The 57,671-nt window shown below is 44.4% G+C and carries 49 protein-coding genes and 3 pseudogenes (1 of these 52 running past the window's edge); 22 read left to right on the forward strand and 30 right to left on the reverse strand.

What is annotated here, in order from left to right:
- Nucleotides 1-163: 163 nt before the first annotated feature.
- Genes fruA through fruB form a run of 3 tightly spaced genes read right to left on the reverse strand, consistent with a single transcriptional unit; the run spans nt 164 to nt 4,060 of the window.
- Nucleotides 164-1,924: a PTS fructose transporter subunit IIBC gene (gene fruA, locus ACED53_RS04530; protein WP_017102039.1), complete on the reverse strand. Its 1,761-nt coding sequence runs from the start codon at nt 1,922-1,924 to the stop codon at nt 164-166.
- A gap of 15 nt (nt 1,925-1,939) precedes the next feature.
- Nucleotides 1,940-2,917 (reverse strand): 1-phosphofructokinase, encoded by a 978-nt coding sequence (gene pfkB / locus ACED53_RS04535; protein WP_017096324.1) that lies wholly within the window; start codon nt 2,915-2,917, stop codon nt 1,940-1,942.
- Between the two features lie 9 nt (nt 2,918-2,926).
- Entirely contained in the window at nt 2,927-4,060 is a 1,134-nt protein-coding gene (gene fruB, locus ACED53_RS04540) for a fused PTS fructose transporter subunit IIA/HPr protein (protein ID WP_017102038.1), read from the reverse strand.
- A gap of 385 nt (nt 4,061-4,445) precedes the next feature.
- Between fruB and cra the strand changes: the two genes are divergently transcribed.
- On the forward strand, nt 4,446-5,450 hold the full coding sequence (gene cra / locus ACED53_RS04545) for a catabolite repressor/activator (protein WP_032499489.1): 1,005 nt from the start codon (nt 4,446-4,448) through the stop codon (nt 5,448-5,450).
- A gap of 24 nt (nt 5,451-5,474) precedes the next feature.
- Here cra and ACED53_RS04550 read toward each other — a convergent pair whose 3' ends face one another.
- From ACED53_RS04550 to nirB, 4 genes are all read right to left on the reverse strand, one after another.
- Complete coding sequence (locus ACED53_RS04550; protein ID WP_029225619.1) at nt 5,475-7,265, reverse strand: bifunctional protein-serine/threonine kinase/phosphatase; 1,791 nt, start codon at nt 7,263-7,265, stop codon at nt 5,475-5,477.
- Between the two features lie 167 nt (nt 7,266-7,432).
- The gene (locus ACED53_RS04555; protein ID WP_017102036.1) at nt 7,433-8,902 is read right to left on the reverse strand and encodes a NarK family nitrate/nitrite MFS transporter; all 1,470 of its coding nucleotides are present in this window, start codon (nt 8,900-8,902) and stop codon (nt 7,433-7,435) included.
- 142 nt (nt 8,903-9,044) lie between these two features.
- On the reverse strand, nt 9,045-9,389 hold the full coding sequence (nirD, locus tag ACED53_RS04560; RefSeq protein WP_004730303.1) for a nitrite reductase small subunit NirD: 345 nt from the start codon (nt 9,387-9,389) through the stop codon (nt 9,045-9,047).
- Nucleotides 9,390-9,528: 139 nt separating this feature from the next.
- Nucleotides 9,529-12,111, reverse strand: coding sequence for a nitrite reductase large subunit NirB (gene nirB / locus ACED53_RS04565; protein WP_017102035.1), 2,583 nt, complete (start codon nt 12,109-12,111; stop codon nt 9,529-9,531).
- Nucleotides 12,112-12,583: 472 nt separating this feature from the next.
- Here nirB and ACED53_RS04570 point away from each other — a divergent pair, with 472 nt between their 5' ends.
- Together ACED53_RS04570 and ACED53_RS04575 are read left to right on the forward strand one after the other, a co-directional pair.
- Nucleotides 12,584-15,181: a molybdopterin oxidoreductase family protein gene (locus ACED53_RS04570; RefSeq protein WP_017102034.1), complete on the forward strand. Its 2,598-nt coding sequence runs from the start codon at nt 12,584-12,586 to the stop codon at nt 15,179-15,181.
- Between the two features lie 316 nt (nt 15,182-15,497).
- The gene (locus tag ACED53_RS04575) at nt 15,498-15,923 is read left to right on the forward strand and encodes a hypothetical protein (protein WP_012600813.1); all 426 of its coding nucleotides are present in this window, start codon (nt 15,498-15,500) and stop codon (nt 15,921-15,923) included.
- Between the two features lie 167 nt (nt 15,924-16,090).
- Here ACED53_RS04575 and ACED53_RS04580 read toward each other — a convergent pair.
- Nucleotides 16,091-16,240 (reverse strand): annotated as a pseudogene (locus tag ACED53_RS04580) (IS110 family transposase); the annotation flags it as partial.
- Nucleotides 16,241-16,340: 100 nt separating this feature from the next.
- Between ACED53_RS04580 and ACED53_RS04585 the strand changes: the two are divergent.
- On the forward strand, nt 16,341-17,633 hold the full coding sequence (locus ACED53_RS04585; RefSeq protein ID WP_017102018.1) for a hypothetical protein: 1,293 nt from the start codon (nt 16,341-16,343) through the stop codon (nt 17,631-17,633).
- A gap of 35 nt (nt 17,634-17,668) precedes the next feature.
- Here the strand turns inward: ACED53_RS04585 and ACED53_RS04590 are convergent.
- Both ACED53_RS04590 and ACED53_RS04595 read right to left on the reverse strand, forming a co-directional pair.
- Nucleotides 17,669-17,879: pseudogene (locus tag ACED53_RS04590) on the reverse strand (IS110 family transposase); the annotation flags it as partial.
- A pseudogene (locus tag ACED53_RS04595) lies at nt 17,869-18,033 on the reverse strand (IS110 family transposase); the annotation flags it as partial. The pseudogenes ACED53_RS04595 and ACED53_RS04590, both read right to left, overlap by 11 nt.
- Before the next feature lie 261 nt (nt 18,034-18,294).
- On the opposite strand from ACED53_RS04595, the gene ACED53_RS04600 reads away from it, so the two are divergent.
- From ACED53_RS04600 to ACED53_RS04610, 3 genes are all read left to right on the forward strand, one after another.
- Nucleotides 18,295-18,777, forward strand: coding sequence for a hypothetical protein (locus ACED53_RS04600; RefSeq protein WP_242441545.1), 483 nt, complete (start codon nt 18,295-18,297; stop codon nt 18,775-18,777).
- 251 nt (nt 18,778-19,028) lie between these two features.
- Nucleotides 19,029-19,406, forward strand: coding sequence for a hypothetical protein (locus tag ACED53_RS04605; protein ID WP_017099328.1), 378 nt, complete (start codon nt 19,029-19,031; stop codon nt 19,404-19,406).
- 162 nt (nt 19,407-19,568) lie between these two features.
- Complete coding sequence (locus tag ACED53_RS04610; RefSeq protein ID WP_017099329.1) at nt 19,569-20,444, forward strand: prohibitin family protein; 876 nt, start codon at nt 19,569-19,571, stop codon at nt 20,442-20,444.
- A gap of 80 nt (nt 20,445-20,524) precedes the next feature.
- Here ACED53_RS04610 and ACED53_RS04615 read toward each other — a convergent pair whose 3' ends face one another.
- Complete coding sequence (locus ACED53_RS04615; RefSeq protein WP_029225294.1) at nt 20,525-22,090, reverse strand: cyclic diguanylate phosphodiesterase; 1,566 nt, start codon at nt 22,088-22,090, stop codon at nt 20,525-20,527.
- Nucleotides 22,091-22,387: 297 nt separating this feature from the next.
- Between ACED53_RS04615 and ACED53_RS04620 the strand changes: the two genes are divergently transcribed.
- The 3 genes from ACED53_RS04620 to ACED53_RS04630 all read left to right on the forward strand — a co-directional run bounded on the left by ACED53_RS04620 (nt 22,388) and on the right by ACED53_RS04630 (nt 24,435).
- Nucleotides 22,388-23,050 carry a hypothetical protein gene (locus ACED53_RS04620; RefSeq protein ID WP_198927418.1) on the forward strand — a complete coding sequence of 221 codons (663 nt, stop codon included), beginning with the start codon at nt 22,388-22,390 and terminating at the stop codon, nt 23,048-23,050.
- Nucleotides 23,051-23,089: 39 nt separating this feature from the next.
- Complete coding sequence (locus tag ACED53_RS04625) at nt 23,090-23,521, forward strand: lysozyme inhibitor LprI family protein (RefSeq protein ID WP_009844901.1); 432 nt, start codon at nt 23,090-23,092, stop codon at nt 23,519-23,521.
- A gap of 122 nt (nt 23,522-23,643) precedes the next feature.
- Nucleotides 23,644-24,435: a carbon-nitrogen hydrolase family protein gene (locus ACED53_RS04630; RefSeq protein WP_029225296.1), complete on the forward strand. Its 792-nt coding sequence runs from the start codon at nt 23,644-23,646 to the stop codon at nt 24,433-24,435.
- 84 nt (nt 24,436-24,519) lie between these two features.
- Here ACED53_RS04630 and ACED53_RS04635 read toward each other — a convergent pair whose 3' ends face one another.
- From ACED53_RS04635 to ACED53_RS04665, 7 genes are all read right to left on the reverse strand, one after another.
- Nucleotides 24,520-25,521: a substrate-binding domain-containing protein gene (locus ACED53_RS04635; protein ID WP_017099333.1), complete on the reverse strand. Its 1,002-nt coding sequence runs from the start codon at nt 25,519-25,521 to the stop codon at nt 24,520-24,522.
- Nucleotides 25,522-25,673: 152 nt separating this feature from the next.
- A complete protein-coding gene (gene rbsK / locus ACED53_RS04640; protein ID WP_102579838.1) occupies nt 25,674-26,600 on the reverse strand; it encodes a ribokinase in 927 nt (308 codons plus the stop codon).
- 226 nt (nt 26,601-26,826) lie between these two features.
- Nucleotides 26,827-27,705: a ribose ABC transporter substrate-binding protein RbsB gene (gene rbsB / locus ACED53_RS04645; protein WP_012600805.1), complete on the reverse strand. Its 879-nt coding sequence runs from the start codon at nt 27,703-27,705 to the stop codon at nt 26,827-26,829.
- A gap of 173 nt (nt 27,706-27,878) precedes the next feature.
- Nucleotides 27,879-28,871 (reverse strand): ribose ABC transporter permease, encoded by a 993-nt coding sequence (rbsC, locus tag ACED53_RS04650; protein ID WP_009844905.1) that lies wholly within the window; start codon nt 28,869-28,871, stop codon nt 27,879-27,881.
- Nucleotides 28,868-30,373, reverse strand: a complete 1,506-nt coding sequence (gene rbsA, locus ACED53_RS04655) for a ribose ABC transporter ATP-binding protein RbsA (protein ID WP_009844906.1) — start codon at nt 30,371-30,373, stop codon at nt 28,868-28,870. Before rbsA ends, rbsC begins: the two co-directional genes overlap by 4 nt.
- Before the next feature lie 113 nt (nt 30,374-30,486).
- A complete protein-coding gene (gene rbsD / locus ACED53_RS04660) occupies nt 30,487-30,906 on the reverse strand; it encodes a D-ribose pyranase (RefSeq protein ID WP_009844907.1) in 420 nt (139 codons plus the stop codon).
- Between the two features lie 279 nt (nt 30,907-31,185).
- Nucleotides 31,186-31,500 carry a winged helix-turn-helix domain-containing protein gene (locus ACED53_RS04665; protein ID WP_017099336.1) on the reverse strand — a complete coding sequence of 105 codons (315 nt, stop codon included), beginning with the start codon at nt 31,498-31,500 and terminating at the stop codon, nt 31,186-31,188.
- Nucleotides 31,501-31,892: 392 nt separating this feature from the next.
- Between ACED53_RS04665 and ACED53_RS04670 the strand changes: the two genes are divergently transcribed.
- Nucleotides 31,893-32,522, forward strand: a complete 630-nt coding sequence (locus ACED53_RS04670; protein WP_017099337.1) for a porin family protein — start codon at nt 31,893-31,895, stop codon at nt 32,520-32,522.
- A gap of 150 nt (nt 32,523-32,672) precedes the next feature.
- Here ACED53_RS04670 and ACED53_RS04675 read toward each other — a convergent pair whose 3' ends face one another.
- On the reverse strand, nt 32,673-33,716 hold the full coding sequence (locus tag ACED53_RS04675) for an endonuclease/exonuclease/phosphatase family protein (protein WP_017099338.1): 1,044 nt from the start codon (nt 33,714-33,716) through the stop codon (nt 32,673-32,675).
- 392 nt (nt 33,717-34,108) lie between these two features.
- Between ACED53_RS04675 and ACED53_RS04680 the strand changes: the two genes are divergently transcribed.
- The 5 genes from ACED53_RS04680 to ACED53_RS04700 all read left to right on the forward strand — a co-directional run bounded on the left by ACED53_RS04680 (nt 34,109) and on the right by ACED53_RS04700 (nt 40,474).
- A complete protein-coding gene (locus tag ACED53_RS04680; RefSeq protein ID WP_017099339.1) occupies nt 34,109-36,004 on the forward strand; it encodes an extracellular solute-binding protein in 1,896 nt (631 codons plus the stop codon).
- A gap of 12 nt (nt 36,005-36,016) precedes the next feature.
- Nucleotides 36,017-37,105 carry a microcin C ABC transporter permease YejB gene (locus tag ACED53_RS04685; RefSeq protein ID WP_017099340.1) on the forward strand — a complete coding sequence of 363 codons (1,089 nt, stop codon included), beginning with the start codon at nt 36,017-36,019 and terminating at the stop codon, nt 37,103-37,105.
- A 31-nt stretch (nt 37,106-37,136) separates the two neighbouring features.
- Entirely contained in the window at nt 37,137-38,159 is a 1,023-nt protein-coding gene (locus ACED53_RS04690) for an ABC transporter permease (protein ID WP_017099341.1), read from the forward strand.
- 9 nt (nt 38,160-38,168) lie between these two features.
- Nucleotides 38,169-39,821, forward strand: a complete 1,653-nt coding sequence (gene yejF, locus ACED53_RS04695) for a microcin C ABC transporter ATP-binding protein YejF (RefSeq protein ID WP_017099342.1) — start codon at nt 38,169-38,171, stop codon at nt 39,819-39,821.
- A gap of 116 nt (nt 39,822-39,937) precedes the next feature.
- Nucleotides 39,938-40,474 (forward strand): RNA-binding S4 domain-containing protein, encoded by a 537-nt coding sequence (locus ACED53_RS04700; protein ID WP_017099343.1) that lies wholly within the window; start codon nt 39,938-39,940, stop codon nt 40,472-40,474.
- 164 nt (nt 40,475-40,638) lie between these two features.
- Here ACED53_RS04700 and ACED53_RS04705 read toward each other — a convergent pair whose 3' ends face one another.
- The gene (locus ACED53_RS04705) at nt 40,639-41,520 is read right to left on the reverse strand and encodes a LysR family transcriptional regulator (protein ID WP_017099344.1); all 882 of its coding nucleotides are present in this window, start codon (nt 41,518-41,520) and stop codon (nt 40,639-40,641) included.
- A 105-nt stretch (nt 41,521-41,625) separates the two neighbouring features.
- Between ACED53_RS04705 and ACED53_RS04710 the strand changes: the two genes are divergently transcribed.
- Nucleotides 41,626-42,588 carry a nitrilase family protein gene (locus ACED53_RS04710; RefSeq protein WP_017099345.1) on the forward strand — a complete coding sequence of 321 codons (963 nt, stop codon included), beginning with the start codon at nt 41,626-41,628 and terminating at the stop codon, nt 42,586-42,588.
- A 158-nt stretch (nt 42,589-42,746) separates the two neighbouring features.
- Here the strand turns inward: ACED53_RS04710 and ACED53_RS04715 are convergent, their stop codons facing one another.
- From ACED53_RS04715 to ACED53_RS04760, 10 genes are all read right to left on the reverse strand, one after another.
- On the reverse strand, nt 42,747-43,190 hold the full coding sequence (locus ACED53_RS04715) for a F0F1 ATP synthase subunit epsilon (RefSeq protein ID WP_004730391.1): 444 nt from the start codon (nt 43,188-43,190) through the stop codon (nt 42,747-42,749).
- Between the two features lie 14 nt (nt 43,191-43,204).
- A complete protein-coding gene (gene atpD / locus ACED53_RS04720) occupies nt 43,205-44,590 on the reverse strand; it encodes a F0F1 ATP synthase subunit beta (protein ID WP_004730394.1) in 1,386 nt (461 codons plus the stop codon).
- A gap of 44 nt (nt 44,591-44,634) precedes the next feature.
- Nucleotides 44,635-45,504, reverse strand: coding sequence for a F0F1 ATP synthase subunit gamma (atpG, locus tag ACED53_RS04725; protein WP_017098979.1), 870 nt, complete (start codon nt 45,502-45,504; stop codon nt 44,635-44,637).
- A 47-nt stretch (nt 45,505-45,551) separates the two neighbouring features.
- Nucleotides 45,552-47,093 (reverse strand): F0F1 ATP synthase subunit alpha, encoded by a 1,542-nt coding sequence (gene atpA, locus ACED53_RS04730; RefSeq protein ID WP_016794807.1) that lies wholly within the window; start codon nt 47,091-47,093, stop codon nt 45,552-45,554.
- 9 nt (nt 47,094-47,102) lie between these two features.
- Nucleotides 47,103-47,654 carry a F0F1 ATP synthase subunit delta gene (locus ACED53_RS04735; protein WP_004730398.1) on the reverse strand — a complete coding sequence of 184 codons (552 nt, stop codon included), beginning with the start codon at nt 47,652-47,654 and terminating at the stop codon, nt 47,103-47,105.
- 11 nt (nt 47,655-47,665) lie between these two features.
- Nucleotides 47,666-48,136: a F0F1 ATP synthase subunit B gene (locus tag ACED53_RS04740; protein ID WP_004730401.1), complete on the reverse strand. Its 471-nt coding sequence runs from the start codon at nt 48,134-48,136 to the stop codon at nt 47,666-47,668.
- Nucleotides 48,137-48,190: 54 nt separating this feature from the next.
- Nucleotides 48,191-48,427 (reverse strand): F0F1 ATP synthase subunit C, encoded by a 237-nt coding sequence (gene atpE / locus ACED53_RS04745; RefSeq protein WP_004730405.1) that lies wholly within the window; start codon nt 48,425-48,427, stop codon nt 48,191-48,193.
- 46 nt (nt 48,428-48,473) lie between these two features.
- Nucleotides 48,474-49,244, reverse strand: coding sequence for a F0F1 ATP synthase subunit A (atpB, locus tag ACED53_RS04750; RefSeq protein WP_017082381.1), 771 nt, complete (start codon nt 49,242-49,244; stop codon nt 48,474-48,476).
- Nucleotide 49,245: 1 nt separating this feature from the next.
- Nucleotides 49,246-49,647 carry a hypothetical protein gene (locus ACED53_RS04755; RefSeq protein WP_017098977.1) on the reverse strand — a complete coding sequence of 134 codons (402 nt, stop codon included), beginning with the start codon at nt 49,645-49,647 and terminating at the stop codon, nt 49,246-49,248.
- Nucleotides 49,648-50,458: 811 nt separating this feature from the next.
- Complete coding sequence (locus ACED53_RS04760; RefSeq protein ID WP_017099346.1) at nt 50,459-51,340, reverse strand: LysR family transcriptional regulator; 882 nt, start codon at nt 51,338-51,340, stop codon at nt 50,459-50,461.
- 157 nt (nt 51,341-51,497) lie between these two features.
- Here ACED53_RS04760 and ACED53_RS04765 point away from each other — a divergent pair, with 157 nt between their 5' ends.
- From ACED53_RS04765 to ACED53_RS04785, 5 genes are all read left to right on the forward strand, one after another.
- Nucleotides 51,498-51,896 (forward strand): RidA family protein, encoded by a 399-nt coding sequence (locus ACED53_RS04765; protein ID WP_004730412.1) that lies wholly within the window; start codon nt 51,498-51,500, stop codon nt 51,894-51,896.
- Nucleotides 51,897-52,085: 189 nt separating this feature from the next.
- Nucleotides 52,086-53,546 (forward strand): aldehyde dehydrogenase family protein, encoded by a 1,461-nt coding sequence (locus ACED53_RS04770; protein WP_004730413.1) that lies wholly within the window; start codon nt 52,086-52,088, stop codon nt 53,544-53,546.
- Nucleotides 53,547-53,756: 210 nt separating this feature from the next.
- Nucleotides 53,757-54,752, forward strand: a complete 996-nt coding sequence (locus tag ACED53_RS04775; RefSeq protein ID WP_029225297.1) for a membrane dipeptidase — start codon at nt 53,757-53,759, stop codon at nt 54,750-54,752.
- A 231-nt stretch (nt 54,753-54,983) separates the two neighbouring features.
- On the forward strand, nt 54,984-56,591 hold the full coding sequence (locus tag ACED53_RS04780; protein WP_017099348.1) for a BCCT family transporter: 1,608 nt from the start codon (nt 54,984-54,986) through the stop codon (nt 56,589-56,591).
- Between the two features lie 271 nt (nt 56,592-56,862).
- On the forward strand, nt 56,863-57,671 hold the 5' portion of the coding sequence (locus tag ACED53_RS04785; protein WP_032498905.1) for a hypothetical protein. The gene runs 1,006 nt beyond the window's last position; only the first 809 of its 1,815 coding nucleotides appear in the window; the start codon lies at nt 56,863-56,865; its stop codon lies off the right edge, out of view.

Consider the following 57,671-nt stretch of genomic DNA (forward strand, 5'->3'; position numbering starts at 1 on the left):
AACAGTTAAACCCAGACCACAACGGTATGCTAAGAACAAAAATGCCGTTCACTCTTAAGTGAACGGCATTACTCCTCAAATGAGGAGCCTTTTGCTTTACAAAGGAACTGTTTTATCAAGAGCCTCTGTTCGTCAGCCTTAACCGCTAAACAGAGTAGGGGGATTAAGCCTCTGCAGTCACTTTAGAATCGCTCATCTTTTTAAGAGCTGCGTAACCAAAACCTGTTACTGCTGTACCTGCTGCAATCGCCACTAGATACATAAGAACTGGAGAGATAGCGCCAGGAATTAGCAGTACGAACAAGCCGCCGTGTGGAGCCATTAGTTGTGCACCAAACATCATTGATAGAGCGCCCGTTAGTGCGCCACCTGCCATACATGCTGGGATAACACGCATTGGGTCTTTCGCTGCGAATGGGATTGCACCTTCAGAGATGAAACATAGTCCAAGAACGAATGATGCTTTACCTGCTTCGCGCTCGCCTGCTTCAAACTTGTCTTTCACTAGGAAAGTTGCAAGGCCCATACCTAGAGCCGGAACCATACCTGCAGCCATGATTGCTGCCATTGGTGCGTAAGTTTGTGAAGCCAATAGACCAACACCGAACGTGTAAGCCGCTTTGTTTACAGGGCCACCAAGGTCGAAACACATCATTGCACCTAGAATCACACCCAGAAGAATCGCATTAGACGTTCCCATGTTGTTTAGGAAGTCTGTCATTGCGCTCATCACGCCTGAAACTGGACCACCAACGATGTAAATCATGACCAAACCAGTGAACAAACTCGCGATAAACGGAATGATCAGAATTGGTTTGAGGGCTTCCATGGATTGTGGAAGTTGAACCTTGTCGGCAATGAATTTTGCTGCGTAACCCGCAATGAAACCCGCTGCGATACCACCTAGGAAACCTGCGCCTGTTGAGCTAGCCAACATACCGCCAATTAGACCTGGAGCCAGACCCGGACGGTCAGCAATAGAGAATGCAATGAAACCAGCAAGAACAGGAATCATCAGTGCGAATGCAGAACCACCACCGATAGTCATCAATGCTGCTGCTAATGTGCCTTCTTCTTTGAACGCTTCGATACCGAATACGAAAGACAGTGCGATGATCAAACCACCCGCAACAACCACAGGAAGCATGTGAGATACACCTGTCATTAGGTGCTTGTACACACCTTTCTTCTCATCAGCAGGCGCTGAATTTGAAGACGCTGTGTGCTGGTATGGCTTAGCTTCAGCGAATGCTTTTTCCATCTCTTGCTTTGTTTTCTTCAAAGCAGGACCTGTTGTGGTTTTGTATAGCGCTTTGCCGTTGAAACGATCAAGAGGAACGTCGATGTCGGCAGCGATGATAACAAGATCAGCGTCTGCGATTTCTTGGTCTGTCAGTTGGTTTTTCGCACCTACAGAGCCGCGAGTTTCCACTTTGATCTGGTGACCTAGGCGTTTGCCTTCTGCTTCCAGCGCTTCAGCTGCCATAAAGGTATGTGCAACACCCGTTGGGCAAGCGGTAATCGCTACGATCTTCTTGCTGCCTGTGCTTACTGTTGTAGAAGAGTTTGTTGAAGTACTAGTAACGGTAACTGCTTTTTCAACTTGAGAAGCGTCTAATACCGTTGCTTCTGCTACCGCTTTCTCTAGAAATGCTTTTGCATCTGCTGTGCATTCAGAGATAGCTGCTTGGTACACTTTTTTGCCAACAAAGCGCGCTTTATCAACGTTTGTGTTGGTAGCAATAACGACAACGTCGCTGCTGTCGATCGTGTCTTGTGATACTGGAGAGTTAGGTAATACGCTAGATTGACATTCAATAGCGGCGTTCCAACCCAGTGTTTTTGAAGCTTGCTCTAACAAGCCTGCTGCGATGATGCTGTTTGCTACGCCACTTGGGCAAGCTGTGATGATGGTAATATTCATAATAATCCCTTTGTCCTATTTACTTGTGTCTAACTGACTAGTTGGAGCACTAAGCGCCTGTAATTGGATATTTTGTCGTACTGAATCCAGCTCTTGTTGGCTGGTTACACCCACGCCTACCTGTGAAACTGCTAGAGCAGATAGGGCGGTTGCGAATTGAATAAGTTCTGGTTTTGGCATCTGTTGCATGTGACCCCAACATAGGCCTGCAACTAAGGTGTCACCTGCACCTACCGTGCTTACTACTTGCATGCGCGGTGGTTGAGCGTGTAACCACTCACCTTGGTTAAGCCACATCACACCTTCAGCACCAAGTGACACAACGATGTTATCGATGCCTTTTTCACTTAGGGCTTGGCCTGCGTGTTGGCATTGGTCGCGTGTAGTTAGTTCGGCGTTGAATAACTGAGATAGCTCTTCATCGTTTGGCTTGATCAGCCATGGTTGTGCATCGAGTCCCGCTTTAAGTGCATCACGGCTGCTGTCGAACAACACTTTCTTGCCCATATCGTGAAGTTTCTGAATCCACGATGCGCATAACATAGGTGAAATGCCCTGAGGTAAGCTGCCTGCAATCACGAAATATTCGTGGTCTTCAGCTAACCCGAATAGAGTGCGCTCAAACTGCTCGATGGCAATCGGTGTTACCGCTACGCCAGGGAAGTTGATGTCGCTAACTTGACCACTTTCTTCTACTAACTTCACGTTGATGCGAGTTGCGCCGTCGACACGAATAAAGCGGTCAGTTGCGCCCATCTGTTCGAACAGTTGGCAGAACGGTTCTTCGTTATTGCGACCAAGGAAACCTGTTACGGTGACTTTAGCGCCAAGCTCTGAAAGTACTTTTGCTACGTTTACGCCTTTACCCGCTGCATGCAGTGAGCTTTTGTTCACCAAGCTAACCGAACCTACGTTTAGCACATCGATGCTACCTGTCAGATCTAGAGCAGGGTTTAGGGTTACGGTAACGGCTTTGATTTGTTTATCAGACATATCGATTCCTTAACCTTCGCCAAGGCCAGAAGCGATAGCTTTGCCAATAGACTCAAGTGCTTGAGCTGCATCTTCACCTTCAGCAACAAACTGAAGCTGATGGCCGTGTTTAACGCCAAGCGCGATTACTTTCATCAAGCTCTTCGCGTTCACTTCTTTTCCATCGCCATCTAGGTTTGATACGCGGATAGTTGATTCGAACTTCTTCGCTTCAGCGACTAGCATTGCGCCCGGACGAGCGTGTAGGCCGTGTGCATTTTTGATTTTGAATACCGCGCAGTTGTCATCGTCTTGAGAAGCTGTAGAAACCGCTTCACCTTTTAGAAGGCCGATCACTTGTGCTGCGTCAGCGGTTAACAGTTGTTGCTGCTTACCTTCGAAAACCATCTTGCTTAGGTTTGCCAGAATAGATTGGTGAGCGCTGTTACAAGCAGCAAATGCCACCAATGCTTTAACTGGTGTGCCTTCGTATTCGCAATCGTTGGCTGTTGAAACGAAAGATACGCCAGTGCGAGTTACGCCTTTATCGCTGCCCAACAACCACAAGCCTTGGCCTAGATGAGTCGGTGTTTTTGTTACTAAGTCAGCAACGAATGCATTGTCTGTGCAACCTGTGTTCTTAAGTAGGCCGCCCGCAACTGCCGACATTTGAATCATGTCGCTTGCAGGGAACAGCAGCTGAACTAAAGAAGCGTCTAGGTCTGCTTCTAGCTGAACTTCGCCATTAAGTAGGGCGATAATTTCGTCTTCTGATTTTGCTTGCTTTAATTTCTCTTCAACACCGTCTGCCGCTAGCACTTTCGTTAGTTGCTTAAGGATGCCTAAGTGCTCGTCAGATTTAGCAGCAATACCAATTGCTACGTAAACACGGTTGCCGTCTGCCCAATCAATACCTTCAGGGAAGTGGTGTACCGCAACGCCTGTCTCTTTCACTAGGCCACGAGTGTCAGTGGTTCCGTGAGGAATCGCGATGCCGTTGCCTAGGAACGTAGAGTTCTGGTTTTCACGGTTCAGCATTCCTTCAACGTAACCAGAGTCCACTAAACCTTTCGCGGTTAGGTCGCCGGCAATGTTCTGGATTGCTTTGAATTTGTCTTCGGCAGTTTGGCCTAGAGTGATGTCAGATTTTGATAATTTAAGCATGGTGCCTCTTTAGCGTATCGCTTGAGAATTTGTGTGTCGCTACGATTCCAACTAGAGCAAGAATTAGTGAACTTTACTCTTTGCTTTGCTCTTTGTTTTATCTGAGCTGAATCGGTTCAGCATTCAGTGTAAAAAAATTCAGCAAAGCCGATTTTGGTTTTCAAAATAGTTTTGCTGCGTGTCGTAATTTCAGTTTCGTTAATAACGAGAAGTCGAATCACAACAAATGACGCTCAATCCATTCAAAAGGATGATTGAAGTCACTTTTCAGATTTTGCTGAATCCTTTCAGCTTTTATACTGAATCGATTCAGCATATAATTCAACTAATCCGAGGATCAGATCATTGGTTATATGATCCTACGCACAAAATACAGGTCACTCATATGACACTTGATGAAATCGCTAAGTTGGCTGGAGTATCGAAAACCACAGCCAGTTATGTCATCAACGGCAAGGCGCAGAAATACAGAATCAGTGAAAAGACTCAACAGAAAGTCATGGCGGTTGTAGAAGAATATAATTACCGCCCAGACCACGCCGCTTCGTCGTTGCGCGCTGGTAATAGCCGTTCATTTGGTTTGATCATTCCGGATCTGGAAAACAGCAGTTACGCGCGTTTAGCTAAATTGATAGAGCAGAATTCACGCAAAGTGGGCTACCAGATATTGATTGGTTGTTCTGATGATGATGCTGAAACAGAACGAAAAGTGGCTGAAGCTTTGGTAAGTCGTCGTATTGATGCCTTGCTGGTTGCGAGCTCAATGCCAGACGCCAACGAGTTCTACTTAAAGTTGCAAAACTCAGGAACGCCTGTGATCGCAATTGACCGTCCGTTAGATGATGAGCACTTTGCTTGCGTACTCAGTGAAGATTTCGAAGCCGCGTTTGAATTGACCCATTCGATTCTCGATGACAACATTCATAGTGTTGGTTTGATAGGTGCACTTCCTGATCTAAATATCTCACGTGAACGTCACCTAGGTTTTGAAGCGGCAAATAAAGCACATACTCAACAAACAGGGCTAGCAGAAAACAAGCCGATGGTTGTGGGTTATGGTGAGCACTTTGATAGGGAATCTGGACGAGAGGTTTTTGAAGAGTGGATAGCTAAAGGCACAGTTCCTGATGCGATTGTGACTATGTCTTACACTTTGTTAGAGGGCGTGTTGGATGTGATGGTTGAAAAGCCAGAGCTGATCAATCAAGTAAAACTGGCAACCTTTGGTGATAACCGACTGCTCGACTTCTTGCCTTTTAAAGTCCATTCACTGCCGCAGCAGTTTGAAGTAATTGCCGACAGCGCTTTTGCTTTGGCGCTAAATGCATCGGCTAAGCGTTACCAAGCGGGTATTGAACTCGTGCCAAGAAGCTTAGTGAAACGAGGCTAAATACGGTTAGTTTCCGTTTAACAGTTAGTTAGAACCAAGCAATAAGCCCAACTCTACAATAGCGACAATGCCGAGCAACAAAGCCAACACCTTCCAAAACTGGATTGGGTTTCGGTTTATCAAAGGTTGCTTGGCTTTGCTTTTCACCAAGCTTTGGTTTGGTGTGTAAAGGTCTGCCACAAAATCCCCCAACACTTGATGACGTTCGCTCGGCGATTCTGCGCAGGCTTTTTGTAACACCAAATCCACCCAGCTTGGTAAGTCAGCTCGTTTCTGAGTGATGGGTTGGTATTCCCACTGATGATGACGAGATTGCTTAAGCGATTGCGCGCTCATTTCAGAGTAGGGCAGTTCGCCCGTTAGCATCTCATAGCCGATCACAGCGATAGAGAAAAGATCCGAGCTGGTGGTGGCCGTGTTGTGCTTGATGGTCTCGGGTGCAATGTAATTGACCGCGCCTAATGGTGTGTCGTCCTTGTCAGTGAGCTCTCCCTCTTCAAGGCCTCTCACTAATACCGCACCAAGGTCGATGATTTTCACCTCACCATCACGTTGAATCATGATGTTCTCGGGCTTTAAGTCTCGGTGCACCATGTCTGCACGTTGTAATACTCGAATGCCTTGTGTGATCTTTTCTAGTATGTCGCGCACTTCATTGAGTGATGGTTTTGGGTTGTCGTACATCCATTGTCTTAGCGTGATGCCTTCTACCAATTCGCAGATTTGGTATAAGAATTGCGAGTACTCTGGCGTCGGGTAAACCTTCATTACTCTCTTGTTTTTTAACAAGATCCCCGCCCATTGTTCATTAAAGAAAGCTCTGAGTTGCGAAGGGCTATCGTGATATTGAACGGAAGGGACTTTCAGCACGAACTCGGTCTGTGTCTCTTTCTGCATCACACGATACACATGGCTTCTAGAGCCTGCATACAACACCTCAAGCACCATGAAGTTGTCGATACTTTGCCCGAGCTTTAAGGCGGGTGGGATGGCACGTTTAGCCAGTTTCTCATGGAATTCAATCAGCGAAGGTTTAGGCAGATGGCTGACTTGCACAATCAAGCAGCTGACGTTATCCGAGCTATTGTGGCTTAAAGCGGTATTACAGATGGTTTGCGCTGCGTATTCGAAATCTGCTCCGGGTTTGTCGATGTGTTCCTTGAAGGTATTGGGAGAGACAAACTCGTGCACGCCATCAGATGTCAGGATAAAGCAGTCGTTTTTCTTAATGGGCAGGGTTTGATAGTCAACGTTGAGTTGGTTATCCATGCCCAAGGCGCGTGTTAAGTAATGCTTCTGCCCCATATTTTTACGGGTGTGGTCGCGGGTCAGTTGGCGTAATTCTCCATCTCTGAGTAAGTAAATGCGACTGTCGCCAACGTGGAATATATGTGCGGTGTTCGATTTTAATATCACGCTGCTGAACGTCGAAACGAGGGCATTGTGGTTCACTTGTTGCGCGGGATGAATATTAGAAACAGACGTGTTGAAGAGCCAAGAATTGAGTGAGGTTAAGACCTTTTGTGCCGAACGTTGAATGCTCCAGCTATTTGGAGTGGCGTAATAGTCGTCGATAAACTGCATCACGCTGGTGTGACTGGCTTTCTGGCCGTGTTCACTGCAACTTGCCCCGTCTGCTATACAAGCAACACTGCCTTTTAGCTCTTGCTCAGTACGAGTTTTGGGGTGCTTTACAATGATGGCGTCTTGGTTTTCATCACGTATGCCTTTATTCGAATAGCCGCCAAACTTCAAAGTCAGTTGGTTATTGGATTCTGGCGTGACGACTTGCCCTTGGCTGAATGAAATTGTCATAACTGGTCTTCTTTTAACTGTTCTTCTTCCCGCTTCCTTGACAGAACATCCTAGGAAGAACAAAAGCTCTAGTGAACGTAGAGCCTTTGAACGAAGCACCTAGCGTTGATGTATCCGCTAAGGTGCCTCTCCCGATTCAATAATATCAATGCTTCTTAGTACAGACCCTAGCTTGAAACATTAATCAGCGTGACACTGCCGTCGTCGTTTACTTCAGCGATTTGACCGTTAGGCTCTTCCATGAACAGTAGAGTCACAAAGCCTAGTACCGCTGTTGCAGCAATCACTAAGAAGAATGTTTGGTAGCTCACGAATGACAACACAGTTAGGTAAACTACCGCACCCACGTTACCGTAAGCACCCGTCATACCTGCAATTTGACCTGTCATACGGCGCTTGATTAGAGGAACCGTTGCAAATACTGCACCTTCACCCGCTTGCACGAAGAATGAACACGCCATCGCCGCGACAACCGCTAGCCATACAGGCCATGTGCTGTCTACTTGACCCATTGCAAAGTAACCCACAGCAAGACCAATCGTTAGAATAAGCAGTGTTGGCTTACGACCGAATTTATCTGAAATCCAACCACCACCTGGGCGAGACATTAGGTTCATAAAGGCATAAGCCGATGCAACCATACCTGCAAGAACCGGTGTTAATTCAAAGGTTTCAGAGAAGAACAGTGGCAGCATAGAAACCACAGCCAGTTCAGAACCAAATGTCGCGAAGTACAATACGTTCAGTACCGCAACTTGCTTGAATTTGTACTGGTGAATCTCTGGCACTTCTTCTTTAAATACGTTCTTGTTTACTTTCCAAACTTGCGACACTTCGTACACGTAAAGTGCTGCTAAACCTGCATACACAGAGTAAACCGCCATGTCAGACAACATGTTGATGTTGCTTGGTGATAGCTTCCAAGTCAGTAGCGCTAAAGCGGCATACATTGGGATCTTCATAATAAGTAGGAAGAAAAAGTCACCCTTTGATGTCACTTCCATTGCTGTTACTTGAGCAGGCTTGAAGTAAGTCGAACCTTTTGGTGTATCTGACACGTTTTTGTAGAAGATAAACGAGAACGCTAAGCTCATTACGCCAGTAATACCGACCGCATAACGCCAGCCGTCTTCACCACCAAACGCTAGAGCGAGAGTTGGAAGCGTGAACGCTGCTGCTGCTGAACCAAAGTTACCCCAGCCGCCGTAAATACCTTCTGCAGTACCCAGTTCGTTGTGTGGAAACCATTCAGATACAAGACGAATACCGACAACGAAACCTGCACCAATGAAGCCCAGTAGGAAACGAGCGATGGCCGCTTGAATGAAAGAGTCTGCCATAGCAAACATGAAACAAGGGATAGAACAGACCGCGAGTAGCGAAGAGTAGACCAATCTTGGGCCGTATCGGTCGGTTAACATACCAATGGCGACACGCGCCGGAATGGTCAATGCAACGTTGAGGATCAGCAGTGTTTTGATCTCTTCAGTGGAAAGACCAAGCGACGTTTTTACCATTTGCAGTAGTGGGGCAAAGTTGAACCACACAACAAAGGTGATAAAAAAGGCCATCCAACTTAGGTGTAAGGTTTTCATCTTACCCGTAAATGAAAGCAGCGAAAATTTTGTGTTATCCATGGTTTAAATCCTTTAAATCTGGAAAATTACCCGGCTTTAGCTCGTGCGTTACTTCCGAAATTCGAACGCATTAATGTGGCTAAACCCTGTGCCGAAATTGCTCACGCCTATAAAGCGTTTACATGATGATGTCGGCGATTAGTTAACTGGCGATAGCAAGCGGTGCGAGAACCTGAACCTGTTCTCCTTGCTTGCGAACTTCAAATTTCACGAGCTTGAGATCGGGTTGTTCAAGGCACGCGCCAGTTTCTAAGTGGTAATGCTGCTTGTATAAGGGTGAGGCTACGTAAGGCTCACCGCTTAATGAACCAATGATACCACGTGACATCACATTCGCCTTGCCAACAGGATCGTAATTAGAGAGTCCATAAAGCGTGTCACTGCGCTTACAGTAAAAAATAGCCACTTGGTTATCGTCTACTTTGGCGCAAATACCACCGTTTGGGGTTAAGTCCCGGGTGTTGCATACGGTTGTCCAATTTTCCATGACTTTCTCCTAGTCAAAACATAAAACTAATAATCAATTTAATTAGGGTGATAGCCGACAGCAGTTTTCTTGGGCTGCGCCACTGTCGATTATCGATATTGGGTTTAGTTGTTACTGATTCACAGACGGTCAATTCGTCTTACGAAACTTCCGTGACTTCGATTTGGTCAGCCTTGGTTAGCATTTCATCTCGTTGTGAATCTGAAGAAGAGCTCAAGCTCGGCTTAGGAAAACGCTGCTCTCGTTCTTTGATGAATGACAGGCTAGTGTCCATTTCTTCGCTGTTGATGTAGTGCTGGAAACGCTTCATTTTTTCAGGGTTTTCGATGGTGGTTTTCCATTCACACTGGTATTTTTCGATGTTAAGGGCGATATCGGCTTCAAGTTCTTCAGCAACGTTGAGCTTGTCTTCAATCACGACTTGCTTGAGGTATTCAATGCCGCCTTCAAGGTTTTCCATCCATACCGATGTACGCTGTAGGCGATCCGCGGTACGTGTATAGAACATCAGAATGCGGTCGATGTATTGCAGCAGGGTGGTTTCATCAAGGTCGGTAGCGAAAAGGTCACCATGGCGAGGGCGCATACCGCCGTTACCACAGATATAGAGGTTCCAACCTTTGTCGGTGGCGATAATGCCAAAGTCTTTTGATTGGGCTTCTGCACATTCACGAGTACAGCCAGAAACCGCAAACTTGATCTTGTGTGGTGAGCGTAAGCCTTTGTAGCGGTTCTCTAGTCGAATCGCTAAGCCAACACTGTCGTCGACACCGTATCGACACCAAGTGCTACCCACACACGATTTCACGGTACGTACCGATTTACCGTAGGCATGGCCTGTTTCAAAACCAGCATCGATTAGTTTTTTCCAGATGATTGGCAGTTCATTAAGTTGGGCGCCAAACAAATCGACACGCTGACCACCGGTGATCTTGGTATAAAGGTCGAACTCTTTAGCGACTTTGCCAAGCACGATCAATTTATCTGGAGTGATTTCACCGCCTGCAATACGCGGAACCACCGAGTAAGTGCCGTCTTTTTGCATGTTACCGAGGTAGATGTCGTTGGTGTCTTGCAGTTCGATATGTTGATCTTCAAGGATGTAATCGTTCCAGTAGGAAGCCAGAATCGAACCGACAGCCGGTTTACACACGGTACAGCCCAATCCGTTTCCATGAGAATCCAATAGCTCATCGAAGGTCTTAATTTTGTTGACGCGGATGATGTCGGTGAGTTCTTGGCGAGAATACGCAAAGTGCTCACAAATATCGTTAGAGACTTCCACACCTAGGTTACTTAGCTCGCTATCGAGAACCTGTTTAGCAAGAGCTGAACAACCGCCACAACCTGTCGAAGCGTTGGTGGTCTCTTTTAATGCAGCCATCGTGGTGCAGCCAGCTGAAACGGCGTCTTTAATGTCGCCTTTGGTCACATCGAAACACGAACAAATCACTGCGCTATCAGGCAGAGCTTCAACACCCATGGCAGAGCCTGAATCATCCGCGACGTTAGGTAGAATCAGCACCGATGGGTTTTCAGGAAGAGGCATGTCATTTTGTTTGATTTGCAGCAGCGAACCGTAAGCTTCGGCGTCACCCACCAATACCGCACCGACAATTTTCTTGCCATCAGCCGATATGATCAGGCGCTTATAAACCTGTTCGATTTCATCGTTATAGGTATACGATTGAGCGCCTTCGGTTTGGCCGTGTACTTCACCGATACTTGCTACGTCTACACCCAATAGCTTGAGTTTGGTACTCATGTCAGCGCCAGTAAATGTAGCATCGTCCGCACCGCCGGAGACAATATGCGAAGCCGCGACTTTCGCCATCGAATAACCGGGTGCCACTAAGCCGAAGATCTTGTTGTCCCAAAGCGCACATTCACCAATCGCATACACGTTGTCGATGTTGGTTTGGCAGTGATCGTTAATCACGATGCCGCCACGTTCACCAATGGCGATATCAGAGCTGCGAGCAAGGGCATCTTGAGGGCGAATACCCGCAGAAAACACGATCATATCGGTTTCAAGATGGGTCCCATCTGCGAAGTTCATTCTGTAGCGAGCGTTCTCACCTGCGACTATTTCTGAGGTTGCCTTCTCGGTGTGAACTTGCACGCCAAGGTCTTCAATCTTTCTGCGTAAAAGCGCACCGCCACCGTCATCTAACTGTACGGCCATCAGGCGAGGCGCGAACTCCACTACATGGGTTTCCAAGCCAAGGTTTTTGACTGCGTTTGCGGCTTCTAAGCCAAGTAGGCCACCACCAATCACCACGCCAGATTTACTGCCTTTACTTGAGAGTGCAATAGCGTCTAAATCTTCGATGGTGCGATAAACGTGGCAGTGTTCTTGGTCGTTACCGGGAATAGGGGGAACAAAAGGGAATGAACCGGTCGCCAGAATCAAGGTGTCGTAACTCTCGGTATGTCCCGATTCAGTCACAACGCACTTATTTTCGGTATCTAGTTGAGCGACTTTCTCGTTGAGAAGGTAATTGACGCCATTGTTTTGGTAATATTCTTCGCTGGTTAATGCCAAGTCATCAGCATTTCCGCGCTTGAAGTAAGCAGTCAGCTGAACTCGGTCGTAGGCCAACCTTGGCTCTTCACTAAAAGTAACCACATCAAACTCATCACTGTCTGATTGCAGGATATTGTCGATAAATTTGTGTCCAACCATGCCGTTACCCACAACGACGATTTTCTTCTTGCTCATAATCCATTCCTTATTCTCGGCGTCACCATCACTAGCATCTAATTTCTAGTCGTTAGCAGAGGAATACCGGGTTGAGATTCCACTCAATTCATAATCATCAAGAAAAACAAAAATGTTTTTTCTAAGTCTTGGTTTTTAGTGGAGCAAGGAGGGTGCCAGATTGCGATTTGTTCATTCAAATAAAATTTAATCTATATATTTCAGGTATTTAAGGATTGCAGGTGGCACGTAATTACCCCTAAAGTGGTATGTGAAATTTTTGTTAGATTTATATAAATGAGCGTTTGTGGTGCAACTTTCCGCAAGATGGTGCAAAAATTAAGTTTCTATCTTGGTTAATTTGAGTTCTATTCAGTATTGATATTTTGTTATTTATTAAGTTATTGTTTTTAATGTGAAATATTTCATTTTTGTCGACTGGTATTAAGTGGCGTGTTATTTGCTTGGTTTGAGTTATTACAATTGTGGATAATTGAGCGAGAAACGGATGACCGATTCAAACAGCGGCTGGATAAAATCAACCTGTGCTTATTGTGGTGTAGGGTGTGGAATAGAAGCGAGACCGACATCGTTAGGAAAACTAGAAGTGCGTGGTGATAAAGATCATCCATCAAACTATGGAAAGCTATGTACTAAAGGGATTGCGCTCGGTGATACTGTGACGCCTTTAGGACGCCTAACACAGCCTGCTCATATTCAGAATGAGCAAAAACAAGAGCTGGATTGGAATAGTGCTACTCAGTTGGTTGCAGACAAATTCAATCAAACGATTGAAGAATTTGGGGCCGATTCGGTTGCGTTCTATGTGTCTGGTCAGCTGCTTACCGAAGACTATTACGTTGCCAATAAACTGATGAAAGGCTTCATCGGCAGTGGCAACATCGACAGTAATTCTAGGCTGTGCATGGCTTCAACCGTGGTTGGGCATAAGCGAGCATTTGGCGCAGACACCGTACCTGTCTGTTACGAAGATCTCGAGCAAGCCGATCTGGTTGTGATTACAGGCTCCAACCTAGCATGGTGTCATCCGGTACTTTTCCAAAGGCTAAGAGCCGCGAAACAAGCCAACCCTGCATTGAAAGTCATCGTCATCGACCCGCGTTATACCGACACCTGTGAAATCGCAGACATTCACTTGGCATTGGAATCTGGCTCAGACGTGGCGCTGTTTAACGGCTTATTGGGCTATCTCGACGATAACGACAAGCTAGATGCAGACTACATAGAAAACCACACTCAAGGCTTTACTGAATCAATTCGATCTGCGACTCAATATCGTTATACCGAATCAGGCTATACCGAATCAAGTAAGTGCGACAAAAGTGTTCCTGAGCTCACAGGGTTAACAGAGCAGCAGTTAAAACAGTTCTACAGTTTGTTTGCATCGAACGAGAAGGTGCTGACCATTTACTCCCAAGGCGTGAACCAATCGACACAAGGGTGTGACAAGGTGAATGCCATTATTAACTGCCATTTAGCCACCGGGAAAATAGGTAATCCGGGTATGGGGCCATTCTCTGTAACGGGTCAGCCGAACGCCATGGGCGGGCGTGAGGTGGGCGGTTTAGCCAATACGTTAGCGGCGCACTTTGAATTTGGTGATCCGCGATCACACCAAACGGTGAGCGAATTCTGGCAAACCGACAGCTTAGCCACACATGCGGGTTTAAAAGCGATCGACCTGTTTGATGCTATGAATGAAGGAAAAATCAAAGCGGTGTGGATCATGGCAACCAACCCAGTCGTGAGTTTACCAGATAGCGAAAAAATTAAAGCGACATTAGAGAAGTGCCCATTTGTGGTGGTGTCGGACTGCATTGCCGATACTGAAACTACTCGCTTGGCCGATGTGGTGCTGCCCGCGCAAGGGTGGAGCGAAAAGTCGGGCACCGTGACTAATTCTGAGCGTCGAATCTCACGCCAACGCCGTATATTACCAAGCCCAGGGGAAGCCAAACCTGATTGGTGGATATTAAAAGAAGTCGCACAAAAAATGGGATTCAAAGAGCAGTTTGATTACCGCCACGAAGGCGAGATCTTCAAAGAGTATTGTGAGATGACAGCGCTCGGCAATGAAACAGGCAAAGCGCGTGACTTATGCTTAATTGGACTCACGCAACTGGATGAGAAAGGCTATGGTGAACTCACTCCACAGCAATGGCCAGTGCTAAAATATCAACCAGAGATCATTGAGCAGCGCATGTTCACCGATGGCGAGTTCTTTACTGAATCTGGCAAAGCGCAGTTTATTGCAGTCGAACACGACAAACCCATTGCCGACACCAGCCTTGAATTCCCACTTATCATGAACACAGGGCGAATCCGAGACCAATGGCACACCATGAGCCGCACAGGCTTGGCCGCAGGTTTAGGTGAGCACACCCCAGAACCGTTTGTCGCCATGCACCCAGATACGGTAGCAGAGCTTGGTTTAGACGAGTTTGGGCTAGATGCCTTCAACCACGCCACTATTAATCCAGTTGTGAAAGTGCGCAGTGCACAAGGGGAGTGCCAAGCCCGCTTAGTAGTGACCAAAGAGATGCGCCGTGAACAAGTCTTCATGCCTATCCATTGGAATGCACCGACCGCCAAAGACAGCAAACCATGTGACTTGATCTTGCCTCATACCGATGCCGCATCAGGCCAACCAGAATTCAAGCACACACCAGTTGTAGTAGAGCCGTGTGGTTATCGCAGCGAAGCAGCCTTAGTCAGCGACAAGGTGATGGATTGCAGCGGTTTTGATTACTGGGTACGTCAAAGAGTAGAGGGTGGTTTTCTGTATCGCATCTCATCATCTAAGAACCCAATGGAGCTGGTGATTCAACTGGCCAACACACTCGATGCCTTACCAGAACCCAACGCGGAGGCGATCAAATCACTCCATTACCACGGCAACAAATCATTCAAGAACTACGGCTCCGCGAAGCTGGGTCAGTCTGGCGTAAAGCAAGCCTTTGTGGTGAACAGTAAGCTTGACCGTCAAAGCATCGATTGGCTGGTGGAGTGCCTAACTCGAGAAGCCGATGAAGAGTTCGAAGCCGAGTTTTTGAGTGCTATGGCAAAGTAGGGGGATACAGAGTGACCTAGTTGCTTGATTATAATGCATAAAACTATCGCTGTGTTATGGCGAGAGAGGGGCATTGTTCGCTTTTAAAAAAATTATGCAACGGGTATAGTCTCTGTAGACAAATTGGTAGCTAGAAGTGGAAGGTGAACGGCTTGCAGTTTTCCTCTGCTAGCTATAAAAATCGAACGTAGGTACGCTTTAAAGCAAATTTCATAGATAGAAGCGGCCAAGTCCAACAGGTATTTATCTATTGTGCTACGACAGCGGATAAATACTTAAGCGTTATGCGTTACTCCAACTTGAGAAGGCGGTACAAGTGGAAATAAGAGTTAAAAAATCAGTTCGGTATCTTGCCTTGGGTATTCTTATATATCCGTTTCTTTACATGCTACTCAATTTTATTATTCCGATTCTAATGACGGTTTTGGGCGAAGGTGGTAGCTCGTTGATTGAAATTCTTGAGTATTTCACCTGGTTTATAATGCCTTTATTTTCGGTGCTCTATTTGTTAGCTTTCCACCATTTTTCTCCAGTGTTAGGTAAATGGCATCAACGCATTGGGTATACTTTGGTTTTAGCCGCTGTGCTAATCGAAATAGTGATGCCTTGGATGGAATCTGGTCTGGTGTTTAAGACAGCATCTTTTCTATGTCGGCTTTTCGAGATCGGTATTTTAGTTAGTTGTATGTTCGTTTTTAGCAGTAAGTTGGGTCAAAATTCTGAACTTGGAAGAAAGGCATAACAAATAAGGATTAAGGTGTTGCGCAGACAACACTAAATTCCGAGTGTTGAACAAGCCCGAAGCCTCTTTATTAAGTAAATTGTACAATTACATTTGAAGGGCACATCGCTTTGGGGTTTTATTAAGGCGAACGAGGCCAAGATAAGATTGTGTCATCATGTGGATCTACGCATCAGTGGCATATTTTCTATTTTAGTCAGTAGTTTAGAGCGAGTTGCCGACTTATGAAGTATGACCTTACCATTTTGGTCTACGGCATGAGGACTAAAGTGGTTTTTAGCTAGGTCGATTCCGCAGAAATAAGAATAATCAGACATGGTGCCTCCGATGCAATTAAGTATCACATAAGTGTGGCAGAACCTCGGGAGGGGCGAATCCATGTCATTCGTTAGAATTTGACAAGCATAAAGGATCGTTTTGAGTTTATCGCACGCAAAGATTAATAAGCTATTAGCTTCTATACCTGGAGCACGAAAAGCTTATCAAGGCATAATTTTTCCTATAGATGAGCATAATTTCCCACCACAAGAATTATTTCCCGAAGAAAAGTTTACGGGCTGTATCTTGGGAGAGAGGTTTGGTGATGAATTCCATCTTAGAAATCTATTTACAGAAAAAGATTTAGAAGGTCTTCTCGAAGGTGAAACATTCTATCTTGAGTTTTGCTCAAAAAAAGAGATATTTCAGCTTCGAGATATTAAAGGCCCTTCTGAATATCTGTTAAGGCTAAGAGCAGAGGCCGTTGCAGACTATCCTCGAGTAATTAGGGTAATGGCTAGTAGACGAGAGCATTATGAAAGGAATGGCAGAGTTTGGTCGTTAAGCAATTATTACCATTTAAAAAATAATTTTCATAAGTCATATATTTCTCTATTAACTAAAGATAATCGAAATAAAGTAAAACATATTCCCTCTGGTCTAGCTTATATTCCAGACGTAAATGCCTTATGCATACGTTCTATAGTCGGAGATGTCGTATTAGTCTCTGAAAGCTTAGAGAAATTTTATTACTTTATGTCAATTGCTTTCTATGGTGAACAGTTTGGTTTAAATTTGATTATCGTCAGAAATGCTTTAACCATTGCTATTCGTATTATGACTGGTGCAGAAACATTTGATTTTGATATTGATCCCCGGGGAGTACTTCCTGCTAAAGCAGAAAAGATGTTAAAAAACCTTGTAAGCTGGCAAATGCAATTTACTTTTGGTCACGAATATAGTCACTATCTGTGTGGGCATTTAAAAGAAGCTGAAACAATCAATTATTCATATCGCGAAAAAAGTGGAAAGAGCCCTACTGAAATTGCAATGTATAATCATAATTTAGAGTGCGAAGCGGATTATTACTCTTTGAAAAATATTATTCATAACAAAAAAGAATTTGGAAATATTGCACATGGAGCATTTTCGACCTTAATATACCTCCACTTTTTAGAGAAGTGTAGTTGTATTTTACCTTTAAAAAAAGTTTCTATTTCAGAAACTCACCCTAATGCACTAGATAGATTAAATAATCTTCATAAAAAGCTTAGTACGAAGTCTCCAATTAATCATAATGTTATCGAAGGAATGCTTAACAAATCGGATAATTTATTAGCATTGATTAAAGAATCAGTTAAAGATCAAAGGAAAGATATCTTTACTTTTCATGGTTCTATTTATCTTTCAGGTTCAGAAAAAAAGCCAGCGAAGGATAGAGTAGATTATTAAAATAAAATTCTAACAAACGACTATGGCGTCAATGATTAGTTTTTGGCTGTATTTTCATCCCACATGGCGCCATCTCTCAGCATAGAGTTAAGGATCACAACCATCTTTCGAACACACGCGATTATTGCTACTTTCTTTGGCTTTCCGGCAGCTAAAAGTCGAGCATAAGTCGCTTTGAATACCGGGTTACATTGCATGGCTGAAATCATTGCCATATATTAACACAGTGCGTACTTGCGCTCGCCCCTATACGCATGAGTGACATATTTGCTATTGTAGTCAGTAGTTTAGAGCGAGTTACCGACTTATGACGTATGACCTTACCATTTTGGTCTACGGCATGAAGACTGAAGTGGTTTTTAGCTAGGTCGATACCACAGAAATAAGAATAATCAGACATGGTGCCTCCGATGCAATTAAGTATCACATAAGGGGGCAGAACCTCGGGAGGGGGGAATCCATGTCATTCATTATGTGTGACGTAGAGTGTAAGGATATATCGATGAATTCATTTCCAAGAATAAGATAACCAGAAGGAAGTTTGGTGTGTGGTCCATATTGTCTTGTCGCATGTTTTCATGCATTGGAGCTGTTACCCTTAGAGTCGCCAATTGAACTCCATAAATTCAATAAGCTGGGTAAAAAGTTTAATGGTGATGTTGTGACTTTAGATCACAATCATAGCTTATTAGATCTCGCTTCAGAACTTTATAGTATCACTGGAATTATCACTACAGGGAAAACCCCTGATTATATTGAACACTCTGGATATAACTCCTTAGGTGCAATGCTCTATGTGATTGAAAAAGTTGGTTTAAATAGTGAGGTTATTATAGAAAACAATCAAATCTTGATTGACCTCAATGAAGAATTTCCTATCGAATTTGAGTTAATTAAAGATCTTAAGGTTCCTATTCGTATTCTTGACGAGCAAGAATCTACGCTTAATGAAACCATTTTAATATCTGTACTATCAGTTAATGGCTCACTACACTACGTTATAAATAATAGTAGTGGTGAATGGCTTGATACTGATATAGAGAATGGAAATACTAATTGGGACTTCATTGAAAAATGGAATTCTACTAGTAACAAACGTGAGGGCGCTGATTGGGTTGGTGTGTCCATCAGAGTTTCGCGATAACAATCTTATTAATCTTTTAACCATTTTCTTGTTTCTTTCGTCGTCACATCTCCTCTGATTCCTAAAATGCCATTCTCTTTATTATCGATGCCTTTCGGCTAGGTTAAAGTCACCATCAAATTATGAATCGATATCGCATGTGTTAATAGGAATCAATCGCATTAACCATTTACCTAGCAAGTATTGACTGGTAAGGTGTTGTTAAAGATAGGTTTATCGTATTTTAAGTCGGTTGGTTTTATGGAGGAATAATGGGAAGTGGCAAAAAGAATATTTGGCTTGAGTCTGATTCGATTGTAACAAGGAAGAGCCCAAAGCCTCTTAAGCTTAATACGTTAGAAAATATCTACGTTAAAGAGCATGACATTAAAAGTAAAATCACAAGGTCGTTCTTTATTGCGGTTGTGTTTAGTTTACCTATTTTCCTTTATCGTCCACTTGCTGGTATTGGTGTGTTTTCCATAATTGGCATCGTTGGATACCTTTTAACCAAAAAATATGAGTTACGTGTCGGTGTTTTCAATAACGATGACGTTGGTGTTGTAGAGTCTGGGTTATATTCGTCAAACGAACGCGAGGAACTAGATGGAATAGTAAGACTCGTGATGGAATATAAAACAGGCAAGTAATAAAAAATAAGGATTAATATGATGCGTTACGCTCGGCGGTTACGCTCGGTGGTTACAGTAAGAGTACCGTGTACTTAGCTAGCTCTGTGGGGCTCACTTTCTTACGGGCGTTAGGATTGATATTGATTATTGACACATATAATAAGTTGGTTGGTCAAAAACATGAAACAAGCTGTAGAAATGAAGAAATTTAACTTACCTATTAAAAAGGTAGGTGCCGGAATTACTCTTGCTTTTGTTCTCTTTAGTTCAGTTTATACTGTTAATGAGGGGCACATTGGTATTGTTAAGCGCTTTAGTGAAGCTAAAACACAGGTAAGCCCAGGCTTACACTTCAAAGTACCGTTTATCGACAGCGTTGAAGAAATTGAAGTTCGAACACGCAAGAATGAAGAGAAAATGGCCTCTAGTACAAAGGAGCAGATGCCAGTTACTGTCGTCGTATCCGTTAACTGGACGGTAGATAAATCTGCAGCGTTAGATCTTTTTAGACAGTATGGCGGTCTTCCGCAATTTGAAGCTCGTATTCTTGACCCTAGATTTAGGTCGGCAACCAAGGATGTTATTCCTAAGTATGATGCAGAGCAGTTAATTCAAGATAGAGCGAGTGCTATTCAGGCGATTGAATCCAATTTAATTGAAGAAATGGCCGCGTTTCCAGTAAGCGTAGATAATATACAGATTGAAAATATAGCCCTACCAAAAAAATACCTTACTTCAATCGAAACGAAGCAGACTGAGAAAAACTTAGCAGCTGCCGAGAAACATAAACTGGCTAGACAAAACTTAGAAGCTCAAAGAGCCGTAAATACGGCAAAAGCCGAAGCTGATGGTATTGAACTTATCGCTATAGCTGAAGCGAAGGCGATTAAATTAAAAGGTTTTGCTGAAGCAGAAGCGATTAATGCAAAGGCCAAAGCTCTTGGGGATAACCCGTTAATTATTAAACTGACCGAAGCTCAAAATTGGGACGGAAAGCTGCCAGCAACAATGTTGGGTGGTGAAAATATGCCGATTTTAGATATGAGAGCTAAGTAGGGTTAAGGAAACTAAAAGTTGTTCCCAACACAGACTTCATGTCGGTGTTGGGTTTGTGCTTTATACCAATCTAAACCAAATCACACTTCAGCGTTGAGGTACAGTTCCTCAACGTTATCTGATTCAAAATCTTGCTGTTTGATCAAGCTAATGGCGAGACTTATTGGCATAGGTTTATAGAAGTAGAAGCCTTGGATGTAGTCGACGCCTAGTTTCGACAAGATCTTCAGTTGTGACTCGTACTCAACGCCTTCAACTATGACTTGCATGCCTAAGGTGCGTGATAGCTGAAGCATGGATTCTAATAGTGGGATACCAAAACTGGATTCGTCGGATATGTTTTTCACGAACACGCGATCAATCTTGAGAATACTGAACGGAAATTGCCTTACAAAGTCTAATCCTGCGTAGCCAGTACCAAAGTCATCTATGGCAATTCTTACACCAAGATCAGATAGCTTTTGTAAGTTGTCCTTAATTTTGACCATATCGGCATCAGAACACTCACCATCTTCTGTCACCTCGAAAACCACTTGCTTGAGAATCTCAGGGTGTCTTTTAAAAATGCTAATCACTTTATTAGTGAAGTTACTGTTGGATACAACGTTTCGGCTGATGTTGACGCTGATGTACTTTGATGCAAACACCTCTTGATTACTTTTCAATGTCGTTAACACTTCATGCAGCACGAAATAGGTCAGTTTCTCAATCAAGCCTAAACTTTCAGCCAATGGAATGAAAATAGCAGGGGAGACGTTACCTTCAATTGGATCGTTCCATCTCAATAGTGACTCACAGCCTACGATCTTATTGGTGCTTTGGTTAACGATAGGTTGCATGTGAACATGTAGGTGTTTGTTTTTCAGAGCACTGGATAGCGAATATTCTAAGCTACGTTGGCTCTGTTTTTTATGCTTGAGGGAAAGGCGAATAATGGTCGTAATTCCGGCCATGAGAAAGCCAAACCATAAGTGACTCAGCATGAAGTTAATATAATACTGATAACCAATGTATGAAGTGACGGTGAATGGGTAGATGTCTGACCGTATCCGTACTGTCGCGTTGTATGAGCCGAGGTCGGTAGGGTGAATGTCTCTTTTGATCACCTCAACTTTAGAGTTAATGCCCTGGCTATTCAAATTAGCTTCTACAAGCTCAAAGATGAAGTGCGGAGGAATCATCAGGCTCACTCCTGAGCCTTCCTTAGTCGAGAATATCAGCATGATTGATCGAACTTGAGTGATGGCCGAGTTTGAATACGATAAGGTCGTTAAATTCGGGGCGTCATTGAGTCGCTGCCTGATGGTGTTGTATAGGCGAAATGAAACTTCACCCTCGGTGGTTGAACAGTAAAATCGGTTCTCTTTGTCGAACACCGCGGCTTCTTTCACCCAATCAGCTTCAAAAACGTTTTGTCGAAGTTGTCTAACAATCGTGTCGCAAGGCTGATCTGGGGTAATTTCAGATAAAAAACGGTCGAACCTTGATTGAATCCCTTCTAACCTCGTTTCTACTAACCTTGATGTGTCTTCGGTTAACGTTTGGTAATGAGAAGGTGTCAAAGGAATGAGCAATGCCATGAAAAAAAAGAAAGAAATGGCAAAGAAGAACGAAGTTTTGGCAAAATGGTGGTACTTGATATCCATATTAAGAGAAGCGTGACCGATTGGTGTGTGCATGCAACTTAATTTATAAATTTAGCGATAATAACGCAAGCTTATGCATAAATAGTGTGAACAAAAGTCTGAGTTATTGATATAAATAGCGTAACGCATGGTCGCACTATAGAAATCAGTATGTTAGATATGCTTCCAAGGTTAAGAGTGTCGTTTTTTTGTTCAGTACTTTTGCGTTTTTTGATGAAGCGGATTGTTGCCGGTTTTTTATCATCAAATTGAAAACTGTAATTTTTGAAATAATGCGAGTGAGTGGATTTGAGCGTAATGATAAAAAATATGATTTGGATGTTGGTGCGTGTTTTGATCGCCTACTTGTTGATTGCTCCTACTTACGCGATCTTTATCTTGTCTAATTCCGCAACACCTCGTCTTTTTGAGACCAAACCAGAAGTGTTAGCTTGGCTTTCGTGCTTTCTTCTTGTGATTGGTTATGTATTGATTAGGTTTTCTAGAACGAGGTATGTGGGCAAATTATTATCGCTTAGCGTATTGGGGGCGGTAGTGTTAGTCATGTATCTCGATGAGCGTTATCGGATTTTTGGAGTCAGCGTTAACGGATGGAGCTTGTTTTTAGCCGTTCTATATTTGATTATGCTTTTGTATTTCATTTTTCCAATTAAGCAACTTAAGCCGCTACTGAGTTTAGTGCCTGTCGCAGGCGTGTCGTGGTTTTTAGTTTGGGCCTTAGTGGGCCCAATAAGCTTAACGTATGAGTTGATTAGCAGTAAAACAACAATTTCAATTGTGAACTATCAAAAGGTAGTCGACTTGCTACCTGAGTTGTACCTAGATGGTTTCCAGTCAGGTTTGTTTTCCATGCTTCTTGTTCTGTGGTTGTATGCTCTTGTGGTTTTTGGACATAATCCTAAACGCAGTTATCAACAATTGGCGTTTTATGTCGTTAAGATTCGTAATGCTTGGCATTAATAGGGCGCATATATGTGCTTTTGAATTAGGGGATAAATAATGAAAAAGGCTTTAACGGTCGTGTTATTAACGTGTTTACCTTTGCTTGCATCAGCATCCGATGATGTTGTCGATTGCGAGAATGCAATGAATACCATAGAGATCAATCACTGTGCGTCGATTGAGTTGGATACTGCACAAGTGGAGCTTGATCAATACCTTGAAGCGAGCTTTGAACACAATGCTTATGATGCGGAGTTGGTTAGCTCAATCAAGATGGCTCAAGACAGTTGGCAAGCTTACATGACGGCACATTGTGACTCGGTGTATACCCAATGGCGTGATGGTTCAATTCGAGGTCTTATGGCGCTTTCTTGCAAAACTAAGCTGACTAAACAAAGAACGCATGAGGTGTGGGAAAACTTCTTAACCTACATGGACAGCACACCACCAGTTTTGCCAGAGCCCAAGCTGATGAAGTATATGAACTGAGTGCTTATGAGAGTGTGCGCTTGCTTCAACCATTGGCGCTCGAGTCAGCAAGCGATGGGGGATTATCTTACCCTGTCGTTCTTAGTCTCAAGTTTGAAGTGTTACCGAGTAAGGATTCGATTTTGAATAGTGTCAGCGTCACTCTTGTCCAGCTTGAAGTTGAATACAAAAATAAACAAATGAACATCTCGCGAGTCTCTGAGCTTTTGGAAGCTGAGACGGCAGTGGGTGATATCACGTTGCTGCCTGAACTGTTCTCTACTGGATGTATCTTTAACGATGCCGCAGAAATTCATGAACTGTGTGAAGACTTCAATAACAGCCCGACCATTGATTCATTAACTGCGCTTGCCACGAAACATCAGACGTTAATCGTTGCGGGTGTCGCTGAGGAAGATAATGGTCAGTATTACAATAGCGTTGTGGTGGTTGATGGTTCAGGTTTGCGTCATAAATACAGAAAAGTCAGTCAAACGAAATTCGACAAAGAGTACTTTTCTAGAGGAAATGAACTTCTTACTTTTGAATACAAAGGCTTGAAGTTCGGTGTCGCGATTTGCTTTGATATATGGTTCCCGGAGATCATGAGACCGTATCAGTCGGTAGACGTTATTCTCCATCCTGCGAATTTTGGTGGTCATCATAGCTTTGCCATTGCACAAGCAAGAGCGTTAGAAGAAGGGTGTCATATCGTGACCTGTAATCGCGTCGGGCAAGATGTGGTTGATGCCTTTACCGCGACATATTGTGGCGGCAGTAGAACCTATTCACCGAAGGGAGACTTAATGCTTCAACTCAGTGAGCATCAGTCTGTTGAAACGATTAATATTCAAGACTTGTCTATTGCGCCTCAATACAATGGTGTTGATGTGTTAGATGAAATACAACAGATAGCGTCTGCGTTGAATCGTTAACAAGACAAGTAAACGCAATAGAATCGAAAAGGGCAAGGTTAGATAACCTTGCCCTTTGTGATTTAGTCTGTGGAGGGCTGAGCCCTAAATCGCTTTGACGCTGCTTCGTTCAACTAACGTTGGCTCTAACTCAACAACTTGCGGATACGCATCTGGTGTTTTGAGTCGGTTCAAGAGAGTATCTACCGCCGCTTTACCTAAACGGTGTTTTGGCTGGTGGATAGTGCTCAATGCTGGGGTCATGTATTTTGACAAGTGGATGTCATCGTAGCCAATGATCGAAAGATCGTTTGGAATCGACGTGCCATCTTGTGCGGCAGCGTGAATCATACCCATTGCCATCATGTCATTACTCACGAAGATTGCTGACGGCATTACGCCTCGGGTTTTTAGTGTTTGGTAAGAGTCAAAACCGCCGTCGCATTCGAAGTTGGATTCAACAATCCACTTAGGGTTGATCTCTAGCTTTGCTTCTTCCATCGCTTGCTTGAAGCCTTGATAACGAGAAGAGGCTTGATTGCGGTGAAGTGGGCCGGTGATACAACCAATCTGAGAGTGGCCGTTGTCTATCAAATGCTTGGTCGCCATGTAGCCACCTTGGTGCGAGTTGTCTTGGATCTTATCACTCGCGAACAGCATTGGGCCCCAGTCCATGACCACAACAGGTAGTTCTGGGTAGCGTTCAAATACGTCAATATGCTGCCCTTCAAGGGTTGAACACATCAACATCAAGCCATCGACTCTCTTTTGCAACAAGGTATCGATAGATGACTTCATACGGTCGCTGTCGCCTTCGGTGTTACACAAGATAAGGTTGTAGCCTTTCTCATAACAACGACGTTCAACACCTTTTACTACTTCGCCAAAGAATGGGTTTGTAGAGGTAGTAACCAGCATACCCAAGGTTTTGGTTTGCTTCATTTTCAAGCTGCGAGCCAATGCAGACGGCGCGTAGTTGAGTTCTTTAGCCGCACTGTTAACACGCTCAGCAATCTCTTCACTGACAAAACGTGACTTGTTGATCACATGGCTGACGGTTGAAGTAGAAACCTTTGCTAGCCGAGCGACGTCTTTCATTGTTGCCATAAAAAATCCTTGTGGGAGTAACTTGCCACGTTGCGCGATATTCTGCCTGAATACAGGGGCTTATGCTTGTTATTTGTTGTTACCGAATTTGAAGGCTAACATCCGTTAACTAAGGTTTAGATCAGGAGTTAAGCCTTCAAATGGGTATCAAGCTAGGCAGATAGTTGCTCTGATAAAAACGCATCGGTTTCAGAACGGCTCGGAATCGACGTTTGAGCACCAAAGCGAGTTACGGAAATAGCAGCAGCGGCATGAGCAAACTTAATCGCGCGCTCAAGTGGCATATCTTCAAGCAAGCCTGTCACCAATGCGCCGTTGAAGGTATCACCAGCAGCGGTTGTATCCGTTGCTTCAACGCGGAACCCAGCAATAAGCTCGCCCTTGTCGTTTTTACTTACCCAAACGCCTTTCGCGCCAAGTGTGATCATCACAGTCTCGATGCCTTTCGCGTGCAAAGCCAAAGCTGCCTGATGAGCGGATGCACTATCCGTCACGGTAATGCCCGTCAGCACTTCAGCTTCAGTTTCGTTGGGTGTGATCACATCAACACAAGCAAGTAATGAATCCGATAATGGACGAGCAGGAGCCGGGTTTAGAATAACTTGAGTGCCATTCTCTTTTGCTACTTTTGCTGCGTATTCAATGCCTTTAATTGGCGTTTCAAGTTGAGTTAGAAGGTATTTAGCGCCACGAATCTTCTCTAGATGCGGTTCAATTTGGTCGCAAGTCAGCTTGTTGTTGGCTTCAGCAGAAAGACAAATGCTGTTTTCACCTGTTGCTGATACTTGGATCATCGCGATGCCTGTCGGCGTGTTGTCTGCAACGATAACACCATCGATGTTGATGCCATCTTTAGCAAAACCTTTACGAATATTGATGCCGAATGGGTCGTCACCGACACAGGCGATAAAGCCGATATCTGCGTTTAATCGCGCTGCAGCTACCGCTTGGTTTGCGCCTTTGCCGCCAGGGATGACCTGATAGTTACCGCCAATCAAGGTTTCACCCGGACGAGGGAAAGAAGGAACTTGCAGTACGTGGTCAGCGTTAACGCTACCTAAAACAATCAGTTGAGTCATGATACGAGCCTTATGATATATCGTATTTGAAAATGCATGGGTCTTTCTCATTACGTAAATTGCTCGCCTTGTTAGACGGCTTATGAGAAACAGCGATGCACTGTCGGTTTTTTTGTTTTTTCTTGAGTCTGTGAACCAATGAGCTAGTGAGTTAAGAAAGCAGGGGATAGGGGACCCCTGCTTAATTAGGTCAAGAGTTAAGCTAAGTTAGTTGGTAATAGATAAGTTACTTAGCGATGATTTTTAGAGCTACTGGTACGTATTCGTCTACTGTCTCGCCTTTCAGTACTTTGTCTGCTATTTCAATACCTAAAGAACCGATTAGGTCAGGCTGTTGTGCAACCGTTGCGCCTAGTAGGCCGCGGTTAACAGCAGCGATACCGTCTTCAGTGCCATCAAAGCCAACGATCATCACTTCTTTACCTGAAGCCTGAACGGCGCGAAGAGCACCTAGTGCCATTTCATCGTTTTGAGCGAATACCGCTTGTACATCTGGGTTAGCAGCAAGCAAGTTTTCCATTACGTTCAGACCTTTAGTACGGTCGAAATCAGCAGGTTGGCTTGCAAGAAGCTCAAGGTCGCTGCCGTTTACTGCGTTCATGAAGCCTTCGCCACGTTCACGAGCAGCCGATGTACCCGCGATACCTTCAAGTTGAATTACTTTCGCTTTCTCGCCCACTTTTTCCATGATGTAGTGACCCGCCATTTCACCACCAATTACGTTATCAGAAGCAATGTGGCTCACTACGTCACCACGGCTTGCACCACGGTCTAGTGTCAGTACTGGAATGTTTGAACGGTTAGCAATGCGAATTGCGTTAGACACTGCATCTGAATCTGTAGGGTTAATCAGGATTGCCTTAACACCACGAATGGTTAGATCTTCAATGTTCGAAAGCTCTTTGCTTGGATCGTTTTGAGAATCAAGAACGATAAGCTTGTAGCCTAGCTCTTCTGCTTTCGCTTCTGCGCCATCTTTCATGGTTACAAAGAATGGGTTATTCAGTGTAGACAGAACGATTGCCATTGTATCTTGCGCCTGTGCAGACACAGATACTGTTGTAGAAAGAAGGGCAGCAGAAATAAGAGTCGCTAATTTTTTCATGGTGTAAGTCCTTTATGTAGGGTGAGCTAGGTTGGATAACCCTAGCTCGTTGTTACATTATTTATAGATTTAATGTTTATAGGTTTGTTACTGATAGATATTTCAATTAAAGGTGCTTTTCTATGGGTTTTCTATAGATAAAGCAGGGTGTTGCATTGACTCAAACTAGAGTCTTATTTGTTTTTGTTGTCGACCAATACTGCCAGAAGAATAACCACTGCTTTTGCAATCATCTGGTAGTAAGAAGATACGTCTAATAGGTTTAGGGCGTTGTTTAGGAAGCCGATAATCAGTGCACCTATCAATGTACCCATAATGCGACCACGACCGCCCGCTAAGCTTGTGCCGCCAAGAACCACGGCTGCGATGGCGTCTAATTCATAACCCATACCTGCGGTAGGTTGAGCAGATGACAAACGCGATGCCACGATGATGCCAGCCACTGCAGCTAGCAGGCCACAGATTGCGTAAACGCCGATTTTCACTTTGTCTACGTCGATGCCTGATAGGCGAGTTGCTGATTCGTTGCCACCCAGTGCGTAAACGTAACGACCAAAGCGTGTGTGGTTTAATAGGTACCATACTGCTGCGAACACCACGACCATGATCCATACTGGAACTGGGATGCCCATTGCGTAGCCTGTACCGAACCAAGCGAATGCGTCTGCTGTGTCTGTGAAGCCTGTTGAGATAGGGCGACCGTCGGTGTAAACCATGGTTACGCCGCGAAGTAGTGTCATGGTTACAAGCGTTGCGATGAAGGCTTGGACTTTACCCTTAGCGATAATCACACCACTAATAGCACCTAATGCTGCACCAGCTACTAGAGCGGTTGGCACTGCGATCATCACAGGGATTTCCATGCCAATCATGCTGGCTGCGAATGCACCACAAAGCGCAAGTACAGAGCCGACACTCAAGTCGATACCCGCGGTTAAAATAACCAGTGTCATACCGACTGCGATAATCGCGTTAACTGAGGTTTGACGCAGGATATTCAGAATGTTGTCGACAGTAAAAAAGTTTGGGTTTAGGAAAGAAACGACAACAATCAGGAAGATCAAAGCAATCAATGACTTTTGATCAATCAGCCACTCTTTGCTGATTAATGGTTTTTTCTTTGGCGCTTCAGTTTCAGTTGTTTTGCTCATGGTTTTAGTACTCATGCTGCGTCCTCGTTGATCTTTTTACCGACCGCACACGCCAGTAATAATTCTTGGTTTGCTTCTTTAGCATCAAATTCACCGCTTACACGGCCTTCATGCATCACCATGATGCGGTCACTCATTCCTAACACTTCTGGCATTTCAGATGAGACCAAAATAATGCTCATGCCGTCGGCTTTAAATTTATTAATGAGTTGGTAAATCTCTTTCTTAGCACCGACATCGACACCACGCGTTGGCTCATCGAGAATCAATACTTTTGGTTTTGTCATCAAGCCTTTAGCGATAGCCACTTTCTGTTGGTTACCACCAGAAAGGTTGCCAATGATTTGCTCGCGAGTCGGGGTTTTGATGTTGAAGAGCTTGATGAAGTCATCCACGGCGATCACTTCGTCTTTATGTTGGATTTGACCGCTCTTTGTCAGTAGGTCAAGTGAACATAAAGACATATTCTCTTTCACTGAAAGCCCTAGAACTAAGCCGTCGCCTTTACGGTCTTCAGAGATGTAAGCAATGCCATTCGCCAAGCCATCTTTCGGGCTTACCGGGTTGATGGTTTTGTTTTCTAGGTTGATGACGCCGCGTTCACTTGGAAGGGCACCGTAAATCACTTTCATCAGTTCGGTACGACCTGCACCCATTAGGCCAGATACACCAAGAATCTCGCCGCGCTTTAGAGTAAAGCTCACGTCATGAACACCAGAACCTGTCAGGCCAATCACTTCAAGGCAGGTTTCACCGTGGCTCTGTCCGATACGTGGATATTGCTCGTCCAGTTTACGGCCAACCATCATCTCGATTAGGCCATCTTCGTCGGTGTCTTTTACTTCACATTGTCCAATGAACTTACCGTCACGAAGCACGGTGATGTCATCACAAATCTCAAAGATCTCTTTCAAACGGTGAGAGATGTAAACAATGCCACAGCCTTCATCACGTAGTTCGTTAATTACTTTAAATAGAGACTCAGTTTCGGTATCGGTTAGTGCATCCGTTGGCTCATCCATGATGATGACCTTAGATTCAAACGATAGGGCTTTCGCTATCTCTACCATTTGCTGCTCACCAAGGCTTAGCTGACCTAAAGGAGTTTTTGAACTGTGTTTTACGTTAAGGCGTTTAAGTAGCTTGTCCGCTTCTTGGTACATTTCGTTCCACAAGATACGTCCCATGGTGCCTGTGATTTCACGACCTAAGAAGATGTTCTCGGCGATGGTTAGCTCAGGAATTAGGTTCAACTCTTGGTGAATGATGCTAATGCCGGCTTGTTGTGAATCACGTGGTCCTTTAAATGCTGCGGGTTTACCTTGGTATGCGATAGTGCCGCCGTCCAAGTGGTAAATGCCGGTAAGCACTTTCATCAACGTTGATTTACCTGCACCGTTTTCCCCCATTAACGCCATTACGCGCCCTGGGTAAACGTTGAGGCTCGCCTTATCTAGTGCTTTAACACCTGGGAAGGCTTTCTCAATTGAGCTAAGTTCTAAAATGGCTTGAGTCATGTCGGTTCCTTTACTCGGGGCCAGTTGTATTTGATTGTTCTGCATAAATATTGTTTTGGTTCAGTGATGACACTGAGCTGTCGTTGCGCTTAGGTTCAAACGCTGAGCTTGAGCTAAAAGGTTACGCCAGCTTGGAAAATAACATTTGCGTATGGCGTGCATTCGCCAGTACGAATAACCGCGCGGCTGTCATGCGTTCGCTCTTTGAATTCTTCATGAGTGATGTAAGTAATCGAAAGCGATTTGCCGCAACGCGCTTCTTCTGTCTTAACTAAATCAATCAGTGCAGCGTGATGGTCTGGGCTTACTTTCGCAAACTCTTCTGCAATCACAACGCCTTCAATCTGAGATTCATCCAGCATGGTTTTTACTGTTTGCTGAAAGCTCGGAACACCATGAGTTAAGGCAAGATCAATACGAGTTACGTGATCTGGAATCGGCAAGCCCGCGTCACAAATCGTGATTTCATCTGTGTGGCCAAGAGTCGCCACTAAGTAAGAGAGTTCAGAATTAATTAGAGTACTTTTTTTCATATCACGACCTATCGAAAAATAACGTTTAATGGGTTGAGAACAACTCAAGAAAAACCATCGAAACGTTTCGATGGTGATAATAGTGTCTGATTTATCATTTGCACTCTTCACTTTCCTAGAGTGTGATAACGATCATCGAAACGTTTCGATGGGGCGTTTTTTAGTGATCTTAATCAACGCCATTGATTGCATAAATACGTTCACAATGGAGATATAAAGAGTGCGCTACGGCGTGTTGCTCATACAGTTTTGACACAATGTAGTGTCGCTTAAATTTAATTAAGTGGGGTCAACCGACAAAATGTAGCCAAACTTGGTGATTGTGGTTATCTGAATGTCTGGTGTTCTTAAGCGCGTAAAAACATTACGCAGATTATAGATGACGTTAGCAAGTATGTGAGGAGAGGTGAGTTCCCCTTCCCAGCACATATCAATAATATCTTCCCTAGAAACGGGATCCCCTAAATTTTCTGCCAGTAAACAGAGCACCGAAAGTAGGTGAGGGCGTAAAGTGATTTTATTCCCCTGTTCATTAGTAATCGTTCGAGAGTCAGTATCAATGATTAAGCCGTTGAGCTCTATTGTGTGGTTCATCGTGTTTCTATTCGTCTTATTCTGAATGGTTGAGATTGAGTTAAGTCGCAAGCTACTAAAGCGTGTGGATTATGCAAAATCACGCCACTCTTGAAAGTAAGCTTGCGTAAGTGCGAGGTGGAAAAACCTAAAAACCGGATGATTTGGAAGGGAATAGATTGTTCAAACAAACGTTAGGTGTTTTTTTATTTCTTTTTTATTCAGGCTCTTATGGTGTTTTAACTAATTCTGTTGTCTGGGGTTATAAAGTGATTACATTTTTATTTATTTTTTTGTTTTCTGTGAGCCTATCATGTTCGCGAATTCGACGGGGTGTCGGGTAACTCTAACAAGATTGTGCAGCACAGGAAGGCGTAACAATCTTGATTTGCATTAAGTAAGGTCAAGTAGTAATGGGCAATAAATTAATTCTAAGCATCGCAATGATGTCAGCATTTGCAGCAAACAATGTAATGGCAGCGGACAGTGGTTTGTATCTAGGTGGTGCCATTGGTACTTCTGGCGTCGATGATGGTGGACTATTTTCATCAATTAAAGAGCCAGTGACGTTTGAAGCAGAAGACAATGCTTACCGTATCATTGCTGGCTATAAGTTTAACCGTATTGTATCACTTGAGCTTCAGTACACGGATTATGGTGATGTGGTTGCTAAATATCCTTTAAGAAGCAACGCTGGCTTTACATGGACTCCTCAAGTCTTTTCGATTGCTGCAAACCTTGGTTATACGTTTGATAATGGCGTTCGCCCATTTGGTACAATTGGCTTATCTTCAATCGATCTCGATATGAAGTATGCAGACGGTTCACGTCCTTCAAGTTCTGATTTAGATGATTCTGGTGCAGGTGTACGAGTTGGTTTTGGCGTTGAGTACACGCCACTTTGTGAATTAAGTCTGAGACTTGGTTATGAAGCCGATGCATTTACAGTAGAAGTTGACGAAGGCAGCTCTTGGAAACAAAGAAAGGTAGAGAAAGATATTGTATTGGCTTCTTTCTACCTTGGCGCAACCTATAACTTTTAAGTTCCGTAATTGGATAAACGGTAAATCGGTTTCTAAATGGGGCGTCGGTTGGCTCAACCCGTTTGGCTAAAGTGGAAGGCCGCAGTTTTTGACTGCGGTTTTTTTCATGTTCAACTCAGGTAACTCTCGATTGAAGATGTAATCGAATAGCTAGGCTTCACGGATATGAGCGGTGACAGCAACGATGGCATGGTCAGTACTGAATTGGTCGTGTTCAAAGCTGGGATTGATGAGGTGATGGTCGAGCACTGTGTAGCAAGAGATTTCCATCATGCTTGATGAGTTCTGACAGTCAAATTCGTTCGACATTAAAATGTAATCCAGAACAGAACCAGAGGCACCGTAATAGTGGGTTGGTTTGCGTTGTTCAAGTAAGTCTTGTTCATGCAATTGATGATAAATATCCCAGCTGTCTTTTAACCGGAAGTGGGAAAGCCAATGCTTGCTGTTTTCGTCTCTGTTTATTGAATAACTTAATAGCCCTTTAAACTCGTCGTTGAATAGAGGCTTATTAAAGTCACCCATTAACACAACAGGCTGATCGGTTTGGTAACGATGATTGGTGATGTATTGATGCAGCATCTGAGCTTCAAGGCCGCGCTGCACGCTAGATAACCAAGAGCCAAGTTGCTCTTGGTGGAAGCGAGTGAGCGTGTCACTTTGTGATTTTTCACCTTGCTGAGCGTTATCCACATCGATAGATTCTGCTTTGGGTTCTGTCGGACGTTGTGATTTGAAGTGCACCACATAACAGTCGGTTGAACCTAAATGGGGTAACGTAATCGTGGCATGAACAGGCGTTCTGTTGAATGAGAAATTGTCTCCAAGGTTGAACGCTGTCAGTAACTTCGAATCTGGCGTAACAGGCTGTACATTTTCAATTGGGTAGCGGGATGCGATACCAACGACAGGGGAGGTGTATAGGTAATCATCTTCAACGTCTGCGCTATCGACCACTGCAAAGTATGGATAACCTAGCTCATTCATCAAATGCTCTAAAGACTGCGGGCTAAATATCTCTTGAAAGCCAATCACATCACAATCTAATGAACGAATCGTTTCAGCCATCCAGTGCTGTTTCTTCTGCCATTCATCGAAGCTGTAGATGTTCTCAAAATCATAATACGCATTCGGCGGTTCGAGATAGTTCAGCAGGTTGAACGTTGCAAATGTTATGTGGTTTGGTTTGTTCAAAGTGTCATTCCATTTAGACCTAAGCAGCAAGGATACTCCAGTAAAGTATAGTTTGTTGATTATTTAGAACCTAAATTTCACTTTCAAAGCGAATCAAAGGGAATCTAAACCGTGGAGGCTTATGTCATTCTCGCTAGAGCAATCTCCTTCCCCCGTTCTTTCCAGCGCCACCAAGCTAATTAAAGGAATCAAAGCAATCAGCGCCAACTGCATCCAATAACTTCGAGCGGTGACGAGTTAATTGTAAATAAACCGTCAGAGATGAAGTGCTGATGGTTTTATTAGTTATTACATGATGTTAGATTTGAACCTATACTTGTTTTAACGGCATGCATTCAAAGCCGATTAATCAACTTGAATATAGAATTCATAACATTTGAAGGGAGAGTCAAATGGGAACAGATTTCCGAAGCAAAGCCTTGCAGCGCACTCAGTTTTTCAGGTCTAATTTGAAGTCATGTGCAGTCATGCTGCCGCTTATTGCTCTATATCCCTCCGTCACACACGCTTCTGATACCGAATCAACTCCTACTGTCACCGTTATTGAAACCACACAATTGGTTGGTTTTGGTGAAGCAAAATATCCAGCCGATTTCACTCACTTCGATTACGTTAACCCTGATGCGCCAAAAGTAGGCAAAGTGACTTATGGCAGCATAGGTACCTACGATAGCTTTAATCGATTCGGTTCCCGCGGCGTTGCTGCCAGCTATACGGGGGAGATTTACGATACCTTGATGTTTTCTCCGAGCGACGAGATCGATGCGTATTATCCATTGATCGCCTCAAAGGTTCGCTACGCCAGTGATTTCACTTGGATGGAAATCAACATCAACCCAAATGCTAAATTCCAAGATGGTAAACCAATCACGGCTCACGATGTTGCCTTCACCTTTGACAAGTTTTCGAAAGAAGGTGTGCCTCAGTATCGCGTGTATTACAAAGAGATTGAATCAGTAACGGCTGTCTCTGATTTGGTTGTTCGAATTGAGATGAACAAGCCAAACCGCGAGAAGCTGTTTAGCTTTGCGCAAAGCACTCGTGTGTTGCCGAAGCATTTCTGGAAAGACAGAAAGCTGTCTGAACCTCTAAGTGAGCCACCAGTAGGCAGTGGTCCCTATAAGATCATTAGCTATAAATCTGGGCAAAGTGTGACCTACGGCCTAGATGAAAACTACTGGGCGGCAGACCTACCAGTCAACGTTGGCCGTAATAACTTCAAGCAAGTGCAATACGATTACTACCGTGACGACACGGTAATGTTGGAAGCTTTTAAAGCAGGGGAGTTCGATCTTCGAACCGAGAACTCGGCTAAGTTCTGGGCCAACTCTTACACAGGCGCGAACTTCGATAAAGGCTACATCATTAAAGAAGAGATCAACCATGAGAAGCCTGAAACGACTCAAGGTTTTGTCTTCAATATTCAATCTCCTGTGTTCTCAGATCCTAAAGTTCGAGAAGCGTTAACCTATGCGATGGACTTTGAGTGGATGAACAAGAACATGTTCTATGGTCAGTACAAACGTACTCGTAGTTATTTCCAGAACACCGACTATGAAGCGAAAGGCTTACCAAGCGCAGCTGAAGTTGAATTGCTGTCTCAGTACAAAGATCAGATTCCAGCGCGAGTGTTTACCAAAGAATTCCAACCTTCAGTCACCGATGGCAGCGGCCGTATTCGTAGCCAAATGCGTACCGCTTTCAAACTGCTGAAAGAAGCGGGTTGGGTATTGAAAGACAAAGTGATGACCAACGAAAAGACCGGCAAGCCGATGTCATTTGAGTTGCTGATTTACAGCCCAACCACGGAACGTATCGCAACGCCGGTTCAAAAGAACCTTAAGCGCATGGGTATTGAGATGAAGATCCGTACCATCGATACGACTCAGTACATCAAGCGCTTGCGTGATCGTGATTTCGACATGGTGTCGTCGTCATTTTCCGCAAACCCTTACCCTAGCCCGAACTTAATGATCGTTTGGAACTCTAACTACATTGATTCTACTTACAATACTGCAGGTGTTATCGATCCAGTGGTTGACGCGTTAACAGAAGAAATTGCGCGTAACCAACAACATCCTGAAAAGCTTCTTACTCTCGGTCGTTCACTGGACCGAGTATTGCAGTGGAATTTCTACAACATCCCGCAATGGCACGTTGGTGAATATCGCGTAGCAATGTGGGACAAGTTTGAGCGTCCAGATGTATTGCCTAAATACGATTTAGGTATCGATACATGGTGGATTTCAGAAGAGAAGGCGGCATTGCTTCCTGAAAAACGTCGCTAGGAGTTAGTTAGCATGGCCGCGTATATATTTCGACGTTTATTGTTGGTGATCCCCACGCTGTGGGCGATCATCACCATCAACTTTTTCATCATCCAGATAGCGCCCGGAGGCCCGGTAGAGCAAGCCGTTGCTCAATTAGAAGGGCATAACTCTGGCATCATGGAGCGCTTTTCTGGTGGTGGGCAAGAAGTTGATTTAAGCGAAAGTGACCAAGCGTCTGCGAGTGGTTATAAAGGCTCTCGCGGGCTTGATCCTGAAGCGGTTGAAGAGATAAAAAAGCAGTTTGGTTTTGATAAGCCGATTCATGTTCGCTACTTCGACATGTTGAAAAACTACGCGACCTTTAACTTCGGTGAAAGCCTGTTTAAAGGCGGTAACGTGATTGATCTCATCATCGAGCGACTGCCTGTTTCCATTTCCTTGGGATTGTGGAGTACGTTAATCATCTACGTGATCTCGATACCCTTGGGCATCATGAAGGCGATACATCACGGCTCTCGTTTTGATATTTGGTCGAGTGCGGTGGTGATTGTCGGTTATGCCGTTCCAGGCTTCTTGTTTGCGATCATTCTGATTATTTTGTTTGCAAGCGGTAACTATTTCAGTTGGTTCCCATTGCGTGGTCTGGTGTCGAGTAACTTTGATCAGCTCAATTGGTATCAGCAAATAGGCGACTATTTTTGGCACTTAGCTTTGCCTATTTTTGCTATGGTCATCGGCGGCTTTGCCACACTCAGCATGCTGACCAAAAACTCCTTCCTTGATGAGATCAATAAGCAATATGTGGTGACCGCGAGAGCGAAAGGCTTGGACGAGAGCAGTATTCTCTACAAGCACGTTTTCCGTAACGCGATGCTGATCATTATTGCCGGTTTCCCGAGCGCATTTATTAGTATTTTCTTCACGGGTTCTATGTTGATTGAAGTGATGTTTTCACTCGAAGGCATTGGTTTGCTTGGCTTTGAATCAACCATTCAACGTGACTATCCCGTGGTGTTCAGCTCTCTCTATATCATGACCTTGCTTGGCTTGGTGCTGAGCATTATCTCCGACCTGACGTATACCTGGGTTGATCCTCGAATTGATTTTGAAGCGCGTTAATGGCGAATGAATAAAAAGGTATTGATAATAAATGTTTAACAACCCTTTAGCTGAAGCTCGTTGGTTACGTTTTAAAGCAAACAAGCGTGGTTTTATCTCCCTTTGGATATTTACCATTTTGTTTGGATTGAGCCTGTTCGCTGAGATCATCGCCAACGATAAGCCACTCTTGGTTTCTTATGATAATCAGTGGTTTGTACCTGTTATCAATGAATACGCCGAGACCGAATTTGGTGGTGAGTTTGAAACCGAAGCCGACTACAAAGACCCGTATGTTATCGAACTCATTGAAGACCGCGGCTACATCGTGTGGCCAATCATTCCGTTTAGCTACGACACGATAAACTTCGATATTTCGGGCGCGGTGCCGTCGGAGCCTGACTCGGTGAACTGGTTAGGAACCGATGATAAAGGGCGAGATGTATTAGCTCGCATCATTTATGGGTTCCGTATTTCTGTCTTATTTGGCTTTATTCTGACGATTGTATCGAGCGTGATTGGTGTGGTTGTTGGGGCGACCCAAGGTTACTACGGTGGCTGGGTGGATCTGTTTGGTCAGCGCTTCATTGAAGTTTGGTCAGGGATGCCGACCCTGTTCTTACTGATCATTCTGTCGAGTTTTATCGAGCCGAACTTCTGGTGGTTACTCGGAATTATGGTGCTGTTCAGTTGGATGAGTTTGGTAGGCATCGTTCGAGCCGAATTCTTACGCTGTCGTAATTTTGATTACGTTCGTGCCGCCCAAGCGATGGGTGTTGATGACAAACGCATTATGCTTCGTCACATGTTACCCAATGCGATGGTGGCTTCATTAACCATGATGCCGTTTATTTTGTCTGGCTCGGTCACTACGTTAACCTCATTAGATTTCTTAGGCTTTGGTCTTCCTGCGGGTTCGCCTTCATTGGGTGAACTATTGGCGCAAGGTAAAGCTAACTTACAAGCGCCTTGGCTTGGCATTTCTGCTTTCGTCGTGCTTTCACTGATGCTTACGTTACTGGTCTTCGTTGGTGAAGCGGTGCGTGATGCCTTCGACCCACATCAACAGAAGTAAGGATAGGTTATGACTTCAAATACAGCTCCTACTTCAGGGTCAACAGCAGAGGCTGCTAATGCATCTCCAGTTCTGACCATCGACAAATTGTCGGTAGGATTTGGACGTAAAGATTCGATAGAACAAGTGACTCACGATGTCTCGTTGGAGATATACAAAGGTGAGACACTGGCGCTGGTAGGAGAGAGTGGTTCAGGCAAATCGGTTACCGCTAATTCAGTGTTAAAACTGCTGCCTAAAGGCTCCTCACATTACTTGAACGGTAAGATTAACTTCTCTGGCACCGACATTCTGAGTTGTTCTGAAAGACAACTGCGCGGGATTCGTGGTGGTCGCATCGGTATGATCTTCCAAGAACCCATGGTGTCGCTTAATCCGCTTCATCGAGTTGGGAAACAGCTTGTTGAAACGCTCGCGATTCACCGTGGTATGCGAACCAATAAAGCGCAAGCCTTGGCGATAGAGTGGCTATCCAAGGTGGGCATCCGTTATCCAGAACAAAAGATTTCAGCCTATCCGCACGAGTTATCTGGTGGAGAGCGCCAACGTGTGATGATCGCAATGGCGCTGATCAACGAACCTGAGCTACTTATCGCTGATGAGCCGACAACCGCATTGGATGTATCGGTACAAGCGCAGATTTTGGATTTGTTGAAAGACCTGCAACAAGAATTGGGTATGGCGATGCTTTTCATTACTCATGACTTAAGTATCGTTCGTAAGATTGCCGACAGAGTAGCGGTAATGAAAGATGGTCGCTTGGTTGAAAGTAACGACTGTCATACCCTGTTTAATGCGCCTGCTCACCCTTATACGCAAAAGCTTATCAACTCTGACCCGAAAGGCTTGCCCGTTCCTGTGTCACCCGAAAGCAAACCGCTACTCGATGTAAATCAACTTCGTGTTTGGTTCCCGATCACGGGCGGTTTATTCAAGCGAACCATTTCTCATGTCAAAGCCGTAACCGACATGGAGTTCACTTTGAAGAAAGGGCACTCAATCGGTTTAGTTGGCGAAAGTGGTTCTGGTAAATCGACGACTGGTATGGCGATACTTAAGCTGGTGGATAGTGAAGGGTCAATTACCTACGCTGACGAACAAATTCAAGGCTTAAACCGTCAACAGATGCTACCGTTTCGAAGCCGTATGCAAGTGGTCTTTCAAGACCCGTTTTCTGCGCTAAATCCGAGAATGTCGGTCGCGCAAGTGATTGGCGAAGGCTTGTTAGTACATCAACAATTGGACGACACTGAACTCGACCAACGCATCTGTGACGTAATGAAAGAGGTCGACTTAGACCCAGAAACTCGTCACCGTTACCCAAATGAATTTTCTGGCGGACAAAGGCAGCGTATTGCGATTGCTCGTGCTCTGATATTAAAGCCAGAGTTTATCTTGTTAGACGAACCCACATCGTCACTCGACAGAACGGTTCAAGCGCAGGTGCTGGATCTGTTGAAATCACTTCAAGAAAAGTATGGTCTGACTTATCTATTTATCAGCCATGACCTGAATGTTGTGAAATCCTTGTGTCATTACACTATCGTCATGAAAGCTGGCGAGGTGATAGAGAAGGGCGACACTGAGACTTTGTTTGGTAATCCGCAGCATGAATACACCAAGCAGCTTGTCAGCCTTTCGAATGTTGGTGGTGCGCTATAAAGTGGGTGCGTAACGAGAACAAAAGAGTGCTCGGTGAATTCAACATGGTCATTTACTTGTTTTAAGATTACACTGCGCCCAATATTTCAGAAGTACATATTTAGGTAGAGGTCACCATGGACCAAGAACATTACGAAGACGCTGATTACGAAGGCCAAGAGCTGGGCGAAGAAGGCGAAGAGATTGAAATTGAAGCAATTGGTATTGATGTTTCATCACAGCCAATCGAGCTCTACAAAGTGTTTAAAATTGCTAACCTAGTGAGTGGTGGCGGCGAAGCTAAGCACATCATCTCTGAAGGCTACGTAGCGGTAAATGGTGAGCTAGAAACCCGTAAGCGTCGTAAAATGTACGATGGCGACTTCTTTGAATTCAACCAAGAATACTATGTAGTGGTGTGTGATCAGCCAGTACAAGAAGAATTAGAAAAGCCGAAAAAGAAAGAAGCGCCTAAAAAAGAGAACAAGGCGAAGAAAGGTCAGTCTAAAAAGGATTCTAAGAAGAAGGAATCTAAGAAAAGCAAAGCAGAAATGCTAAGCGCAAAGGCTGAACCAAAGAAAGAGAAAAAAGAGAAGAAACCGAAAAAGAAAGCAGATACGCCGAAGCCAACACGTGACGACAAAAGCGGCCGTAACTCTATCGAGTTCTTCTAAGCTATAGTTCTATAGTTCAGCTCTAAACTGCTTTTCTAAAATGAATCTTTTAAAACTATTCGTTTGAACATCAAGCAACGTTAGACCTCGGTTTTACGTTACGCAGATATCAAAAGGCTCACTATCTAGTGAGCCTTTTTTGTTGGTGTAATTTAGCTTCCGGCCTAATTTTCTTTTTGATTAGCCACAAACTCCACAAATCGATCCCTGAGTGGATTTTCACTCTTCCCATTCCATATCAACCCGACTGGCCAAGTGGCGTATTCACCTTCTAAAGTAATGAATTCTACATCGGTATTGCTAATGAACTGAGCACTGTTAGGAACAATGGTGAAGCCGGTATTGGCAGAAACCAAGGCAAGCAGGGTGAGAATATCATCGGCTTCTTGCGTTTTTGATAAGTCGATTTTATTCGCAAGACAATATTGTTGAATCTGTCTGTCTAATCCGGGCCCGCGATGTTGGGCCAGCTTTAGATAAGGCCATTTCGATAACTCAGAGACGACGTGATTTTTGCTTGGCGCTTGCTTGAGAAGATCTTTGTGTATCGCGACCACAAGCGAATCATTGAACAGTGTTAGGCTTTCTAAATCCGATGATTCTGGTATCCGATTGAAGCTGATATCGAGTTCATGGTTTGACAGTTCATCTGTTTGTTGCTTGGAAGGTGTGTCATTTAACGTGATATGAACGTCTGAGTATCGTTGTTTATAAGCTGCAATAAGCTTGGGTGCTTCATGATAAGTAGACACGCCAAAGCCAATGTTCAAATGTCCCTGAGTCCCTTTGACCACAGAGCCTGACAGCTGCTCAAACGCTTGCATTGAATGAACCAAACGTTGGGCTTCTGCTAGTAACGTTTTCCCCGCGTGCGTGAGCTCTGCGCCATTCCTGCCACGAGAAAACAGAGATGCCCCAATGTTGGATTCAAGTCGTTGAATCTTTTTAGTGAGTGCCGATTGAGTGATGTAGAGCTGCTCTGACGCCAAACGGTAATTTCCCGATTTAGCCAGCTGACAAAATGCCTTCAGTAGATCAAATTCCATTCCAAATGCTCATTGAATTGAGAATATGTTTCATTATATGGAATTGAATTGATTTTTTATACTAGGTTCATACCAATCAGATAAAGCAAAGCTTGAGGACGAATCATGAAGAAAGACATTAAAGTAGCGTCGGTTCAATTCAACCACCATGCGGGTGACAAGGCGTACAACTTATCGGTCATAGAGCAATATGTTCAAAAGGCTGCGGACACTGACGTGGAAATCATCAGTTTCCCAGAGATGTGTATTACCGGTTATTGGCATGTGTCTGCTTTGTCTCGCGATGAAATTGAAGTGCTAGCGGAACCTGTACCGAGCGGTGAATCCACTCAAAAGTTAGTTTCACTGGCAACACAATTTGGCATGAGCGTTGGTGCAGGCTTGATAGAGCAGGGTACTGATGGCGAGCTATACAACACCTACGTATTTGCCATGCCAAATGGAGAAGTTCAGAAACATCGAAAACTGCACACCTTTGTTAGTTCTCACATGAGCAGTGGAGACCAGTACACGGTGTTCGATACGCCGCATGGCTGCAAAGTTGGTATCTTGATTTGTTGGGATAACAACTTGGTTGAAAATGTCAGGATCACTGCTTTGAAGGGGGCTGATATATTGATTGCGCCGCACCAAACGGGCGGTTGTCATTCACGAAGCCCGAACGCGATGAAGCGAATTGACCCTGAGTTATGGTTCAACCGAGATGAAAACCCAGAGGCGATTCGTGCTGAAATGCAGGGCAAGAATGGACGCGAGTGGTTAATGCGTTGGTTGCCTGCAAGAGCGCACGACAACGGTATGTTTGTGGTGTTTAGTAATGGTGTCGGCGTTGATATGGATGAAGTAAGAACAGGCAATGCGATGATCCTCAGCCCTTATGGTGAAATCATTGCTGAGACCGATAGTGTTGATAACGACATGGTGATTGCAGAGCTAAAAGCAGAAGAGTTAGACATGTGTACTGGTAGACGCTGGATTCGTGGCCGTAAGCCAGAGTTATATCATTCACTCACACAACCTCTTGGTCATGAACTTGATCCGCGCCAAGCGCGCTTTGCTGAGAAATAATGGCGTAAGTGCTGGTGAAAAAGGATGTATTAGGGACGGTTGAAAGGGAGGGGAAGTTGGAGGGGAGAGAAGAGTTCCTGATGTAGTCTACCCACTTAAACTGTTTTTAAGTGGGTAGACTATTTACACATCAAGCATCAAGCATCTAAGTTCTATTCTCAGTGGCGAGTGCGAGAAGACGTCAGTTCTGATGCGCGAAGCTGAGCAACGGCTTTTGCGAGTTCAAGCTGAGCTTGTGCAAAGTTGATGTCTACATTGCCCTTATTGATATTCTCTAGGGCTGCATATTTCGCTTCTTCTGCGCGAGCGCGGTCAATATCTTGGCCGTGCAAGGCAGTATCGGCTAACACCGTTACCACATCCGGCTGAACTTCCAGCATCCCGCCAGAGACATAAAGCACTTGCCCCTCTGATTTAGGGTCTGTGACAAACACTGTCACGCCTGGCTTTATTTTACTGAGAAGCGGGGAGTGACCGGGGCGGATCCCCAGCTCACCATCAGCGCCAGAAACGGCTAGGGCATACGCTGGACCTGAAAACAGCGTACCTTCCGCACTTACAATATTAAGTTGAAATGTATTATCTGTAATTCCGATAGCCATGGTGCACCTGCCTCTTAGAGTGATTTTGCTTTGTTAAGCACTTCGTCGATAGAACCACAGTACAAGAATGCTTGCTCTGGGATATCGTCATATTCGCCGCCTAACAGACCTTTAAAGCCTCTTAGTGTTTCGCTTAGCGGTACAAATACACCTTTCTGACCAGTAAACACTTCTGCCACGTGGTAAGGCTGAGTTAAGAAACGTTCAATCTTACGAGCGCGAGATACGGTCTGCTTGTCTTCAGTAGACAGCTCATCCATACCAAGAATCGCGATGATATCTTTTAGCTCTTTGTAGCGTTGCAGCGTTGTTTGGACTTTTTGTGCAATGTCGTAATGCTCTTGGCCAACCACAAGCGGGTCCAATTGGCGAGATGTTGAATCCAATGGGTCGATTGCAGGGTAGAGGCCCAATGCCGCGATATTACGAGACAGTACAACGGTCGCATCTAAGTGAGCAAAGGTTGTTGCTGGTGATGGATCGGTCAAGTCATCCGCAGGTACGTATACTGCTTGGATAGACGTGATAGAGCCTTGTCTAGTCGAAGTGATACGCTCTTGAAGCACACCCATCTCTTCAGCGAGTGTTGGTTGGTAACCTACTGCTGAAGGCATACGACCTAACAGTGCTGACACCTCAGTCCCCGCAAGCGTGTAACGGTAAATGTTATCAATGAACAACAGTACGTCACGACCTTCATCACGGAAGCGCTCAGCCATAGTCAAGCCTGTAAGTGCAACTCGTAGACGGTTTCCCGGTGGCTCGTTCATTTGGCCGTAAACCATGGCTACTTTGTCTAGTACACCCGCTTCTTTCATCTCGTAGTAGAAGTCGTTACCTTCACGAGTACGCTCACCAACACCGGTAAATACAGAGAGACCTGAGTGGGCTTTAGCGATGTTGTTGATAAGCTCCATCATGTTGACGGTTTTACCTACGCCAGCACCACCGAACAGACCGATTTTACCGCCCTTTGCGAACGGACAAATAAGGTCGATAACCTTAACGCCGGTCTCAAGAAGTTCAGTGCTGTTTGCTTGTTCTTCATAAGAGGGTGCTTCTCGGTGAATTTCGTAGCTTTCTTTTTGACCGATTTCACCGCATTCATCGATAGGCTGACCAAGAACGTTCATGATACGGCCTAAGGTTTCTTCGCCCACAGGAACGGTGATTGGAGAACCGGTGTTTTCAACAGTTAGGCCGCGGCGCAAGCCATCTGACGTACCCATTGCAATACAACGAACGATACTGCCACCCAGTTGTTGCTGAACTTCCAATACGAGAGAGCTTGCTTCCTCGCTAGTCACTTTCAATGCATCATAAACGCGTGGGCTGTTGCCGCCGCTGAACTCGACGTCTACCACCGCGCCGATAACTTTAACTATTTTTCCAACACTCATCTCTAAATCCTCAAATTCTATTCTTAACCCACTCTTGTCTGCACTTAGACAGCTTGAGCACCTGAGACTATTTCACTCAGTTCTTGGGTAATGGCAGCCTGTCGTGCTTTGTTGTATACCAACTGCAAATCATCGATGAGTTGGCCTGCGTTATCGGTCGCCGCTTTCATGGCCACCATTCGGGCTGCTTGCTCACAGGCAATGCTCTCTACGATGCCTTGATACACTTGTGATTCAATGTATCGATGTAACAGCTCAGAGAGGATGTCTCTTGGTGCTTGTTCGTAGATGTAGTCCCAACGACGTGCTTTTTTCACGCCTCCATCGGCCTCAGAATCTGAAGGGTGGGGCAGCAACTGCAAGGTCGTTGGTTCTTGAACCATGGTGTTGATGAACTGGTTATACACGAGATACAAGCTGTCGATTTTTTCGTCGTCGTAATGCCCTAGCATCGCGTTAACCGTACCTAAAATGTCTTCTAATTTAGGCGCGTCACCAAGGCCTGACGTTTGCGCGATAACATTGCCGCTGCGTTGGAAAAATGAGATAGCTTTTGAACCAATTAGGGTCGTTTCTACCTCAACGCCTTTGGTACGCCACATCTCCATTTCTTCTAACACTTTCTTGAACAAATTCGAGTTCAAGCCACCACATAAGCCTCGATCGGACGAAATAATGATGTAAGCAACGCGTTTTGGTTCACGCTGTTGAAGGTAGGGGTGCTGGTATTCCAGCGACCCTGATGCGACATGAGAGATAACTTTGCGCATGTTCTCGGCATATGGACGTGTTAGCGTCATATTGTCTTGAACCTTACGCATCTTACTTGCCGCAACCATCTCCATTGCACTGGTGATTTTCTGAGTGTTACTAACACTGCCTATCTTGGTGCGAATTTCTTTAGTATTTGCCATCATCTGCTCCTAATTTGTTTTGATTTCCAGCCAACAAACCGGAGCGTTTACCAAGCTTTCAACGCTACAAAGTCACCGAGAAGCTTTGCAAGTGCACTGTCGATCTCGTCGTTGTAGTCACCGTTAGCGTTAATGGTGTCGAACAACTCTGGGTTTTGGCCCTTTGCGTAAGCAATTAATTCTTCTTCAAAACGCGCAACTTTGTGCAACTCTACGTCAGCCAAATAGCCTTTTTCTGCTGCGTAGATAACCGTTGCTTGCTCTGCGACAGACATCGGCGAGTATTGCTTTTGTTTCATCAGTTCGGTTACACGCTCACCATGATCAAGCTGCTTGCGCGTCATGTCGTCTAGGTCAGAAGAGAACTGAGCAAATGCGGCTAACTCACGGTATTGAGCTAATGATGTACGAATACCACCAGACAGTTTCTTGATGATCTTGCACTGTGCTGCACCACCCACACGAGATACCGAGATACCTGGGTCAACAGCAGGACGGAGACCTGAGTTGAATAGTTGGGTTTGTAGAAAAACCTGACCATCAGTAATTGAGATTACGTTGGTTGGTACAAACGCCGATACGTCACCCGCTTGAGTTTCAATGATCGGAAGCGCGGTTAATGAACCTGTTTGGCCTTTCACTTCACCATTTGTGAACTTCTCAACGTATTCTGCATTTACTCGTGCCGCACGTTCTAGTAGGCGTGAGTGAAGGTAGAATACGTCGCCAGGGAAGGCTTCACGACCCGGTGGGCGTTTAAGTAGCAATGAGATTTGACGGTAAGCGACGGCTTGTTTTGATAGGTCATCATAGATGATCAGTGCATCTTCACCGCGGTCACGGAAGTATTCGCCCATGGTACAACCCGCATAAGGTGCTAGGTATTGAAGCGCGGCTGATTCTGATGCTGAGGCTACAACTACGATGGTGTTTTTAAGCGCATCGTGATCTTCGAGTTTACGAACAACGTTTGCGATAGTAGATGCTTTCTGGCCAATAGCCACGTACACACATTTGATGCCAGAATCTTTTTGGTTGATGATCGCATCGATTGCTAACGCTGTTTTACCCGTCTGACGGTCACCGATGATAAGTTCACGTTGACCACGACCGATAGGCACCATGGTATCAACGGCTTTATAACCCGTTTGAATTGGTTGATCGACGGACTTACGCTCGATTACGCCGGGTGCAATTACTTCTACAGGGTCGAGTCGGTCGCAACTCACTGGGCCTTTGCCATCGATTGGCTCACCTAGTGTGTTCACTACACGGCCAAGAAGTCCATTACCTACGGGTACTTCCAAGATACGACCTGTCCCTTTCACTTTCATACCTTCAGATAGGTCAGTGTAGGGACCCATAACCACGGCACCGACTGAGTGCGTGTCAAGGTTAAGAGCAAGAGCGTATTTGCCACCAGGAAGTTCGATCATCTCACCCTGCATGACATCCGCAAGGCCGTTAATGGTAATGATGCCGTCACGAACCGAGACTATGGTGCCTTCGTTGCGAGCTTCGGTGCTCACATTAAACTTCGAGATGCGATCTTTGATTAGATCACTGATTTCATTTGAATTTAATTGCATAATTGTTACCTATCTCGCGTGAAGTTGATGGGCTAATCGGCTAATTGATGTGTTCAAAGAACCATCGATGACGGTTTCACCCGCCTTGATGACGATCCCGCCAACCAGCGAGTCATCAATAACCTGTTCCATTTCAACCTGACGTTCTAATTTCTTCTCAAGTGCAGCAGTGAGTGATGTAACTTGATCTTGTGTAAGCAATTCTGAACTGGTGACAGTGACAGGGATTACACGTTCATGTTCGTCCTTTAGGTCGCTGAACAAGTTAAACAAGTCTCTGATCACTGCAAGACGGCCATTTTCAGCCAAGACTTTAATGAGATTAATGACGTGGTCATCAACGAGTCCTTGGCAAACGTGAATGATGAGATTGACCAGTTCTTCAGATTGCTGTGTATGAACACCTTCTGCTGATGAAATCTGCTTAGCGATCGTTTCTTCTTCCGCTACCGTCACAAGAATGGACAGCATTGAGTGCCACTCTTGTAACTTGTTTTCACCTAAAGCAAAGTCGAATGATGCTTTAGCGTAGGGATGAGCAATATTGGTGTAATCTGACATATTGCCTCCGTTTAGAGTTCGCTTATCATTTGATCAACTAACGCTCGGTTCGTTTCAGAATCTAGGTTTTTGCTAATCAATTTCTGTGCACTTTGAATAACAGCATCTGCCATATCCGCCTGAAGTTCACGGCGTAACTTTTGACGTTCGCCTTCTAGCTCAGCTCTACCTTGCTCTAAGATGCGTGCCTTTTCTTGCTCACCTTCTTGGTGAGCTAAGGTGATGATTTCGTTGCGGCGTTTTTTGCCTTGCTCAATCAGTTCGGTCACATTTTTTTTCGCATCTGCGACGAGTTGTGCGCCATTTGATTTTGCTAGTTCTAGCTCTTTCGCTGCATTCTCTGAGTGGCGTAAACCATCAGCGATTTCTTTTTGGCGCTCGTCTAACATCGCGGTGAGAGGGGGCCATACATATTTCATGCATAGCCAAACAAAAATCACGAATGAGATTGCTTGACCAAACATGCTGGCATTTAAGTTCATACCTTCCTCACTAAATCTTGATTATTTACAAATCGATCTTTTCAAAGCTTTTAATTAAGCCACGGCAAAGATGATGTATAGACCGATACCAACACCGATCATCGGTACAGCATCCACAAGGCCCATCATGATGAAGAATTGAGTACGAAGCATTGGAGTAAGGTCTGGTTGACGAGCAACACCTTCAAGATATTTACCCGCTAAGTTACCAATACCAGATGCTGCACCTGCTGCACCTAAACCGATCAGTAATGCACCTGCTACATATAAAACTGCGCTTACGATATCCATTTGTATCTCCGATAAATAATGTGTTAGTTAATTTTTTAGTTATTAATTAGTGGTGTTCTTCTGTTGCCATTGCTAAGTAAACAACGGTCAGTACCATAAATATAAATGCTTGTAAGAATACGATTAATATGTGGAATAAGGCCCATGGAACACTTAGTGCCCATTGCATCCACCAAGGCATTAGTGCGATAAGGATGAATATCATCTCGCCTGCATACATATTTCCGAATAATCGTAAGCCTAGTGATATTGGCTTTGAAATTAATGTTATTAATTCAAGAACAAAGTTAACAGGATATAAAAGAGGGTTATCAAATGGCTGAGTAGTTAGCTCTTTGATAAAGCCTTTCAAACCTTTATTTTTAAACGTATAAGTTAACAATAAAATAAACACACCGAGTGCCATCGACATTGGGATATTTACATCCGCTGTCGGTAGGTCTCTAAAGTGTTCTAAACCCATTACACGAGTTAACCCTGGTATTAAATCTATAGGCAATAGATCGACTGCATTCATTAACAACACCCAAACAAAAGTGGTTAATGCCAGTGGCCCTATTAATTTATCCTCCGCTTGAAAAATCTCTTTGACTAGGTTGTTAACGAAATCAAAGATAAGCTCGATAAAACATTGAAAACGACCTGGAACACCGCTAGTGCCCTTGGTCACTACATATCGAAAAGCTCCAATAAACAATAAACCCGTAATCCAAGATACCAACATTGAGTCAATGTTGAACGCCCAGAAACCATCACCTGTAGTTAAGAAGGTTAAGTGATGCTCTATGTATTCGTGAGCGGTAGTGACTTGATCCATACTACACGTACTCCGATCTTGTAGAGGCAGTAATAAATGGTGTTAAGAAGTACCCAATCATTGTGAAAATGTACGCGTATAATATTACTGGGTTATCCAATTTAAAAAACTGGAATGCCAAGATAAACATTAAGAACGTATAGGTTATTTTCACGACACGACTCATTTGCATTAAGTCACGTAAACTATAATTAGGATTCTTGTGCACCTTTAGGCTTGCATATATAAAACCAAACAGCGGTGGTAACATCGCGATTACGACACCCAAAGCTGAAGACTCCATATCTACTTTATTACCAAAAAACACTTCATATAAAACTACACCGACGGCTAATACTATTTGGCAGAGAATAACTCTTTTAGCAGCAACAAGGATGTCGCTACTTATCCCATTAAGCCTCATAATAAAACCCTATATTTAACAGTGTAAGTTAATATAAAACACAGTTTGAATATGTTTTGTTACTAGCACTTACTTGTTAATAGCAATTTGACTTGTTAATAAACCTTTACTTGTTAACAAAGAAATAATCTTTCTGGCTTTATATCTCCTGACGAAATTAAACGATAAAAACTAATTCGCTATCGTTTCGACAAAATATAAACTACGCCTAAAATTATGTGATCAAAACGACAAAAAGCGACATCAATAATTCCATTTTTGAAATGAATGTTTTTCATTTATGAAAGTAATAGTTGTATAACTTTATTCATGAAAATTTTAAATGCTTTATTTTTAGCGAAAATGGGCGTTTTTGTGAAAAAGTTTTAGCTACCAATTGGGCAAGTTACGATCTTATCAATTACGTATATTCAAACACTTAGCGTCATTTATAAGTTGATTGTTGAGTGTGATTCTACAAGTGGATAAAGCAAGTTTAGTTAGCGATGAAAGTCGTCGTGCATTGAGTTATTTATTTGTACGGCGTTCTCTATCTAGAAGTGATTATTTTTCAAAATAGTTTGTCGTGACTTCATTCTTAACGCCTTTCAGGCGATCCGAAACGGATAAGTCGGCGTTTAAGATGAATATGATGGAAGAAATTCAGCTCCTCACATGGATGTAAGGAGCTGAAGATAGGGTAAAAATCTGAAGGTTAGGGCACTAAGCCCAAGATAGAAAGGTCAAAACTCTGGATATTAGAGCTGGAATTTCTTGATGTGTTGCTCTATCAACCGCTTTTTAAGCAAACAAACTCAATCATGCCCCTCTATTAGTCCTCATAACTTAAATATTGAATACATAAGTCATGAAAAGCCTGCGCTTGTGGCGAGATCGTACGATCAGACAATCTGAAAATACCGATTTGACGCTGTAAAGGTGGGTCAATCAACGGAATCCACACCAAGCGGGTTTCATTGGTTGGAAAAGCCAGTTTAGGCAGCGTGGTCACGCCTATCCCAAGCTCTAACACCGAAAACAACGAAGTAATGTTCTCGACTGAATACAAAGCTTGTTCGCTGAGCATTCGTGCAGGTGTTGGGTCAAGTAGGGTACAAGTCCCGTTGCGAATGAAGGGCTGCTTTAACAAGGTTTGCCATTCGATTCCCTCTCGCTGAGAGGCGATAGGGTTGTCTTTGAGACAGACCACACCGATAGGATCGGAAAGTAAAGGCGTGAAGTCGATGCTTTCTTCTTCTAAATGGGAGCTATTTCCGAGGGCAACGTCTACCTCTCCAGACAGTAGTCTTGCTTCTACACCCGCCGCGTTATCATCAATCAAGCTGACTTCTACATTAGGGTACTGCTCACAAAAAGCCCCTAAAACACTAGGGATTAATTTTGCGGCCACTGAAGGGACACTCGCTATTCGAACTCTTCCTTGTTGTCCTGCCGCGGCTGCGCGTAGGTCGTTGTCTAATGCTTTGTAAACATTCAGGAATTGAATGATTTTTGGCAGGCATATTTCGCCGAAAGGTGTCAGGGTTGATTTGTTGCCTGTTTCAAACAGTGGCTGACCAAGTATTTTTTCTAGCTCTTTTATCGACGTAGAAAGTGCCGCTTGCGAGCGATTTGCGCGGTGAGATGCTGCTCGAAATCCGCCTTCTTCGACCACTAAAACAAAATGTTTTAACTGTTGTAGCTTAATACTCATGGCACTGATCCTTCTCTAGCCCTTGCTATACCTTACTTTTCGCAAGGTGATAGATTTTATTTATCAATTGCACAAAATTTACCGTTAGATTTATCAGTCGTCAAGGTGCAGTATTTAACCATCTTGAAACATAGTTGTTACAAAGTTGGATGGAATCGTGAACGCACAAACTAAAAAACACCCAGTAAAAACCGAGCTTTTCGCTTCAAAAGCACCACTAGAGTGGGCAATCGTTAATAACGGCACTCTATACACAGCGCAGATTCCAATTGATGAAACTGGCGCAGTAGTAGAAGGCGGTATCGAAGCGCAAACGCGTCAGACTTTTAACAACCTTGTTCATACATTGGAGTGTGCAGGCGAATCTATGGATTCAGTGCTGCAAGTTCTGATTTACGTGACAGACCGTGAATATCTAAAAACGGTAAACAGCGTATACGGAGAATACTTCAATGCACCTTATCCAAACCGTGCTGCGGTCGTCGTTGCAGGGTTAGCAAGAGAAGAAATGTTGGTTGAGTTCGTGGTTTACGCATCAGCCTCTCAACCTGAATAAAGATACTGTGAACTGAGGCAATTTGCGGATTAAAGCTGTTTTGAATTAAAGCGGTTTATTGATACAAGCGACTTGGTTCAGTTTTAGATACAAGATTTAAACGTAATTACTTATATAAATTAACGTTTTATTCATTAATCAGATGGTTGCCAGACTCAACCGCAACCTAACCGTTACAAGGACAGAATGATGACTCAATTACAGAATGTTCAAGCAGAAAACGCACTTTACATTGGCGGCGAATGGCAAGCGGGTGTAAGTACCGTTGCGAACATTAACCCATCAGATATTTCTGAAAACATCGGTAACTTCGCACAAGCAAGTGCTGACCAAGTTCAACAGGCGATTTCAGCGGCGAAGCACGCTCAACCAGAGTGGGAAAAAACGCCGATTGAACGTAAGCAAGCAGTACTTCAAGCAATCGGTGATGAGCTGATTGCACGTTGTGATGAGCTAGGTACGTTGCTTTCTCGTGAAGAAGGTAAGCCTTTTGCTGAAGGTCGTGGCGAAATTTACCGTGCAGGCCAGTTCTTCCAGTACTTTGCGGCTGAAGTACTTCGTCAAATTGGCGACAACGCAGAATCAGTACGCCCAGGCGTTTCTGTAGAAGTGACTCGTGAAGCGGTGGGCGTTATCGGCATCATCTCTCCTTGGAACTTCCCGACTGCAACAGCAGCTTGGAAAATCGCTCCAGCGCTTGCTTTCGGTAACAGCGTTATCTGGAAACCAGCAAACCTAACACCAGCAAGTGCGGTTGCGCTAACTGAGATTATCCACCGCCAAGGCATGCCAGCAGGCACGTTTAACCTTGTTCTAGGTAGTGGTTCAAAAGTAGGTGATGCACTGATTAACTCTAAAGAAGTGAACGGTGTGAGCTTCACTGGTTCTGTTGATACAGGTCGTAAGGTTGCGGCGGCTACAGCACCAAACTTCGTTCGTTGCCAATTAGAAATGGGCAGTAAGAACGCACTTGTGGTTGCTGATGATGCTGATATTCAAACAGCTGTTGATGCGACTATCGCAGGTTCGTTCTCTGGCGCAGGTCAAAAATGTACAGCATCTTCTCGTCTAGTGGTTATGGATGGCATTCACGACCAATACGTTGAAGCACTGATCAAGCGTATGAGCGAGCTTAAAGTAGGTCACGCACTAGAAGACGGCGTATTCATGGGCCCTGTTGTTGACGGTAACCAACTTGAAGCAAACCTAGGTTGGGTTGAGAAAGCACGTCAAAGCGGCGGTGAGCTAGCGTTTGGTGGCGAACGCTTGAGCATGAAACACGAAGGCTTCTACATGTCTCCAACGCTGTTCTTGAATACTAAGAACGATTGGGAAGTGAACCAAGAAGAAGTGTTTGCACCAATGGCAAGCGTGATTCGTGTGGCTGATCTAGAAGAAGCTATCGCGACAACCAACGATACTCGCTTTGGTCTAACGGGCGGCATCATTACTCAAAGCCTACGCACTAGCGCAATGTTCAAGCAACAAGCGCAAACAGGTTGTGTGATGGTGAACCTACCAACAGCGGGCACTGATTATCACGTACCGTTTGGTGGTCGTAAAGAGTCTAGCTTTGGTCCTCGTGAGCAAGGTCAGTACGCGAAAGAGTTCTACACAGTAGTGAAGACAGCTTACCAGCGTCCTTACTAATCAACTTTCTATATAAGAATTGGATAGCTGAAGATATTAAGTCTCTAGCTATCCAGCTATCGAATTGGCCTGATTCACAGAGTCAGGCCAACATCCCAACCAAAGCAGCAAACGAAATTAGACAAGTGATTTAACCCATTTTTGAAAGCATGTTATTTGAGCGTGTTTTCAAAACCGAGCTAGAACACTGAGCTTTCAATAGGAGTGGTTATGTACCAGCAACGGATTGTTATAGATGGATTGCAATACTGCAATTGGAACAGAGAATATTTCCAAACACTAAAGGCGAGCGGCATTACAGCAGTTCACGCTACCGCGGTTTACCACGAGACAGCTCGTGAAACCTTATCTCGCTTTGCAGAATGGAACTTAAGATTCGAGCAGAATGCAGACATTATCATGCCGATTCATTCAATGGCTGATGTTGAAACTGCAAAAGCGACCGGCAAAGTCGGCATTTTCCTTGGTGCTCAAAACTGTTCTCCAATCGACGATGAGATTGGTCTTATCGAAGTGATGCGCAAGCAAGGTCTTTTGATCATGCAGCTTACTTACAACAACCAGAGCTTATTGGCGACGGGTTGTTACGAGAAGAACGACACTGGTATCACGCGCTTTGGTAAGCAAGCTATCGAAGAGATGAACCGAGTGGGCATGATCATCGATATGTCTCACAGTGCCGAGCGTTCAACGCTTGAAGCGATTGACCTGTCTTCTCGTCCTATTTGTATCAGCCACGCGAACCCAACGTTTGCTCATGATGCACTACGAAACAAATCAAACGATGTGATTAAAGCCCTAACCGAACGCGGTGGCTTAATTGGATTCAGCTTGTACCCATTCCACCTACCAAATGGGAGCCAATGTACGTTGGAAGATTTCTGCCAAATGGTTGCGACGACCGCTGACATGGTTGGCGTAGAACACCTAGGTATTGGTAGTGACCTATGCTTAAACCAACCTCAAGCCGTTCTTGAATGGATGAGAAATGGTCGTTGGTCTAAAGCAATGGACTACGGTGAAGGCTCTGCGAACAACTCAGGTTGGCCAGATGCGTTGCCTTGGTTCTGTGGTAGTGCGGGTATGGAAAATATTTATAACGGATTGATGCGCCATGGTTTCAGCGAGTCTGAAGCTGGGCAAGTCTTGGGAGAAAACTGGTTTAACTTCTTGAAAGATGGCTTAGAGTCTCAAAGCAAGGGTTAAGCGTTTTCTCACTAATAATCATCGAATTGGCAGCCTTCTAATTAACGTTCATTTAGACGTGCTGTTGTAACCAATTTCACTATTCAAAAGGAACAACGGTCTATTTCGCAACGCGGTAACCCAAACATGGATTAGCCTGCCCAACACAAAAAACAATAGGGCAGGTGTTAAATACACCTCTTGTAGTCATCATTAAAATGACAGCTGCAAAGAAACCTCTGGAGTCAGAGTATGTCTGATTTAACCAATAGCGTGAAATCTTCAAACGTAAATGCGGGTCAAGCACACACAGCAAGCAACAAAACAAGTAACACAAACCAGTCTGAATCGACTTCAGACAAATTAGGACTTACCAACCCAGCATTATGGTACAGCGGCGGTTTTATCGCTCTGTTCGTGGCGCTTGCTTTATTTGATGGCGAGCTGCTATCAAGCTTAGTAAATACAGGCTTTGCTTGGTCGGTAAAAGTATTCGGTCCTTATTGGCAAATGCTTCTTCTTCTGACTTTTCTTATTGGTCTTGGCCTGGCGGCAGGGCGAACAGGCAAGGTTATCCTAGGCGGCATCGCGAAACCTGAAATGGATGGCTTCCGTTGGATGGCTATCATCTTCTGTACGCTACTTGCGGGCGGCGGTGTATTTTGGGCAGCAGCAGAGCCTATCGCACACTACGTTAACCCACCGCCGTTGTATGGCGCACAAGAAAACGCACAGCAAGGCGCAGTGAATGCGTTATCGCAATCATTCATGCACTGGGGCTTCCTCGCATGGGCAATTGTGGGCAGCTTAACGTCTATCGTGGTTATGCATCTTCACTACGACAAAGGTTTGCCTCTTAAACCTCGTATTTTGCTTTACCCAGTTTTGGGCGAAAGAGCACTGAAAGGCCATACCGGCGCACTAATTGATGCATGTTGTATTGTCGCTGTAGCGGCGGGTACTATCGGTCCGATCGGCTTCTTGGGCTTGCAAGTCAGCTACGCTCTGAATGAACTGTTTGGTATTCCAGATGGCTTCACAACTCAGCTAATCATCATCTTGTTCGCTATCGTGCTTTACACATTGTCGGCATTAAGTGGTCTCAACCGCGGAATGCAAATGCTAAGTCGTTACAACGTAATTTTAGCAATGGCATTGATGGTCTACATTCTGGTCTTCGGTCCAACAAACTTCATTTTCAATGGCTACATCCAAGGTGTAGGCAGCATGATAGATAACTTCATCCCAATGGCAACATACCGTGGTGACGAAGGTTGGTTGAGCTGGTGGACAGTGTTCTTCTGGGGTTGGTTCTTAGGTTACGGCCCAATGATGGCAATCTTTATCGCACGTATTTCACGCGGTCGTAGTATTCGCCAATTGGTATCAACCATCAGTCTTATTGCGCCGTTTGTAACATGTTTCTGGTTCACCATTGTAGGCGGTTCTGGCCTTGCGTTTGAAATTGCAGACCCAGGCAGCGTAAGTAAAGCGTTCGAAGGCTTCAACTTACCAGGCGCGCTACTGGCGGTAACTCAGCAGCTACCTATGCCAATGCTTATCTCTATTCTGTTCTTGATCTTAACCACGATCTTCATCGTAACGACCGGTGACTCGATGACTTACACCATTAGTGTGGTAGTCAGTGGTGAGACTGAGCCCAACGCAATTATTCGTACCTTCTGGGGTGTGATGATGGGGGTAACAGCGTTGATTCTGATTTCCCTAGGTTCTGGCGGCATTTCAGCGCTGCAATCGTTCATCGTAATCACAGCGGTACCAGTGTCCATAATCTTACTGCCATCGCTCTGGAATGCGCCTCAAATCGCAATCAAGATGGCAAAAGAACAGGGTTTGTAGAAGAGCCGAGTTTATAAAAGAGCAGGGTCTGTAAAGAAAAGAGCCTGCAGAGAAAACGCTCTCTAAAAATGAAAGAGAAACAAGGTGTCAGCCTTTGAAAGAAGGCTGACACAAGATTCCGAAAGGAAGAGGAAACCCGTACTGGTGAAGATACACCGGGCGGCACGTATTTAGGTCAATCGATCTAGTCAGGACAAATAATAAGGGGTGAGTTCACTTACCCCAAATAACGTGAAAGCTAACCAACACACTGTAAAAACGAATGCTTCAAATGATGGCAACGATCGGTTCTGAATGGCTAGCAAAATCCTATAACTATAAGGTGGTGAGCAAAATGGATGCACATCGTTCTACCTACACTGAATCAGCACTACGTGACGCGACTGTCGTCATGGCACCGGAAAGGCTAGGTGCAATGCACCAAACACGTATCAGCTTCGTTAGAACTCTGATTCGTAAAATGGCCCAGCAAGAATGGAAAGTGACGAAACATGAGTGGCAATTAGACGCTCAAGGTTTTGGTCATGTTATCTATAAGCTTGCGACGCCAAACCATGTTTATCATTTGGTTGTTTTCTGCGATGAGATTGCAGATGACGAACGAAATGACCGTGTAATTGCTGAAAAGTGGGACGTAACGTTTGCACTTGTTCTTGGTGATGTTGATGTCACCCTACTTGAAAGACTTCGTGCGAATGTACCGCTTCAAGAAGCCGGCCGTAATCCTAACAATGTGCTTGTTTTAGCGCGTGCAAACAAAAGTGTACGTGTGTTTGAACATATCGTTAGTCACCTGGCTAAAGGTGTTCAACCAACGCCCAAAGAACTGGCTGAAGTAGGCTACATCCTGCGAACCACTGCCGTTTATGGTAATGGCAAATTTGGCATCGCTGATTTTAAAATCTTAGAGAAAAATGAAGATTTTAATCAGTCGTTTAGCGCGCAAATGTGTGCGGTGTATATGCTGCGTGAGTTCAGCTTAGACTGGGTTCATTACCTAGCCGAGCAACAGGGCGGTGAACAAGCGATTGCCTTGCATCGAGGATTACAACGTTACCTTGGTGTTGGTAATGCAACAGG

It is taken from the genome of Vibrio sp. 1F169 (assembly GCF_041439605.1).
In the GTDB taxonomy this organism is placed as follows: Bacteria; Pseudomonadota; Gammaproteobacteria; order Enterobacterales; family Vibrionaceae; genus Vibrio; species Vibrio tasmaniensis_A.

Excerpts from the sequence above, each read along its gene's own strand:
- fruA (WP_017102039.1), bottom strand. The coding sequence starts at position 1,924 with ATGAATATTACCATCATCACAGCTTGCCCAAGTGGCGTAGCAAACAGC.
- pfkB (WP_017096324.1), bottom strand. The coding sequence starts at position 2,917 with ATGTCTGATAAACAAATCAAAGCCGTTACCGTAACCCTAAACCCTGCT.
- fruB (WP_017102038.1), bottom strand. The coding sequence starts at position 4,060 with ATGCTTAAATTATCAAAATCTGACATCACTCTAGGCCAAACTGCCGAA.
- cra (WP_032499489.1), top strand. The coding sequence starts at position 4,446 with ATGACACTTGATGAAATCGCTAAGTTGGCTGGAGTATCGAAAACCACA.
- ACED53_RS04550 (WP_029225619.1), bottom strand. The coding sequence starts at position 7,265 with ATGACAATTTCATTCAGCCAAGGGCAAGTCGTCACGCCAGAATCCAAT.
- ACED53_RS04555 (WP_017102036.1), bottom strand. The coding sequence starts at position 8,902 with ATGGATAACACAAAATTTTCGCTGCTTTCATTTACGGGTAAGATGAAA.
- nirD (WP_004730303.1), bottom strand. The coding sequence starts at position 9,389 with ATGGAAAATTGGACAACCGTATGCAACACCCGGGACTTAACCCCAAAC.
- nirB (WP_017102035.1), bottom strand. The coding sequence starts at position 12,111 with ATGAGCAAGAAGAAAATCGTCGTTGTGGGTAACGGCATGGTTGGACAC.
- ACED53_RS04605 (WP_017099328.1), top strand. The coding sequence starts at position 19,029 with ATGGGAAGTGGCAAAAAGAATATTTGGCTTGAGTCTGATTCGATTGTA.
- ACED53_RS04610 (WP_017099329.1), top strand. The coding sequence starts at position 19,569 with ATGAAACAAGCTGTAGAAATGAAGAAATTTAACTTACCTATTAAAAAG.
- ACED53_RS04615 (WP_029225294.1), bottom strand. The coding sequence starts at position 22,090 with ATGGATATCAAGTACCACCATTTTGCCAAAACTTCGTTCTTCTTTGCC.
- ACED53_RS04620 (WP_198927418.1), top strand. The coding sequence starts at position 22,388 with ATGATAAAAAATATGATTTGGATGTTGGTGCGTGTTTTGATCGCCTAC.
- ACED53_RS04625 (WP_009844901.1), top strand. The coding sequence starts at position 23,090 with ATGAAAAAGGCTTTAACGGTCGTGTTATTAACGTGTTTACCTTTGCTT.
- ACED53_RS04635 (WP_017099333.1), bottom strand. The coding sequence starts at position 25,521 with ATGGCAACAATGAAAGACGTCGCTCGGCTAGCAAAGGTTTCTACTTCA.
- rbsK (WP_102579838.1), bottom strand. The coding sequence starts at position 26,600 with ATGACTCAACTGATTGTTTTAGGTAGCGTTAACGCTGACCACGTACTG.
- rbsB (WP_012600805.1), bottom strand. The coding sequence starts at position 27,705 with ATGAAAAAATTAGCGACTCTTATTTCTGCTGCCCTTCTTTCTACAACA.
- rbsC (WP_009844905.1), bottom strand. The coding sequence starts at position 28,871 with ATGAGTACTAAAACCATGAGCAAAACAACTGAAACTGAAGCGCCAAAG.
- rbsA (WP_009844906.1), bottom strand. The coding sequence starts at position 30,373 with ATGACTCAAGCCATTTTAGAACTTAGCTCAATTGAGAAAGCCTTCCCA.
- rbsD (WP_009844907.1), bottom strand. The coding sequence starts at position 30,906 with ATGAAAAAAAGTACTCTAATTAATTCTGAACTCTCTTACTTAGTGGCG.
- ACED53_RS04665 (WP_017099336.1), bottom strand. The coding sequence starts at position 31,500 with ATGAACCACACAATAGAGCTCAACGGCTTAATCATTGATACTGACTCT.
- ACED53_RS04670 (WP_017099337.1), top strand. The coding sequence starts at position 31,893 with ATGGGCAATAAATTAATTCTAAGCATCGCAATGATGTCAGCATTTGCA.
- ACED53_RS04680 (WP_017099339.1), top strand. The coding sequence starts at position 34,109 with ATGGGAACAGATTTCCGAAGCAAAGCCTTGCAGCGCACTCAGTTTTTC.
- ACED53_RS04685 (WP_017099340.1), top strand. The coding sequence starts at position 36,017 with ATGGCCGCGTATATATTTCGACGTTTATTGTTGGTGATCCCCACGCTG.
- ACED53_RS04690 (WP_017099341.1), top strand. The coding sequence starts at position 37,137 with ATGTTTAACAACCCTTTAGCTGAAGCTCGTTGGTTACGTTTTAAAGCA.
- yejF (WP_017099342.1), top strand. The coding sequence starts at position 38,169 with ATGACTTCAAATACAGCTCCTACTTCAGGGTCAACAGCAGAGGCTGCT.
- ACED53_RS04700 (WP_017099343.1), top strand. The coding sequence starts at position 39,938 with ATGGACCAAGAACATTACGAAGACGCTGATTACGAAGGCCAAGAGCTG.
- ACED53_RS04705 (WP_017099344.1), bottom strand. The coding sequence starts at position 41,520 with ATGGAATTTGATCTACTGAAGGCATTTTGTCAGCTGGCTAAATCGGGA.
- ACED53_RS04710 (WP_017099345.1), top strand. The coding sequence starts at position 41,626 with ATGAAGAAAGACATTAAAGTAGCGTCGGTTCAATTCAACCACCATGCG.
- ACED53_RS04715 (WP_004730391.1), bottom strand. The coding sequence starts at position 43,190 with ATGGCTATCGGAATTACAGATAATACATTTCAACTTAATATTGTAAGT.
- atpD (WP_004730394.1), bottom strand. The coding sequence starts at position 44,590 with ATGAGTGTTGGAAAAATAGTTAAAGTTATCGGCGCGGTGGTAGACGTC.
- atpG (WP_017098979.1), bottom strand. The coding sequence starts at position 45,504 with ATGGCAAATACTAAAGAAATTCGCACCAAGATAGGCAGTGTTAGTAAC.
- atpA (WP_016794807.1), bottom strand. The coding sequence starts at position 47,093 with ATGCAATTAAATTCAAATGAAATCAGTGATCTAATCAAAGATCGCATC.
- ACED53_RS04735 (WP_004730398.1), bottom strand. The coding sequence starts at position 47,654 with ATGTCAGATTACACCAATATTGCTCATCCCTACGCTAAAGCATCATTC.
- ACED53_RS04740 (WP_004730401.1), bottom strand. The coding sequence starts at position 48,136 with ATGAACTTAAATGCCAGCATGTTTGGTCAAGCAATCTCATTCGTGATT.
- atpE (WP_004730405.1), bottom strand. The coding sequence starts at position 48,427 with ATGGATATCGTAAGCGCAGTTTTATATGTAGCAGGTGCATTACTGATC.
- atpB (WP_017082381.1), bottom strand. The coding sequence starts at position 49,244 with ATGGATCAAGTCACTACCGCTCACGAATACATAGAGCATCACTTAACC.
- ACED53_RS04755 (WP_017098977.1), bottom strand. The coding sequence starts at position 49,647 with ATGAGGCTTAATGGGATAAGTAGCGACATCCTTGTTGCTGCTAAAAGA.
- ACED53_RS04760 (WP_017099346.1), bottom strand. The coding sequence starts at position 51,340 with ATGAGTATTAAGCTACAACAGTTAAAACATTTTGTTTTAGTGGTCGAA.
- ACED53_RS04770 (WP_004730413.1), top strand. The coding sequence starts at position 52,086 with ATGACTCAATTACAGAATGTTCAAGCAGAAAACGCACTTTACATTGGC.
- ACED53_RS04775 (WP_029225297.1), top strand. The coding sequence starts at position 53,757 with ATGTACCAGCAACGGATTGTTATAGATGGATTGCAATACTGCAATTGG.
- ACED53_RS04780 (WP_017099348.1), top strand. The coding sequence starts at position 54,984 with ATGTCTGATTTAACCAATAGCGTGAAATCTTCAAACGTAAATGCGGGT.